At 44.2% G+C, this 53,168-nt stretch carries 40 protein-coding genes and 1 tRNA gene; 20 read left to right on the top strand and 21 right to left on the bottom strand.

The annotated features are described in order from the left end of the window. Positions 1-307: 307 nt before the first annotated feature. The 4 genes from trpS to gltX are packed head-to-tail and all read right to left on the bottom strand — an operon-like array spanning position 308 to position 4,794. A complete protein-coding gene (trpS, locus tag ETF27_RS02690) occupies positions 308-1,393 on the bottom strand; it encodes a tryptophan--tRNA ligase (RefSeq protein WP_130828525.1) in 1,086 nt (361 codons plus the stop codon). 12 nt (positions 1,394-1,405) lie between these two features. Further along, positions 1,406-1,981 (bottom strand): zinc ribbon domain-containing protein, encoded by a 576-nt coding sequence (locus ETF27_RS02685; RefSeq protein ID WP_130828524.1) that lies wholly within the window; start codon positions 1,979-1,981, stop codon positions 1,406-1,408. Beyond that, positions 1,978-3,234: a 3-deoxy-D-manno-octulosonic acid transferase gene (locus ETF27_RS02680; RefSeq protein WP_130828523.1), complete on the bottom strand. Its 1,257-nt coding sequence runs from the start codon at positions 3,232-3,234 to the stop codon at positions 1,978-1,980. Before ETF27_RS02680 ends, ETF27_RS02685 begins: the two co-directional genes overlap by 4 nt. A 42-nt stretch (positions 3,235-3,276) precedes the next feature. Beyond that, entirely contained in the window at positions 3,277-4,794 is a 1,518-nt protein-coding gene (gene gltX / locus ETF27_RS02675; RefSeq protein ID WP_147785460.1) for a glutamate--tRNA ligase, read from the bottom strand. 105 nt (positions 4,795-4,899) lie between these two features. On the opposite strand from gltX, the gene ETF27_RS02670 reads away from it, so the two are divergent. Both ETF27_RS02670 and ETF27_RS02665 read left to right on the top strand, forming a co-directional pair. Continuing rightward, positions 4,900-6,948, top strand: a complete 2,049-nt coding sequence (locus ETF27_RS02670) for an HD family phosphohydrolase (RefSeq protein ID WP_130828521.1) — start codon at positions 4,900-4,902, stop codon at positions 6,946-6,948. A gap of 667 nt (positions 6,949-7,615) precedes the next feature. Then, positions 7,616-9,685, top strand: coding sequence for a protein-disulfide reductase DsbD family protein (locus tag ETF27_RS02665; protein WP_147785459.1), 2,070 nt, complete (start codon positions 7,616-7,618; stop codon positions 9,683-9,685). Positions 9,686-9,822: 137 nt separating this feature from the next. On the opposite strand, the gene ETF27_RS02660 is transcribed toward ETF27_RS02665, so the two are convergent. Then, positions 9,823-9,897, bottom strand: a tRNA-Pro gene (locus tag ETF27_RS02660). A 160-nt stretch (positions 9,898-10,057) separates the two neighbouring features. Here ETF27_RS02660 and ETF27_RS02655 point away from each other — a divergent pair. The 5 genes from ETF27_RS02655 to tsaE all read left to right on the top strand — a co-directional run bounded on the left by ETF27_RS02655 (position 10,058) and on the right by tsaE (position 17,258). After that, positions 10,058-11,305, top strand: coding sequence for a 3-phosphoshikimate 1-carboxyvinyltransferase (locus ETF27_RS02655; protein ID WP_147785458.1), 1,248 nt, complete (start codon positions 10,058-10,060; stop codon positions 11,303-11,305). A gap of 22 nt (positions 11,306-11,327) precedes the next feature. After that, positions 11,328-11,726 (top strand): hypothetical protein, encoded by a 399-nt coding sequence (locus tag ETF27_RS02650; protein ID WP_130828518.1) that lies wholly within the window; start codon positions 11,328-11,330, stop codon positions 11,724-11,726. Positions 11,727-11,789: 63 nt separating this feature from the next. Beyond that, a complete protein-coding gene (porW, locus tag ETF27_RS02645; RefSeq protein WP_147785457.1) occupies positions 11,790-15,167 on the top strand; it encodes a type IX secretion system periplasmic lipoprotein PorW/SprE in 3,378 nt (1,125 codons plus the stop codon). Between the two features lie 44 nt (positions 15,168-15,211). After that, on the top strand, positions 15,212-16,816 hold the full coding sequence (porX, locus tag ETF27_RS02640) for a T9SS response regulator signal transducer PorX (RefSeq protein ID WP_147785456.1): 1,605 nt from the start codon (positions 15,212-15,214) through the stop codon (positions 16,814-16,816). A gap of 31 nt (positions 16,817-16,847) precedes the next feature. Then, positions 16,848-17,258, top strand: a complete 411-nt coding sequence (gene tsaE, locus ETF27_RS02635) for a tRNA (adenosine(37)-N6)-threonylcarbamoyltransferase complex ATPase subunit type 1 TsaE (protein ID WP_147785455.1) — start codon at positions 16,848-16,850, stop codon at positions 17,256-17,258. A gap of 461 nt (positions 17,259-17,719) precedes the next feature. On the opposite strand, the gene trxA is transcribed toward tsaE, so the two are convergent. Further along, positions 17,720-18,034 carry a thioredoxin gene (gene trxA / locus ETF27_RS02630; RefSeq protein WP_130828514.1) on the bottom strand — a complete coding sequence of 105 codons (315 nt, stop codon included), beginning with the start codon at positions 18,032-18,034 and terminating at the stop codon, positions 17,720-17,722. A 75-nt stretch (positions 18,035-18,109) separates the two neighbouring features. Further along, positions 18,110-21,826 carry a DNA polymerase III subunit alpha gene (dnaE, locus tag ETF27_RS02625; protein ID WP_147785454.1) on the bottom strand — a complete coding sequence of 1,239 codons (3,717 nt, stop codon included), beginning with the start codon at positions 21,824-21,826 and terminating at the stop codon, positions 18,110-18,112. Between the two features lie 133 nt (positions 21,827-21,959). Here dnaE and ETF27_RS02620 point away from each other — a divergent pair, with 133 nt between their 5' ends. Genes ETF27_RS02620 through ETF27_RS02610 form a run of 3 tightly spaced genes read left to right on the top strand, consistent with a single transcriptional unit; the run spans position 21,960 to position 23,672 of the window. Beyond that, entirely contained in the window at positions 21,960-22,652 is a 693-nt protein-coding gene (locus ETF27_RS02620; protein WP_147785453.1) for a phosphatidylserine decarboxylase family protein, read from the top strand. A gap of 15 nt (positions 22,653-22,667) precedes the next feature. Continuing rightward, a complete protein-coding gene (gene pssA / locus ETF27_RS02615; protein WP_165444183.1) occupies positions 22,668-23,363 on the top strand; it encodes a CDP-diacylglycerol--serine O-phosphatidyltransferase in 696 nt (231 codons plus the stop codon). Positions 23,364-23,402: 39 nt separating this feature from the next. After that, positions 23,403-23,672 (top strand): DUF4834 domain-containing protein, encoded by a 270-nt coding sequence (locus tag ETF27_RS02610; protein ID WP_130828511.1) that lies wholly within the window; start codon positions 23,403-23,405, stop codon positions 23,670-23,672. 887 nt (positions 23,673-24,559) lie between these two features. Here ETF27_RS02610 and pyrH read toward each other — a convergent pair. The 3 genes from pyrH to ETF27_RS02595 are packed head-to-tail and all read right to left on the bottom strand — an operon-like array spanning position 24,560 to position 26,471. After that, complete coding sequence (gene pyrH / locus ETF27_RS02605; RefSeq protein WP_147785452.1) at positions 24,560-25,270, bottom strand: UMP kinase; 711 nt, start codon at positions 25,268-25,270, stop codon at positions 24,560-24,562. After that, entirely contained in the window at positions 25,257-26,048 is a 792-nt protein-coding gene (locus ETF27_RS02600) for a biotin--[acetyl-CoA-carboxylase] ligase (RefSeq protein WP_147785451.1), read from the bottom strand. The genes pyrH and ETF27_RS02600 overlap by 14 nt, the downstream gene beginning before the upstream one ends. A gap of 57 nt (positions 26,049-26,105) precedes the next feature. Further along, complete coding sequence (locus ETF27_RS02595; RefSeq protein ID WP_130828508.1) at positions 26,106-26,471, bottom strand: YraN family protein; 366 nt, start codon at positions 26,469-26,471, stop codon at positions 26,106-26,108. A 118-nt stretch (positions 26,472-26,589) separates the two neighbouring features. On the opposite strand from ETF27_RS02595, the gene ETF27_RS02590 reads away from it, so the two are divergent. From ETF27_RS02590 to ETF27_RS02570, 5 genes are all read left to right on the top strand, one after another. Then, a complete protein-coding gene (locus tag ETF27_RS02590; protein ID WP_147785450.1) occupies positions 26,590-27,042 on the top strand; it encodes a nucleoside deaminase in 453 nt (150 codons plus the stop codon). Positions 27,043-27,198: 156 nt separating this feature from the next. Continuing rightward, positions 27,199-27,585, top strand: a complete 387-nt coding sequence (locus ETF27_RS02585; protein ID WP_147785449.1) for a hypothetical protein — start codon at positions 27,199-27,201, stop codon at positions 27,583-27,585. An 81-nt stretch (positions 27,586-27,666) separates the two neighbouring features. Beyond that, positions 27,667-28,056 (top strand): hypothetical protein, encoded by a 390-nt coding sequence (locus ETF27_RS02580; RefSeq protein WP_147785448.1) that lies wholly within the window; start codon positions 27,667-27,669, stop codon positions 28,054-28,056. A gap of 807 nt (positions 28,057-28,863) precedes the next feature. Continuing rightward, a complete protein-coding gene (locus ETF27_RS02575) occupies positions 28,864-29,712 on the top strand; it encodes a DUF3737 family protein (protein ID WP_147785447.1) in 849 nt (282 codons plus the stop codon). Between the two features lie 17 nt (positions 29,713-29,729). Then, positions 29,730-30,893 carry a MalY/PatB family protein gene (locus ETF27_RS02570; RefSeq protein WP_147785446.1) on the top strand — a complete coding sequence of 388 codons (1,164 nt, stop codon included), beginning with the start codon at positions 29,730-29,732 and terminating at the stop codon, positions 30,891-30,893. A gap of 307 nt (positions 30,894-31,200) precedes the next feature. Here ETF27_RS02570 and ETF27_RS02565 read toward each other — a convergent pair whose 3' ends face one another. The 4 genes from ETF27_RS02565 to ETF27_RS02550 form a co-directional block, all read right to left on the bottom strand. After that, positions 31,201-32,181 (bottom strand): MlaD family protein, encoded by a 981-nt coding sequence (locus ETF27_RS02565; RefSeq protein ID WP_147785445.1) that lies wholly within the window; start codon positions 32,179-32,181, stop codon positions 31,201-31,203. Positions 32,182-32,187: 6 nt separating this feature from the next. After that, positions 32,188-33,429 carry an N-acetylmuramoyl-L-alanine amidase family protein gene (locus ETF27_RS02560; protein WP_130828500.1) on the bottom strand — a complete coding sequence of 414 codons (1,242 nt, stop codon included), beginning with the start codon at positions 33,427-33,429 and terminating at the stop codon, positions 32,188-32,190. A 43-nt stretch (positions 33,430-33,472) separates the two neighbouring features. After that, positions 33,473-33,865 carry a dihydroneopterin aldolase gene (gene folB / locus ETF27_RS02555; RefSeq protein WP_130829699.1) on the bottom strand — a complete coding sequence of 131 codons (393 nt, stop codon included), beginning with the start codon at positions 33,863-33,865 and terminating at the stop codon, positions 33,473-33,475. 103 nt (positions 33,866-33,968) lie between these two features. Further along, complete coding sequence (locus tag ETF27_RS02550; RefSeq protein ID WP_130828499.1) at positions 33,969-36,563, bottom strand: adenosylcobalamin-dependent ribonucleoside-diphosphate reductase; 2,595 nt, start codon at positions 36,561-36,563, stop codon at positions 33,969-33,971. A 93-nt stretch (positions 36,564-36,656) separates the two neighbouring features. Here ETF27_RS02550 and ETF27_RS02545 point away from each other — a divergent pair, with 93 nt between their 5' ends. Next, a complete protein-coding gene (locus ETF27_RS02545; RefSeq protein WP_130828498.1) occupies positions 36,657-37,394 on the top strand; it encodes a nitroreductase family protein in 738 nt (245 codons plus the stop codon). A 108-nt stretch (positions 37,395-37,502) separates the two neighbouring features. Here the strand turns inward: ETF27_RS02545 and ETF27_RS02540 are convergent, their stop codons facing one another. After that, positions 37,503-38,804, bottom strand: coding sequence for a DNA recombination protein RmuC (locus tag ETF27_RS02540; protein ID WP_130829698.1), 1,302 nt, complete (start codon positions 38,802-38,804; stop codon positions 37,503-37,505). 360 nt (positions 38,805-39,164) lie between these two features. Between ETF27_RS02540 and ETF27_RS02535 the strand changes: the two genes are divergently transcribed. Next, the gene (locus tag ETF27_RS02535) at positions 39,165-40,763 is read left to right on the top strand and encodes an Ig-like domain-containing protein (protein ID WP_158635972.1); all 1,599 of its coding nucleotides are present in this window, start codon (positions 39,165-39,167) and stop codon (positions 40,761-40,763) included. Between the two features lie 68 nt (positions 40,764-40,831). Next, complete coding sequence (locus ETF27_RS02530) at positions 40,832-41,047, top strand: hypothetical protein (RefSeq protein ID WP_147785443.1); 216 nt, start codon at positions 40,832-40,834, stop codon at positions 41,045-41,047. A 384-nt stretch (positions 41,048-41,431) separates the two neighbouring features. Here ETF27_RS02530 and ETF27_RS02525 read toward each other — a convergent pair whose 3' ends face one another. Both ETF27_RS02525 and ETF27_RS02520 read right to left on the bottom strand, forming a co-directional pair. Continuing rightward, the gene (locus ETF27_RS02525; RefSeq protein WP_147785442.1) at positions 41,432-41,797 is read right to left on the bottom strand and encodes a hypothetical protein; all 366 of its coding nucleotides are present in this window, start codon (positions 41,795-41,797) and stop codon (positions 41,432-41,434) included. Positions 41,798-41,849: 52 nt separating this feature from the next. After that, positions 41,850-44,378 carry a YfhO family protein gene (locus tag ETF27_RS02520; protein ID WP_147785441.1) on the bottom strand — a complete coding sequence of 843 codons (2,529 nt, stop codon included), beginning with the start codon at positions 44,376-44,378 and terminating at the stop codon, positions 41,850-41,852. A 137-nt stretch (positions 44,379-44,515) separates the two neighbouring features. Between ETF27_RS02520 and ETF27_RS02515 the strand changes: the two genes are divergently transcribed. Then, the gene (locus tag ETF27_RS02515) at positions 44,516-45,214 is read left to right on the top strand and encodes a 5'-methylthioadenosine/adenosylhomocysteine nucleosidase (protein ID WP_130828493.1); all 699 of its coding nucleotides are present in this window, start codon (positions 44,516-44,518) and stop codon (positions 45,212-45,214) included. Between the two features lie 11 nt (positions 45,215-45,225). Then, positions 45,226-45,711 carry an S-ribosylhomocysteine lyase gene (locus ETF27_RS02510; protein WP_130828492.1) on the top strand — a complete coding sequence of 162 codons (486 nt, stop codon included), beginning with the start codon at positions 45,226-45,228 and terminating at the stop codon, positions 45,709-45,711. 72 nt (positions 45,712-45,783) lie between these two features. Here ETF27_RS02510 and lpxA read toward each other — a convergent pair whose 3' ends face one another. From lpxA to ETF27_RS02490, 4 genes are all read right to left on the bottom strand, one after another. Then, the gene (gene lpxA / locus ETF27_RS02505) at positions 45,784-46,566 is read right to left on the bottom strand and encodes an acyl-ACP--UDP-N-acetylglucosamine O-acyltransferase (protein WP_147785440.1); all 783 of its coding nucleotides are present in this window, start codon (positions 46,564-46,566) and stop codon (positions 45,784-45,786) included. A gap of 89 nt (positions 46,567-46,655) precedes the next feature. Beyond that, on the bottom strand, positions 46,656-48,035 hold the full coding sequence (locus ETF27_RS02500) for a TolC family protein (RefSeq protein ID WP_130828490.1): 1,380 nt from the start codon (positions 48,033-48,035) through the stop codon (positions 46,656-46,658). Positions 48,036-48,059: 24 nt separating this feature from the next. Then, entirely contained in the window at positions 48,060-51,326 is a 3,267-nt protein-coding gene (locus ETF27_RS02495) for an efflux RND transporter permease subunit (RefSeq protein WP_147785439.1), read from the bottom strand. Positions 51,327-51,347: 21 nt separating this feature from the next. Continuing rightward, a complete protein-coding gene (locus ETF27_RS02490) occupies positions 51,348-52,688 on the bottom strand; it encodes an efflux RND transporter periplasmic adaptor subunit (protein WP_130828488.1) in 1,341 nt (446 codons plus the stop codon). Positions 52,689-53,168: the final 480 nt, after the last annotated feature.

Genomic DNA, 53,168 nt, shown 5'->3' with positions numbered 1-53,168 from the left:
GTGAATTCAGGAAAAGACAAAGCTAAGCTTTTGGAATTTAAAAGCTAAGCTTTTGGAGTGTAAAAGCTAAGCTTTTAGGCTGCAAAAGCTAAGCTTTTGAAAAGCAATTTGTAAGACGCTGATTATCAATAGACTACAGGAGGTGGGTTTTTGCATAATCAGAAGGTTGTTTTCGGTAATAAAAAAAACGTCTTATACGAATTTGGTTAAGGGTGGGAATTATGCCAAATTGGTATAAGACGATGGCAAACTTATCAAGTTCTGCCTAAAAGACAATCATGAAATGAAACGAAGTTGCAAACAGAACTTATTTCTTATATCTCTGTGCCTGACTCTGTATCAGTTCTTCATCATCAAAATAATTTATCTGCATGGCAGCTCGCACCTCCTCCATGGTTCGGGTAGCCGTTTCGCGGGCAGCCAAAGACCCCTTTTTCAGCAGATTATAGATTTCGGGGATATCCTGTTCAAACTCCTTGCGTCGCAAGCGAATGGGTTCCAACATTTTGTTTAGAACATTGTTGAGCAACTTCTTGCACTTCATGTCTCCGATACCACCTGCCGTGTAGGCTGCTTTCAACTCATCCAAAGTTTGAAACTCAGGCCAAAAATCTGCAAAATCGGCATCCGTGGCAAAGGCATCGAGATAAGTGAAGACGGCATTTCCCTCAACATGTCCCGGATCGGAAACGTTTAGATGAGTAGGGTCTGTGTACATTCCTTTCACTTTCGTCCATACTGTATCAGCGTCATCTGATAAATAGATGCAGTTACCGAGACTCTTACTCATCTTTTCTTTCCCATCGGTTCCGGGAAGTCGACGGCATACTGCATTTTCAGGCAACAATATATTTGGTTCCACCAACACCGGAGCATAAATCTGATTGAAACGTCGCACAATCTCGCGCGTCAGCTCAATCATTGGTTCTTGATCTTCGCCTGCCGGCACGGTTGTAGCCTTGAAAGCTGCAATATCTGCAGCCTGCGAAACAGGATAACTGAAGAAGCCCATAGGGATATTGGCCTCAAAGTTGCGCATTTTTATCTCTGTCTTTACGGTTGGGTTGCGCTGAACGCGGCTCACTGAAACAAGGTTCATCATATAGGTTGTCAATTCTGCCAACTCCGGAATTTGACTTTGTATGTAAAGTGTACATTTCTGTGGGTCTAATCCTGCCGAGAGATAGTCTAAAGCCACCTCAATGATATTTTGACGTATCTTCTCAGGATTGTCTGCGTTGTCTGTAAGTGCTTGTACATCTGCCATAAAAACAAACATTTTTTCATAGTCGCCGGCATCTTGCAACTCTACACGACGATGGAGTGAACCAATGTAATGTCCCAAATGCAGCTTTCCGGTAGGGCGATCGCCTGTCAATATCACTTTTCCCATATATCCTTTTTTCTAATTTTGCGGTTTTATATCATTTTGTTTTGTTTCATCCTGCTTTTTCTCTTTCGGAGTTTCTTCATTTACAGGTGCAATTTCTTCTGTTGGTTGGTTTGCAACTACCGTATCAGCTTTATGTTTTTCCTCCTTCACATCGACAGCTGCGTCCGGAATTTCCGGCACCACAGTTGTGTCTATCTGTGGAACGTAGGGAGTTTCCTCCTCTGTTTGGTATGGGATGGTATCTACGACAGTTGCAGGCTCAGGTTCTTCTGCCGTTTTGCTTCTGCCAAACATAAAATAAGCCCCCAATCCAAGACCTGCCACAAGCAATCCGGCAACAATCCCAATCAGCACGGTGCGATCTATTCCACCAGAATTTGCCTCATTGGAAAGAGTGGGTTTATAAGGGCTTCCTGAAGCTATATTCTCTGCGCCTTGTTCTCCATCTCGCGCGTTAGCGGATGCGATAGGAAGCGTTAGTTCCATCAGGCCATGACAATGTGGACATTTACATTCTACTGTCTGACCCGGCTTTGCCTCAATGACAAATTGAGTACCGCAGTTATCACAAGTTATCTGATATCTCATAATTTTATGTTTGCTATTACTCTTTCGGTGGCACCGGACTTGTCGCGAACAAAAGCAGAAGCCTTGTCGCCACATTCTTTCAAATAGTCGGAATCGGCGGATAATCTGTTCATAATCGCACAAAACGAATCGTAACCGGTGATTTCAAATCCTCCACCCGATTTCATCAATCCTTGCGCTTCCGCGAAATGCTTGTTGTTCGGACCGAAAATAACGGGGCGTTGCCATACCGCAGCTTCGAGCACGTTATGGATTCCAACACCAAATCCTCCACCAACATAAGCCACGTCGCAATAAAAATAAATAGAGGAAAGCAAACCAAAACAATCGATAATCAGCACATCGGCATCCTTAGCCTCCTCTTCGTTCGTCGTTGTGTATCGCACCACTCGCTTGTTAGTTATCAACTTTCTTATTTCTGCGAGATGTCCTTCATCAATGACGTGGGGTGCGATTATCAATTTCCAATCATCGTGTTCACCAAAGTATTTCAGAAATATTTGTTCGTCCGGCAACCATGAAGAACCTGCCACGAAAACTCTGCGACGCGACTGTTTGGAATTTATACTCTTGAAATCAAAACCTGTAAAACTCTCTACAATAGGAAGGTGTTTTCCGGCTTCCTTTATTTGCAGAACACGATCGAAACGAGTATCACCAACCACTAACACATCCTTTATTCCTATACTTGCAAGCAAGGTCTTACTTTCCTCGTTCTGAACGAAAAAACGACTAAAGCATTTCAGTACGTGCCCATACTCCCGACCATACCATTTAAAGAATACCTGATCGGGACGAAAAATACTTGACACACTGTACACGGGAACACCTCGATGTCGCAAGATGTGAAGGTAGTTGTACCAAAATTCATACTTTATGAAGAAAGCCATCACCGGTCGCACTGCACGCAGAAACTTTTGAGCATTCGTCACGGTATCTATGGGGAGATAAGTTATGATATCCGCGCCTTTGTAATCCTTTCGCACTTCGTAACCGGAAGGAGAAAAGAACGTTAGCAATATCTTATACTCCGGATATCGCTTTCTTATCATCTCTATCAGCGGACGTCCTTGTTCAAATTCTCCAAGCGAAGCCGCGTGAAACCAAATATACTGTCCGTCGGGGTCAACATTCTTACGAAGTACATCAATGGCAATTCTTTCTCCCTGCCACATCTTCCTCACTTTTTCATTAAAGTTACTGTAGATGGCGACTCCCAATTGGATGGCATACATGATTATGTTGTAAATCATCGCGACTCTGTTAAAAAATGATATATTGGCATTATAACGATTTTATCCCAACGCTTCAATTGCGGCATGGAGTCGTTTTAGCGTTTCTTCCTTTCCGAGAAAGGATGAAATATCAAACATTCCCGGGCCTTTACCTATTCCGACAAGAGCGAGGCGAAAAGCATTCATCACATCACCGAGCTTATAATCGTTCGCTTCCACCCATTTCATAACAACCGATTCCTGTCCCTCAATGGAAAAGTCGTCAATATCTCTCAACACCTTAGATAACTCCGCCATTTGCCGAGCTGAATAGTCTTTCCATCGTTTCTTCACGGTTTTCTGATCATACTCCGTCGGAGCTATAAAGAAGAAAGAGCAGAGCGACCATAACTCGTGAACAAAATTCACTCGATCTTTCATCATGTGAACGACTTGCGTAACTCGTTCCATGCTTGTGTCAACTCCATTGTTGGCAACGATTGGCGCAAAGAGTTTGGCTATTTCCGTATCGCTTTTCTTCAAGATATATTCGTGATTGAACCAAATGCCCTTTTGATAATCAAACTTGGCACCACTCTTGGAACATTTCGTAATATCAAAAGCCTTTACCAATTCGTCAAGGGTGAAGATTTCTTGTTCTGTGCCCGGATTCCATCCCAACAATGCCAAAAAGTTCAACACTGCTTCCGGGAAATATCCGGTTTCTCGATAGCCTGCGCTTACTTCCCCGGTCTTAGCATCGTGCCATTCCAAAGGAAAGACCGGAAATCCAAGACGGTCGCCGTCCCGTTTGCTCAATTTTCCCTTTCCTTCCGGCTTCAGCAACAAAGGAAGATGCGCGAAGCGAGGCATCGTTTCCTCCCATCCGAAAGCCCGATAAAGCAGAACATGTAAGGGAGCACTGGGCAACCACTCCTCACCTCGAATTACATGGCTAATTTCCATGAGATGATCGTCCACGATATTTGCCAAGTGGTAAGTCGGCAACTCGTCGGCACTCTTGTAAAGCACCTTATCATCTATAATGTCGCTCTTAACGCAAACATCACCCCGAATCATATCATCCACATGTATCTCTTCTCCCGGCTCCACTTTGAAGCGAACCACATATTGCTGTCCCTCCTCTATCAGTCGGGTTGTGGTTTCTTTGGAGAGTGTTAGCGAATTGCGCATCTGCATTCGCGTATGTGCATCGTACTGGAAGTTTGCAATTTCCTTACGCTTTTCGTCCAGTTCTTCCGGCGTATCAAACGCAATGTAAGCCTTTCCGCCATTTAAGAGAACATCAACATACTTTTTATAAATATCGCGTCGCTCACTTTGGCGATAGAGTCCGTGCTCGCCACCATAGCTTACTCCTTCATCAAACTTAATGCCGAGCCACTTGAAAGATTCTATTATATACTCCTCCGCTCCCGGAACGAAACGACGAGAATCCGTATCCTCAATCCTAAAAACCATCTTGCCTCCATTTCGGCGCGCAAAGAGGTAATTATAGAGTGCCGTACGCACTCCACCAATATGCAAAGGTCCTGTCGGACTCGGTGCAAAACGCACCCTGACTTGTCTTTCTGTCATGGCTATAATACAATTTTTTTGCAAAATTACTCTTTTTTTTCGATTATACGCCATTTTTTTTGTATTTTCGCATACTGAAGAACGTACACATAAGATATTTCAAACATGATAAAATTTAATAATGTAGGCGGTTATTGGCGTAATTTCACAACCAGACTCTTGTTAATGCTGGTAACAATCATCCTGATAGTTTTATTTTTGCCTCGCGCAAAAGGGAAGATGTTTCATTATGACGAAGGCAAACCTTGGATGTATGGGCAACTCATCGCCAAATTTGATTTTCCAATATTTAAGACAGAGGAAGCGTTGCAGAGTGAGCGCGATTCCATAATGAAAAATTTTGTTCCCTACTTCAATGTAAGCACGAATGTGGAGACGAAGAATATCAATCGTTTCAAAACCGCTTACAAAGGAGGAATACCCAATTTGCCACCCCAGTATGTAGAGGCTGTGGCGAATAGGCTTCACGAGCTATACGAAATGGGTATCATAAATGCCAATCAGTTCGGTTCTTTGTTCAAGGATACAACCAGCATGATTCATGTGGTATCAGGCAAACAGGCAACGAGTGTTCCTATTAATAAGGTATATACAACGCTGGGGGCTTATGAAAACCTTTTCTCAGACCCGGTATTGAGCGCAAAACGCAACGAACTACAACGTTGCAACCTAAACGAATACATCGAAGCCAACCTTGTTTATGACAAAGATCGTAGCGAGACGGAAATGAATGATATGCTTAGTCTTATTCCACAAGCCTCGGGAATGGTGCTTGAGGGACAACGCATCATCGACAGAGGCGATATTGTTGATAGCAAAACTTATCGGGTGCTCAACTCTTTTGAACAAGCGATGGAAAAGCGCAATGAGACAAAAGACGAGGCAAAGTCCACCATTCTCGGTCAAAGCATTTACGTGCTGATGCTCATTGTGCTCTTCACACTCTATTTGGTGGTGTTCCGCAGAGAATATTTCGAGAAGCCAAGATCAGTTTCTCTCCTTTATGCCATGATGACAATCTTCCCGATACTCACCTCTGTGATGATTGAACACAACATACTAAGTGTTTACATCATTCCCTACGCTATGGCACCCATCTTCGTCCATGTATTCATGGACTCTCGCACGTCATTCATTTTTCACGTTACGATGATTCTCATTTGCTCGGTGGCAGTGAAATACCAATACGAATTCATCATCGTGCAGCTTGTGGCAGGCTTGATTGCTATTTTTTCTCTCAGCGAACTCTCAAAGCGCAGTCAGATTTTCCTAACGGCTCTATTGGTAACAGCAGGCACGGCAGTCATTTACTTGGCAATTCAGCTCATACAGTCGGATGATTTTTCAAAACTCGACCACACCATGTACTACCACTTCCTCATCAACGGTTTCTTCCTGCTCTTCACCTATCCACTGATGTTGGTGATCGAGAAGACATTTGGATTTGTTTCGGCGGTAACACTCTTTGAATTATCCAACACGAACAATCCGCTGCTGCTCAGACTCAGCGAAGTGGCACCCGGAACATTCCAACACTCCATCACCGTGGGCAACCTTGCCACGGAAATCGCCCGGAAGATACACGCCAAAAGTCAATTGGTGAGAACCGGAGCACTCTATCATGACATCGGGAAAATGGAAAATCCGGCTTTCTTCACAGAGAACCAAGCAGGTGTAAATCCACATGACAAGATTTCGGATTTGGAGAGTGCCAAGATAATCATCGGACATGTTACGGCAGGATTGCGACTGGCGGAAAAATATGGTTTGCCCAATGTCATCAAGGGATTTATTGCCACGCATCACGGTAGTGGATTGGTGAAATACTTCTACATCAATTACAAGAACGAGCATCCTGAAGAGGAGGTGGATGAGGCAGCATTCAGATACCCCGGACCCAACCCCACAACTCGCGAACAGGCAATCTTAATGATGAGCGATATGACGGAAGCTGCATCGCGTTCACTGACGGAATATACCGAGGAGAGCATCAGCAGCCTTGTAAACAAGCTGATTGATGGCAGGGTTGCGGAAGGAGCATTCACCGATTGCCCCATCACGTTCCACGATATCAACACGGCAAAAATGGTGATAATCGATAGATTGAAATCAATGTATCATACTCGCATTCAATATCCGGAACTGAAGGTTTGAGAACAACGCTTCGGTAAAAACAAGCGTGGCAAAGCCGACCTTTCAGCAAAACCCTCAACAGGAGAGAGGAAAAGCTATGGAAAGAATCTGCCCGGAGCATACTCGCGGGGGACGACTTGTCGCTCTCTTTTCAGCCTATGTTTGCGAGCTGCCGATACAAAAACAGCACGCCAATTCATTGCGTGAAAATAAGAGTTTGCAACTAATTGTATTTCAGCATATTATATACCCCATTTTAAAAGCTTAGCTTTTGGGTGGTAAAAGCTTAGCCTTTGCATTCCAAAAGCTTAGCTTTTAAAATCTCAAAGCTAAGCTTTTGGAAAGAAACATCTGACGGAAGCTTATTTCATGGCTTCAAAATTACCACAGAAATCATATCTGCATGGTTTCGCGGCGTGCATTTTTTTATTGTTCAACCATAGGGAAAATTCCACTGCATCACTCGAAACTCGAAAGAAGCATCTTTCCTAAACCGACCAAATAGTTTTCCGGAGATAAAAGAACAAAAGAATAAAATCGCACAAAGATTTTCCGATAAACGAAAAGTTAATTTAGTCTTAGGAGACTTTTTTTAAAAAAATTGCTATCTTTGCACTATCAATTTGCGATTTCACCTATAACTACAGACCTATCCTATTTGGCAAAGAGAAATAAAATTATAAAACTGATGAAAAATAAAATCCTATTTGTGCTTGCATTACTGATTAACTTAGCGGTATCGGCACAAAACCCCGCACACTTTAGTGTCATGCAAAAAAAGGTTTCACCAACGGAAGTTGATGTAATCTTTACCGGCAAAATCAACGCAGGATGGCACGTCTATTCAACCGGACTGCCCGCCGATGGTCCCATCTCGGCCACGCTGACTACCGAGAAAGCCGAAGGAGCACAGCCTCTTGGAAAACTTACCGCTCACGGCAAGGAACTCAATGTCTATGATAAGGTGTTTGGCATGAAGCTACGCTACTTTGAAAATAGTGTAACATTCATACAAAAATATAAAATAACCGGTAAGACTTATAAGATTAAAGGATATTTGGAATATGGCTCATGCAATGATGAAATGTGTATGCCTCCAACGGATGTCGATTTCAACTTCTCTGGAAAAGGACCGGCTGACGCACCAAATCCGACAAAACAACCGGAAGGAAAGGAAGCCGAAACTACCGATATATCTTCCATGGCCACTCTTTCAGCCTCAACTACCGACACAGCGACCACTCAATCAACAGATTCGGTAACGCTGAATGACAGCGCGACAACGGCATCTGCCGGTGAAGCTTCACCATCCACCGGCGAATTGTGGCAGCCGGTCATCAAAGAATTGCAAACCTTCAACGCAGAAGAAAACACAACCAACAACTCACTATGGTACATCTTCTTAATGGGAATCGTGGGAGGACTTGTCGCTCTCGTTACTCCTTGCGTCTGGCCAATCATTCCCATGACCGTGAGCTTCTTCCTGAAACGGGCAAAGGACGATAAGAAAAAAGGAATCCGCGACGCTATCACTTACGGCATCTCCATCATCGTAATCTATATGGGGTTGGCTGCCATCATTACAGCCGCGTTCGGTCCCCAAAAACTCAACGAGCTTGCCACCAATGCACCATTCAACATATTCTTCTTCCTCTTGTTGCTCGTCTTCGCGCTGAGTTTTTTCGGATGGTTCGAATTAACCTTACCCTCATCTTGGGGAAACGCCGTCGATAACAAAGCCGCATCTACCACCGGACTTCTATCCATCTTCCTGATGGCATTCACTCTTTCGTTGGTAAGTTTTTCATGCACAGCCCCCGTTGTGGGTCTTTTGCTTGTACAGGCAGCCACCAGTGGAGATTGGGTGGCGCCTACAGTCGGAATGTTTGGCTTTGCCTTGGCTTTAGCATTGCCGTTCACCCTCTTCGCACTCTTCCCCACATGGCTCAAGCAAGCCCCGAAATCCGGTTCTTGGATGAATATGGTGAAAGTGGTACTGGGTTTCATTGAATTGGCATTCGCGCTGAAGTTCTTCTCCGTAGCTGACCTCGCCTACGGATGGAGACTGCTCGATAGGGAAACATTCTTGGCATTATGGATCGTAATCTTCGGACTTTTGGGACTCTATCTCATTGGAAAACTTAAATTCCCACACGACGACCCGGAACAAAAGGCCATGCCGGTACCGGCAATCATGCTGGGTATGATTTCGTTGGCATTCACCGTATATATGATACCCGGACTATGGGGCGCGCCATTGAAGGCAATCAGTGCTTTCGCGCCACCGATGAACACCCAAGACTTTAACCTGCAACCACAGAAAGTACACGCTAAATACACGGATTACGAAGAAGGGATGCGAGCTGCGGCACAAACAGGCAAACCGGTTCTTATCGACTTCACCGGATTTGGCTGCGTGAACTGCCGAAAGATGGAAGGTTCTGTTTGGACAGACCCGGAAGTTGCCAAGAAGTTGAATGAAGACTATGTATTAATCTCTCTCTACGTAGATGACAAAACCCCTTTGAAAGAATCGATGGAAGTGAAAAGGGCAGACGGAACAACACGCACATTGCGCACCATCGGCGACAAATGGAGCTATTTGCAGGAAACAAAATTCGGCTATCTCGCCCAACCGTTCTATGTAACGATCGACAATCAGGGCAAGCCACTTAGCGGAAGTTTCGTCTTCAAGGAGGATGTTCCTGCCTACCTTGATTTCCTGAACAAAGGTTTGGAGAATTACAGAAACAGATAATCGGGAACAAACAATTGAACCATATACGGCAAACTTTTTCCCACGCATAGGAAAAAGTTTGCTTTTTAAAAATGGCTTCGTGCGGAATAAACAACAAAAAAAAGACGATAAGTAAGAACTATTACCTATCGCCTATGTCGGGATGACTGGACTCGAACCAGCGACCACCGGTCCCCCAGACCGGCATTCTAAACCTACTGAACTACATCCCGTAAAATTTATCGTGGTGCAAAATTAAGTACTTTTTGAGAGATTAGCAAACTTTTTGAGTTCTTTTTCACATTTCACGAGTTAATTTCGTATTTTTGTATGTGAATAAGCCGAAATAATGCGGACAAATGGTCATTCACACACATAAAAGTTTATAAGAACATGCAATATACCATCAAGCCACCCCAACATATCTCTTCCACCATTCTATTACCACCCTCCAAAAGCATCAGCAACCGGGCTCTGATTATTCATGCATTGGCGGGAGGAAACATTCTTCCACAAAATCTATCGCGCTGCGATGATACCGAAGTAATTGTCAGAGCACTGAAAAACAACCCCGAAACCATAGATATCATGGCAGCCGGAACAGCCATGCGCTTTATGACGGCTTACTTGAGCGTAAAAGAGGGTGAGCACATACTAACGGGCACAGACCGAATGAAACAACGTCCAATAGGTGTTTTAGTCGATGCACTCCGGTTTCTTGGTGCCGACATTGAATACATGGAACAAGAGGGCTACCCCCCTCTGCGCATCCGCGGAAGAAATTTGAAAGGCGGACAATTGGAAGTAGCGGGCAATGTCAGTTCCCAATATATCTCGGCTTTACTGATGATTGGTCCGATATTAAAGAATGGTCTTGAACTCAAACTCATGGGAAACATCGTCTCGCGTCCTTACATCGACCTCACCATTCATCTGATGCATGAATACGGAGCAGAAGCAGAATGGACCGATGTCGATACCATTACAATCGGTGCCAAACCCTATACAGAACATGAATACGTAATAGAAAACGATTGGACGGCAGCGAGCTATTGGTACGAAGTACTCACGTTGATGGGGAACAAATCATCCCAAATCACTTTCCCCGGTCTGAAAAACAGCTCAAGACAAGGAGATGCCGCAGTAAAATATATCTTTTCACTCTTTGGCACCAAGACAACATTTGCCGATAAATATCAAGACGTCTTGACCGACGTGAACATCAAGCCCCAACCACATTCACTACCAAGAATAGAATATAATCTCACCAACCAACCCGATCTTGCGCAGACACTAATAGCCCTCTGCCCAATTATGAACATACCGTTTCGCTTTACGGGCTTGCACAATTTGAAATTCAAAGAGACAGATCGTATGGAAGCAATGAGAGAAGAAATGGCAAAGCTGGGCTATGTCATCCATACCATCAACGATGAAGAGATGATTTGGGACGGAGAACGATGCGAAAGAGCAGACTCAATAGTAATTGATACGCATAAAGACCACCGCATGGCTATGGCTTTCGCGCCATTATGCATTCGTTTGGGAGAAATAAAAATCGACAATCCCGGAGTCGTGTCTAAGTCCTATCCGAATTATTGGGAAGAAATGGAAAAGGCAGGATTCAAAATTGAGAGGTAAAAAAATCTATCATCAAAACGCAATGGATTTTATACTAATAGGAATTTCAGCTGTTATCCTACTTACGCTACTTGTGGGATTGATGGCATTATTCTCCAAAAGAGGTGGCAAAGAAGAAGATGTGGTACTTCCGACATCCGGAGATTGCACCACTTGTAGCGGCTTTGACGAAGCCTGCGAACAGACATGTATGATGGAAGCAGCCACAAAAGAAATAGAATATTATGATGATGAAGAGCTCGACCGTTACAAAGGCAGGGATTCCGATAATTATACGGATGAGGAGGCGGACGAATTTGCGGAAATTCTCTATACCATGCAGTCCAAAGAAGCTAAAGGATGGAATCGTAGCTTGATATTGCGAGGAATAAACGTACCCAATCAGGTGAAAGATGAATTAATCGCGATGATTGAAGGGTAAGACAATAAAAAGTTCTTTTTACAAATGAGACAATAAAAGCAAAGAAATTTGAGTTAAATAAAAGTGAAGTCATCCTCAAAGAAATATTTACCACTGCTATGTTTGTCGGCATTAACAATCATCATTGTGGCGTGTTCCACAAAAAAGAACACGGCACAAACACGTTGGTGGCATTCTTTTAACGCCAAATATAACACGTATTTCAATGGCGCACAAGCATATATTGATGGTTCATTGGAAAAAGAAAACACCAACAAGGATAATTTCACGGAGTTCATTCCTCTTTACACAGTTGGGAATAAAAATAGTCGGGAGATAGGAAAAGCTAATTTCGATAGAGCGGTGGAAAAAGCACAGAAAGCCATCGCTCAACACAGCATTAAACATCGTCCGGAATGGAACAAGAACAGGAGAAAGACAGAGAAAGATATAGAATGGCTTTCTCGTAAAGAATACAATCCTTTCCTTTGGAAAGCATGGATGCTCATGGGACGATCGCAGTTTCATAAGGGGGCATTTGAAGAGGCGGCAACCACTTTTTCCTACATGAGCAGACTATACAAGGGGCAACCCGCAATTTACGGAAAGGCGCGAGCATGGCTTGCCAAGTCATATATTGAAGCGGGATGGCTCTATGATGCCGATGATGTCATTCGAAACATGAAACGCGACTCATTGGATTGGAGAGCCGTTAAAGAGTGGGATTATACCTACGCCGACTACTACATCCATACGGGGGAACTGGAAAAAGCCCTACCCTACTTACGAAAAGTCATAAAACATGAGATGCGCAGAAAACAAAAAGCGCGCGAATGGTATCTCATGGGACAGCTACAAGCTGCATTGGGAAACAGAGAGGAAGCCTACAAGGCTTTTAAGCGCGTCATTCGCTCCAACCCACCATACGAATTAGAATTTAACGCACGCATTGCAGCCTCAGAAGTGATGGCAAAAGGTCAGGCAAAACAAACAATAGCACGGCTGAAGCGTATGGCAGCTTCGGATAACAACAAGGAATACCTTGACCAAGTGTATTATGCCATTGGCAATATCTATCTTTCCGAAAAGGATACAATGAACGCCATCTATGCTTACGAAAACGGAAACAAAAAAGCGACACGCAACGGTGTGGAGAAAGGAGTATTGCTGCTGCACCTCGGCGACTTGTATTGGCAGAAAGAGCGATTTGGAGACGCACATCGGTGCTACAATGAGGCATTGGGGCTGCTTGATAAAGACCGCAAAGACTATGAGCAATTGTCCGACCGTTCAAAGATTCTCGATGAATTGGTACTTTACACGGATGCCGTTCAACTGCAGGACTCTCTTCAATATCTGGCAAAATGTCCCGAAGAAGAACGATTGGCTGCTATTGACAGAGTTATTGATGCGCTGAAAAAGAGGGAGAAGGAGGAGCGCGACAAGCAAGCAGAACAACAATCCAGAAACCTACAGGCTGAGAACAGTGGTATTGGAGCCAACAACATAGGAGACAGAAGGTTGGAGCCGAAAAGCAATCAGAAACAAAATAGCACTTGGTATTTCTATAACCCAATGGCAATACAACAGGGGAAAGCCACTTTCCGACAACTTTGGGGAAAGCGCGAGAATGTGGACGATTGGCAACGTATAAATAAAACGGTGGTGGGAGGACAAGTCGGAACATCTGACTTGGAGAACTTAACCGATGCCCAGCGAGATTCCATAGAACAAGAAATGGCAAAATCAGATTCCAGTGCCAACACTACCGACTCCGTTAAAAACGATCCCCACAAGCGAGAGTACTATTTGGCGCAAATTCCTTTCACAGAGGAACAACTTCAGAACAGCAACAAGATATTATCTGATGGGCTACACCATTCCGGAGTCATATTCAAAGACAGGCTTGATAACCTGATACTTGCGGAAAAAACTTTGCGAAGAGTCAGCGATCATTTTCCGAATTACGAGCAAATGGACGATGTTTATTACCATTTGTATCTCTTATACATGCGAAAAAACCAGCCACAAACAGCCAATGGATTTATAGCAAGGCTTCAACGTCAATATCCCAAGAGCGAGTGGACAGCAATTCTCACCGACCCCTACTTCAAACAGAACGCGTTATTTGGTGAGCAGATAGAAGATTCGCTATATGCCGCAACTTACGAGGCTTTCAAAAACAATCGATTCAGTGAGGTGGAAGGAAACAGAAAGGTATCCGACTCACGTTTCCCGAAAGGAGCCAACCGAGATAAATTCCTGTTTATCGGAGGATTGAGCAAACTGAATAGTGGCAATGTGGAAGGTTGTATCAACGATATGCAAACCGTTGTGGAGAAATATCCTCAGAGCAGACTTAGCGAAATGGCAGGCATGATGATCAATGGAGTGAAAGCCGGAAAGAGAATACGGAGCGAAAAATTCAACTTGGATGATGTATGGAACTCCAGAACCAACATATTAAACGACAGCGACAGCATCAAACAAGTGAAATTTACTGCCGATCGTGACATTGACTTCAAGTTCTTGCTTGTGTATAATCCGGATTCGCTGAATGAGAACAAACTGTTGTTCGAAATGGCACGATTTAATTTCACCAATTTCCTTGTCCGCAATTTTGAAATTGAGATTGAAGACATGGATGGACTGCACAGAATGCAACTATCCGGCTTCAGAAACTTTGATGAAGCCTACTTATATGCCCGACAACTTTTTAATTCTAAAAATGTCGTTTCCCAAATCAATAAAGACACTCGGGGAATTATCATCAGCGAAAAGAATCTACAACTGATTGGAACGGCGTTGAGTTTCAAGGATTACGATGAGTTCTACGAACAGAACTTCGCACCATTGAAAATAACAAAACGCTATCTGCTATCCGAACCGGCCGAGCTTGCGACTCCAAAGGCTAAAGAAAACAATGTTCAAAAACAAGCCGAACTTGACACGAACACTGAACAGGATTTCTACGAGAATGAGCCTAATGAAGAGAAGACAGAGAACGGCTTGATAATTCCGATTGAGATTGAGCAAGAGAAGAAAGATACTACGCAACAAAAGGGCTTTATAATTCCATTGGAAAAATCCGTCACAGCCAACGATTCTTCGAGCGTATCATCCGAGAACAATTTTCCAATAGAGGAGGGCGAGAAAGCTCCGGACTCCACAAAGACAATCATACCAACAAACGAGGGAAAGAAACCAGCAGAGAAAGCCGACAAAGCAAAACTCTACATCGACCCCAAACGGAATAATCCACCAAACAGTCCCTCCCCTTCCAACGACAAAAAGAACGTTACCCCACAAAACAAACCGAAGAAGCAACCCGATGACGCACCACTCATTTACTTTAACGATGACACGGAGTCAAAGACCGAGAAAAAGAAAACCGACGACAAAGCTCAACCGGTGCTCGACTTTGACGTTGAAGATGAATATTACGATTTGGATGGCTTCTAAAACGAACCATCAATATTTACGCAAAACGATACAACACAGACCATATGAACGGATTATTACTTTGGATTGACGACGAAATAGAACTCCTCAAGGCTCATATTATCTTTCTGAAGAACAAAGGTTACGAAGTGATCACGGTAAGCAACGGTACTGACGCCATAGAATATTGCAAAACCCAGACTTTCGACCTTGTTCTCCTCGATGAACAAATGCCCGGACTTTCCGGATTGGAGACCTTGCAACAAATCAAAGAAACACAACCAGCCACGCCCGTAGTCATGGTAACCAAGAGCGAGGAGGAAAATATCATGGAGCAGGCCATAGGCTCAAAGATTGCAGATTATCTGATAAAGCCTGTCAATCCCATGCAGATACTTCTTACTCTTAAAAAGAATATTCACCGAAAAGAAATCGTTACGGAGGTAACGCAAAGCAGTTATCAACAGGAATACAGGCAAATCGCAATGCAAATCAGCGATTGCAAAAATTTCAACGATTGGAAAAGTGTATATAAAAAGTTGGTGAAATGGGAATTGGAACTCAGCAGCACAGGCAGCGATATGTCTGAAATGCTAAAAATGCAAAAAGAGGACGCCAACAATGGTTTTGCCAAATTCGTAGCAAAGCATTATCATGATTGGGTAGAACAGAGAGGGATGACTTCAAACGGCAAGTTTCAAAAGATTAGCAGAGCAAGCAATGAAGGAGAGGACATACGTCCCCTGATGAGTCCGGAGATATTCAAGTCGAGAGTGTTCCCCATGATAGATGCCGGAAATAAAGTTTTCTTAATCGTAATGGATAACTTCAGGTTCGATCAGTGGAGAGTCCTTTCTGAAGAAATAGGTGATAGATTCGACATTGATGAAGATTTGTACATGTCCATCCTGCCCACTGCAACACAATACGCCCGCAATGCCATCTTCAGTGGTCTGATGCCGTTGCAAATTGCCCGAATGTTCCCCGACCTATGGGTGGATGAAGACGAGGAAGAGGGAAAAAATCTCAATGAAGGTCCGCTCATTCAGACACAGATTGATCGTTACCGCCGACACGACAAATTCTCCTACAACAAGATAAACGACTCGAATGGGGCGGAGAAATTCATGCAACAGTTCAACAACCTCAAGCACAACGACCTTAACGTACTTGTGGTTAATTTCATAGACATGCTTTCTCATGCTCGGACGGAGATGAAAATGATTCGCGAGTTGGCAAGTAACGAAAGTGCTTACCGCTCCATCACGCTGAGTTGGTTTCGACATAGCATCCTGTCGGACATCTTCAAGGAGTTGGCAAACTCTGATTATAAAATCATTCTAACCACTGACCACGGTTCAATCCGTACAACCAAACCGGTGAAAATCATAGGCGACAGGAACACGAACACCAACTTGCGCTACAAACTCGGCAAGAACCTCAGTTATGATGCCAAAGAGGTGCTCACCATCAAAGACCCGGAAAAGGTGCAATTGCCTTCGCCCAACATCAGCACAAGCTATGTATTCGCCACCGGAGATGACTTTTTCGCTTATCCGAACAATTACAACTACTACGTATCTTATTACAAAGATACTTTCCAACACGGAGGCATATCCATGGAGGAAATGATGATTCCACTCATCACACTCACGCCGAGAAAAAGATAAAACAACAGAAAAGAACATAAAAACAAACAAAATGGAAATTCAAATAAAAAGCCTCGATACCATCCAAGAGGCAGCAAAGACATTTATCGAAAATATTGGCAAAAACAAGGTGTTCGCTTTCTATGGAAAGATGGGTGCGGGAAAGACCACTTTCATCAAAGCCGTATGCGAGACATTGGGCGTAACCGATGTAATCACGTCGCCCACATTTGCCATTGTAAATGAATACACCGATGGAGAAGACAACCCCATCTATCACTTCGATTTCTATCGCATAAAAAAACTTGAGGAGGTTTATGACATGGGCTATGAAGACTATTTCTATAGCGGAAACTTATGTTTGTTGGAATGGCCCGAACTCATAGAAGAACTCTTGCCGGAAAATGCCGTCAAGGTAAGAATCGAGGAACAAAAAGGGGGCAGCCGCGTAGTAAGTTTTTAGCAAAAAGCAACCGCAACCGAAAATAGGAATTCATGAATGCTGCCCGGTCCTCGCAATTTCTTCGCCCCATTATGGTCAATTTCCAAAGAAACGTAAAACTCGCCAAACCCCTTTTCTTCGCTTGAGAAAATAAGAGGAAAGAAATGAAATCAGCCTCCGATTTGCAATAGCTTAGGTTTCACCTTTTAAAAGCTAAGCTTTTACAACACAAAAGCTAAGCTTTTGCAGTGCAAAACCTTAGCTTTTAAAAAGCAAGTCATAAACAACTAAATATCAGCGGATTATAGACACTCTAAAATCATCCTGCTTTTCGCATGAAAAAAAAGAAGAATTGCCGTATTCTGCCATAAAAACAACGAGTAAGAAGAGTGGTGGATTTATGGCGAATTTAAAATGATTACAAAAAAATGGCATAGCTGAGAATGAGGCTACGCCATTTTTTTATATCTCTTTATTGTCAATCAGAGAAGAGCTTTGAACTTCTCATCAAGCACAGCCTTAGAAGCCGCTCCCACGAACTTATCTACCAACTTTCCGCCTTTGAAGAAAAGAATGGTAGGAATGTTGCGTACACCGAAATCTATGGCAAGATCATCGTTCTCTTCCACATCACATTTCCCCACAACTATCTTTCCATCATAATCGTTTGCCAACTCTGAAATGATGGGACCCACCATTTTGCAAGGTCCACACCAAGTTGCCCACAAATCAACCACCAAGGGTAGTTCACCATTCTTGTAACTCTCAAAATTTTGACTTGTAATTTCTACTTCCATTTTGTTTCTATGTTTTATTGGATAATGTATTTATTGTTTAGATTATCTTTCAAATAGTATGCCAAAAGTTCACTTTTAATTAATAAAATACTCCATATTTTCAGCGACATCCAAGAAATCCAAGAGTCTCTTATCCACGTTTATGCCTCTGTTTTTGCTGTGAAGCATCACGGTGGTTTGCTGTGGAGTGCGCAAGGTGATGTAAAGTTGCGTGCTTCCCGGATTATTTTCAACCAAAGATGACAGCTCTGACACCGTGGACTCGTTTACTGACAATGCGTCCATGGCAATGGTAATACGTTGCAGACGATGTTCCTTCACATCATATAATTGCTCTACATTTTGAACTTTAAGCTCAAACAGATTGCTGTTGCGATAACGGGGCTGACATTTTGCAGTAACAAAAATGGTGTAGTTCTCCTTCATCAATCCGTTCCACCGTGCCCAGTCATCGCCAAAGAGTGCCAATTCTCCGGAACCTTCAAAATCTTCTATTGTAACAAACCCAAAGGGTTTCCCGGTTTTTTGAGAAAAGCGCTCATTAACAGCAGTGATAATACCACCAAACGTAATTTCATCGCGTTTTGAAAGCTCCTCGAAATCTGCGTTGCGAGATATTTCCACCGCATGAGTGTTGCACAAATGATTTAAAATTACGCTGTATTCATCCAAGGGATGAGCCGAAAGATAGATACCCACCAAATCTCTCTCTCGATTGAGTTTCTCTATCGTTGGCCATTTCTCACCTTTGGGAATTTGAGGATGAGTTACTGCCACGGCATTCAACCCTCCAAAGAGCGAATTTTGTTGTTGCGATTTCTCTTGCTGGTAAAGTTGCGCGTATCTGACAAGTGTATCAAGGAACAGCACGCCTTTGGCATTCACGCCGAAAAACTGCTCACGCTGCAATCCAAAACTATCGAAGGCACCACTATAGGCCAAACTTTCATAAGCCTTTCTATTGACATTGCACAAATCCACACGTTCCGCGAAATCGAAAATGTCTTTGTAGGGACCGTTTGCCTCACGCTCTCTTACGATGGCTTGTGCCGCACCGGTTCCCATCCCCTTAATTGCGGAAAGTCCGAAACGTATCTCCCCTTTCCCATTCACGCCAAATTCCATCCTACTCTCGTTCACATCGGGTCCGAGTGTCGCTATTTTCAAAGCCTTACACTCCTCCATGAGCTTCGTTATTTCCGTAATCTGACTAAAACGGCGCGTCATCAGAGCCGCCATAAATTCAGCGGGATAATGCGCCTTCAGGTAGGCTGTTTGATAAGCCACCCATGAATAACAAGTGGCGTGCGACTTATTAAAAGCATAACTGGCAAATTTTTCCCAGTCGGTCCATATTTTCTCAAGTATTTGAGGGTCGTGTCCGTTCTTGGTACCTTGCTCGATGAACTTCGGTTTCATGGCATCAACAATGGCTTTTTTCTTCTTTCCCATTGCTTTACGCAAGGCATCGCTTTCTCCACGCGTAAAATTTGCCAACTGTCGGCTGAGGAGCATCACCTGTTCCTGATAGACCGTGATTCCGTAAGTATCCTTGAGATATTTCTCCATGCAGGGAATATCATATTTCACCAAAGAAGGATCATTTTTTCGCTTGATGAAATCGGGTATGTAATCCATCGGTCCGGGGCGATAAAGTGCGTTCATGGCAATTAAATCCTCGAAAACGGTGGGATGTAACTCGCGCAAATATTTCTGCATACCTGCCGATTCAAACTGAAAAGTGCCGATAGTTTGCCCCCGTTGATAGAGCTGATAGGTAAGATCATCATCAATGGGAATATTGTCAATATCAACAACATCTCCCGTTGTCTGCTTAATAACCTTGCAGGCTTCCTTGATTTCCGATAGTGTTTTTAAGCCCAAAAAGTCCATTTTGATAAGTCCGGTACTTTCAATAACGTGCCCATCGTATTGGGTTACAGGCACTTTCTGGTCAGGAAAGTCAGGATCGGTAGCTGTGGACACAGGCACCCAGTCGCTGATAGGATTGCGACAGATAATAAATCCGCAGGCATGAATTCCCGTTCCGCGAATGGTTCCCTCCAGCATCTTGGCATATTTTATGGTGTTACGTTCCCGCACATCCTCGCTTATCTCGGCTTCTTGCAACCGTGGCGTACACTTGATAGAATTTTTCAGGTTCATTTTCAAGTTATCCGGCAAACGGTCGGGAATAGCCTTGCAGAGATTGTTCGACACTTCCAAAGGTAAGCCTTCCACACGCGCCACATCCTTGATGGAATTCTTCGTCGCCATGGTGGAGTAAGTAATGATGTGCGCACAGTTTTCCGCGCCATACTTATCCATTACCCATTGCAACACCTTGCCACGTCCGTCATCATCGAAGTCAGTATCTATATCAGGAAGGTTCACACGGTCGGGATTAAGGAAGCGTTCGAACAGCAAGTCGTATTTTAAAGGGTCTATCTTAGTGATACCCAAACAATAAGCGACTACCGATCCTGCAGCCGAGCCACGTCCCGGACCCACCATTACGCCGAGTTTGGTTCGAGCAGCGTTGATAAAGTCCTGAACGATGAGAAAATAACCGGGAAAGCCCATAGTCTTCATGACGTGCAATTCAAAACGGATATGCGTCTGCACATCTTCGGGTATGGGGTCTCCATAAACTCGTTTCGCGCCATCGTAAGCAAGTTTTGCCAGATAATCCGCCTCAAACTTTATACGGTAAATCTTCTCGTAGCCTCCCAACCGCTCGATAACGGCTTTCCCTTGCTCGGCGGAGAGAGGGTTTTCGCCATTTTCATCTGTGGTAAACTCGCGATAGAGGTCTGCTTTGGAAAATTTCTTCTCCCATTCCGCTTCCGTTCCGAAATCTTCGGGAATGGGAAAGAAAGGCATGATAGGTCCACTATCAATATTATAAATCTCTACCTTATTCAGAATTTCCATGGTATTTGCCAATGCCTGCGGAAGGTCGTCAAACACTTCATTCATTTCCGCTTGAGTCTTGAACCATTCCTGTTTGGAATAACGCATACGTTTGGGGTCGTTCAAGTCTTCCTGCGTTGACAAACAAAGCAAATGATCGTGAGCCTCTGCGGTTTCCTTATCCTCAAAATGGCAATCGTTGGTGCAAACATACTTTATACCATATTCCTCGGCAAACTGCAAAAGCACGCGATTTGCTTTTTGCTGAAGCGGGAATGCCTCACGATTGGCAATTAAATTCGGGTCTTTCACCTCGTGTCGCTGTAATTCGAGATAGAAATCATCCCCAAAAACTCGGTGATACCACTCACATGCCTCGCGAGCTCCCGCCATATCATCATGGATTATTTTGTTAGGCACTTCTCCCGCAATGCAAGCGGTACAGACAATCAGCCCCTCATGATATTTCTCAAGGTCGGAACGATCGGTTCTCGGTCGGTAATAATATCCGTCCACCCACGAGCGCGACACCAACTTGATAAGGTTTTTGTAGCCGGTGTAATTTTTTGCCAAAACAACGAGATGATAACCGGAGTTGTCGTGCATCTCCTTTACTTTATCCTCTTTCCGCCTTCTTGCGACATACATCTCGCAACCGAAAATGGGTTTGAAAGGCTCTTCTCCCTTTTTCTTTCGTTCCTTGTTAATCTGAATGCAATAATCGGAAAACTCCTTGATACCGAACATGGCACCATGATCGGTGATCGCCATTCCTTTCATCCCGTCTTTTACTGCTTTATCAACCAAATAGGGAACTTTCGACTGTCCATCAAGTATTGAATAGTGGGTATGAACGTGTAAGTGTATGTAATTTTCCATTTTTACGCATTGCGGATTTTGAGTTTCAAAGTTACGATGAAAAGCTGACATAACCAAAAGAATGAAGCTAAAAATTTGTAGGAGCAACAAAAAAGAATTAACTTTGCAAGCAGAAAAAATACGAATCTCAACCATGGGAAAAATAAAGAGGAAACTCAAAAAAGTAAGAATACACCACGAGGGAACAGATCAAATTTTATACGGAGGAATAGGTGTAGTGCTTGTTGCTCTACTTTTGTGGTTTGGTGTTGATTCGAAAATCCCATTTTGGATATTCAGCGTCGTATTTGTTACCATATATTGCGTTGTCTTAAATTTCTATCGATGCCCCATCAGGTATTTTCCAAATGAGGACACCGACAAAGTTGTCGTCGCGCCTGCAGACGGTCATATCGTGGTAATAGAAGAGGTGGAAGAAAACAAATACTTTCACGAGAAAAGATTGATGATTTCTATTTTTATGAGTCTATGGAATGTACATGCCAATTGGTTTCCCGTAGATGGAGTAGTAAAATTCGTCAAGCATTTCAATGGAAACTTTCACAAAGCATGGCTTCCGAAAGCAAGTGAGGAAAACGAACACGCTGACATTATGCTGAAAACTCCCGATGGACACGAAGTGCTTTGCCGGCAAATAGCCGGTGCCGTTGCACGCAGAATTGTTACTTACGCAAAAGAAGGAGAAGATTGCTACATTGACGAGCATCTTGGTTTTATCAAATTGGGAAGTCGCGTTGATGTTTTTCTTCCCATTGGCTCAGAGGTTTGCGTAAAGATGGGGCAATCCATAACCGGCAACCTGACAGTTCTGGCAAAGCTACCATAGAAAAGACAAAACAAAATGGCATTGAAGAAACATATTCCAAATAGTATCACTTGTTGCAATCTCATCTCCGGATGTATTGCCACCGCTTTCGCATTCGGCGGAAACATACGGATGGCATTCGTATGGATAATCATGGGAGCTGTATTTGACTTCTTCGATGGCATGAGCGCACGATTATTGCACGTGAGTTCACCCATTGGAAAGGAGCTGGATTCATTGGCAGACATCGTTACGTTCGGAGTAGCACCTGCCACCATGGTTTTCTATGAACTCCAAATCATGGAGTATCCCGACATTTTGGAACGCTTTCGCTTTGTATTGCCTTTCGTGGCGTATATCATGACAGCATTTTCCGCCCTTCGACTTGCCAAATTCAATCTTGACGAACGCCAGGCCTTAGGCTTCATAGGTTTACCCACACCTGCCAACGCCTTATTTTGGGGTTCTCTGATTGTAGGCGTTGGAGAATGGATGGAAAGCTATTCATGGATGCCTTTCTTGGTGCTTATGGGAATAGCAATCTGTTCTCGGTTGATGACATGCGAAATTCCCATGTTCGCCTTGAAGTTTAAGCAATGGAACTGGAAAGGAAATGAAGTGAAATACATCTTCCTGCTCACCTGCATCCCGTTGATTTTAATCTTTGGAATAGTATCGTTTGCCATTATCATCGCATGGTACGTGGCTCTTTCCATATTCATTCAGAAGTAGCGGAAACAAAATTTTGAGCCTATTGGTATTTTCTTGACTATGATAGCACTTTTCAAATTCATATTATTCATATTCGGTGTATTTTTTATAGCCATCGTATGGATAGCCTATGCCTTTTACAAGCAAATTCGAAGAAAGGTGCAAAGATTCAAACCGGAAGATTGGACAGATAACCATCACACGACAAAAAACACGATTATAGACAGACGTTCGAGCGAACAGCGAAAGAAACAGGTTATTGGGGATGATGAAGGCGAATACGTTGATTTCACCATTTCGGACAAAAAAGGAACAGAAAAAGACAATTAGAATATTAATAAAACAAGAAAAGGTCGGTCATTGACTTTCAAGACATTGGTTTTTGAAATCAGCGACCGACTTTTTTCATTTCCCCCTATGCATTATTGCATTGTGTATTGCCATAAGTCCAAATCGGTCATTAGGATTTCTCGGTGTTGTATGGCAGTGAGCAATTCTTTATCGTTTTCCAGTGGTGCGCTGAATGACTTTTTGAGTCTCTGCGCAAGGTTACATCAAATCATACAACTTGACGTGTTTTGCTCCAATGTTGAATAACACATATCCGCTTATGCCTTCAATCCGTATTCAGGTGATGGCAGGCAGACGGCTTGATAGCGCACATTCGACCCGACCATCAACATGAAATTATATTACAAAAACAGCACCCGAGACGCACTTCGTAATCCATTGATAATCAGAATGATATTAATTGTGATTTAAAAGCTTAGCTTTTGCACTCCAATCCATGACCTTTTGCAGTGCAAAAGCTTATCTTTTGAAAAGCAAAAGATAAGCTTTCGATAGATGAATGAAGAAAATTTAGGACACTGTCGAACTTTTCTCGTATAGCCGGAAAGGATTTTCGCGTTTTCAATGACTTGACAAAATAAAGAATATGCTTGCCTTTTGCCTTTCCCGAACAGGCAGGTATTGACATGAATTCACGGCGTATGGCTTTTAGTTGGTAAGTTACTGAATGACAAACATCTACAATTGAATGTTTCCAATGACGGTCATTAGAAACAAGAACTAAAATAGTTTCTAATGACCGGTTTGGGATAAAGCAATTACCATGTTAGTTTCTGAACGTTTCTTCCTGCTATTAATTGCATTGAATATCACCATCGCAGCAATTAGTATAAAAAGAAAGAAAACAATTGATAAGGGCAATGGAATTAATTATGCACCAATGTCCCTATTTCAACGCCCTCTATCACTTTCTTCAGATTACCCAATACATCCATGTTAAAAACATAGATGGGCAAATGGTTCTCCTTACACATTGTGGTAGCAGTGAGATCCATCACTTTCAAGCCTTTATTGTAGATTTCATCATAGGTTATCTCCGTAAACTTTTTTGCCGTAGAGTCTTTCTCCGGGTCAGCCGTATAAATGCCATCCACGCGCGTTCCCTTCAGCATCACATCCGCTTCAATTTCTATTCCGCGAAGACTGGAGCCGGTATCGGTAGTAAAATATGGATTTCCGGTTCCCCCCGAAAAGATACAAATGTAACCGGCTTCCATGGCTTCGATGGCTTTCCACTTATTATAAAATTCCCCGATGGGTTCCATTCGGATGGCTGTCATCACCTTAGACTTCACTCCTATGGCTCCCAAAGCCGAACTTAATGCCAACGAGTTGATAACCGTTGCGCACATACCCATTTGGTCTCCTTTTACTCTATCAAAGCCTTTTTGACTACCGCTTAAACCTCTAAAAATATTACCGCCGCCGATAACAATGCCAATCTGTACACCCATCTCGTGCACTTCCTTAATTTGTTCGGCATATTCTGCCAAACGGTTGGCATCAATGCCATATCCTTGTTTTCCCATCAGGCTCTCACCTGAAAGCTTTAGAAGGATTCTCTTAAATCTTGCCATACTTTATCTCTTTAAATTCATAACTTCTTATTCTCCCGGAAGAATCTCTTAAAATCAAATGACCATCATCCTCCACCTCGACTATGCTACCTTCGAATTCTCCCTCAGAGTCGATGTAAGGGAAAAAGCCTTTCGAACGGTAGAGTGATTCATGATATTGGGCTGTTAAACCGATGTAATTTCCACTGCGAATCAGCTCGTAATTACGTTCAAAAGCCCTGACTATTTTATCCAAAAGCGCATCCCGGTCTATCTCCCGACCCACAATCTGCGCCATTGATACCGGATTGGGGGCGTCGCTCCTGAACTCCGTTTGGTTCACATTCAAGCCAATGCCAAAGATACAATCCTTGATTCTTCCCCCTCCTATCTTCGTTTCAATGAGCGTGCCACTTAGCTTCTTGTCATTCCAATAGATGTCGTTAGGCCATTTCAGAGAGATGCCTTCATCAATATAGCCGGATAATGCCTCTTTCAATGACAGTGCTCCATATTCCGACAAGAGAAATTGTTTTGCTACCGGCACTTCCTTGGGATGAAGCAAGATGGAAAAGAGAAGGTTCTTTCCTTTCTCGCTTTCCCACGAATTACGTCCTTGTCCTTTTCCGTTGGTTTGATAATCGGCCACCACTACCGTAATCTCCTCCCCCATTTCCGGAACATAATCACGAAGATAACGATTGGTGCTCTCCGTAGTGTCCAAACGGATAATTTTGGCAGAAGAACGTTCCGGCTTTGGTTTCTTAAACAAATCGAGCAACTTTTTGTATAAAGTCATTTTCTTTATTTCCTTACTTTATGTCGAAAGCCTTTGAATGTTATTGGTCTGAGTCAATCAGATAAAAGGCAGAAAAGCATCTCGCACATGCCGCAGCGTGTGCCGCGTATCGGGAGTTCCCACAATGGTGATAATATCAAATCGCACTTCATTATCCATGCAATGGTTCTTGATATAAGCATTGGCAGCAATCGACAACGATCTGATTTTCGTGGCGTTCACAGCCTCATCCGCGTCAGCGTATCGTTCATTTCTGCGAGTTTTCACCTCAATGATTACCAACACGTCGTTCTCAATTGCCACAATATCCAAATCACGATGACCATATTTCCAATCGCGATCAAGTATTCTAAATCCACCGTGGCGGAGATATTCACAGGCTATTTCCTCACCCCATGTCCCCAAATCGTTATGTAGTGCCATTTTGTCTTATCGTATCGGATTTCTCAAGGCTTTTTTATTTGCCATCCGGCATTTAATTGCACATACAAAGTTAGGATTTTCTTTCTGAAATACAAAATAAATTACGTAATTTTGCAATATGAGCATAGAGGAGCAATTAAAGAAAGATGAGTTTTTCATGAGGTTGGCTTTAGCCGAAGCTCAGAAAGCTTATAGAGAAGGAGAGATTCCCGTAGGCGCGATTATCGTTTGCCGAGAACGCATTATAGCACGTGCACACAATCTTACGGAAACGTTGAACGACGTAACGGCACATGCGGAGATGCAAGCCATCACCATTGCCGCCAACGAATTGGGCGGAAAGTACCTTCAGGACTGCACGCTCTATGTAACATTGGAACCCTGTGTCATGTGTGCGGGTGCTCTTGGGTGGGCACAAGTGAAGCGAATCGTCTATGGTTGCAAAGATGAGAAGAGGGGATACCTCGACTATGCTCCTCATGCACTTCATCCGAAGGCAACCGTTACGTCAGGTGTCTTAGCCGAAGAGTGCAGGAATCTTTTACAGCAGTTCTTCAAAAGCAAACGATAAGTTCCGGTAACACGATGCGGTCAGTTGTCTGAATAAATAGTGATTTTTAATTTGCTTAACAAAAGTACAAAGTTTTCAACCAACAGCAGTAAAATAAGTCTGTTTTTTCTTGTCTGTCAATAATTTAATTTATCTTTGCAGCATTAAAAATGAAAGATGAAGCATCGTTGGGCATATATAGTTCTCTTCTTTTTGCTGATGGCATTTACTGCCATTCAGCAGGCGGATGCCTCGACAGCCAACGGTGAGGATCGTGATTTGACAGCCCGTTGGCTTTCGTTCAGTCAGAGCCACGACACACATCAAGCCACATTCACAGACTCTTCGCAGCTTCTCCGCATTTGTAATTCACGCCCGGAGCGGATCGTTTCCATCCACCCGTTGGCATCTGGCGAACAGACAAGTCGCCATTTTCAGTCATTCACCTTTAAAAATGCGTTCCATAATCATTATCCCGGATTGCAGTCAACTCCTACAAGTGCGATAATGTTGATGCCTTCGGCGGAATATTTTGTTTTCCGTTTAAGGCGTTTGCTTTGTTGAATTGTTGGTTTTTGTCACACTTTTGTCGTGACATAAAGTACAATTTATCAATATTTTATTCAACAGACACATTTTTATATTATGGCAAATATCAATAGTTTGCAGATGCGCGGTGCACTCTCAAGTGACCCACGTATATCAATTAAGAAATCATTCTTCAGCAAGAAGGCAGTCTATAACAACACACAGAGCATCATCGAGTTTCTCAAGAAAGAGTACACTGCCGAGGTCGGCATGCGGATAGAGAAGGTTTTGGCTATCGCCGCCGATCGGTTGGAAAGCGATTTGAAAGAGTCAGAGCAATTTCAGGAGACGGGCCTTGGCAATTATCTGCTCGAAGGCGGAGTGTCCGACGACAAGCAGTTTGCAGTGTTCCGGCTATATCGCTACGATCGTCTGCGGTATGAGCCCGTTACCAAAATAAATTTCTACGAAGGCAGCTGTGCGGAAAAGATAGCGCAACTCTTCTAACCATCAGTCATTTTCACCCCAACAGCCATTCATTCCTGTTGAATGGCTGTTTTGGTATCAATGGGGTATGTCTGCAATTTTAAAAACCAACGAAAAGAAACTTGAGAAATACAGGCATTGTTAATAGATTTTCAAATGATTGATAATCAAATAGATAACTTTCATGTTGCGAAAGTTCATCTATCGTTAAATGATGGTTGGCACTCGGTGAAACGGTACTTGTTCCAATGCTTTGAAAACGTCATCATGGCCAATAGTGTCCTAAATATTTTTTCGAAAACTCACGAAACATCGCATAAATCATAAGACTTGGCGTGCTTTCTCTCTAATCATATATGGCGTATATTTCCAATCGCATTCAGGTGGTGTATGGCAGACGCTTGATAGCGAACATTCGACCTGCCCGACATCACGAAATTATATTACAAAAACCATATTGGAGGAACGCTTTGTAATCTGTTGATAATCAGAATGATATTAATTGAGATTTAAAAGCTTAGCTTTTGCATTCCAATTCATGACCTTTTGCAGTTCAAAAGGTAAGCTTTTGGAAAGTGAAAGCTTAGCTTTCGACAGACGGATGAAGAAAATTTAGGACATTATTGCATCATGATGGGTCGCCAAACACAACAAATTCGCAATGAAGTTGAAGCAATTGGCGTTTTGGCACTATCTTTGTTACTTTCAAGTGTATGGGTATGGCAAATTGAAAGCAGAAAAAATAAGAATTCATCTTGTTTATTTTAGGTATCTGTTCATTTTCAAACTGCCGGAATAAGAACATTAATATAATAAGAAACCTACTATATGGAAATCATAAAAGACAAGAAATTCGGAGGCGAGCGACCTCTGTTCGGAATAAAGAACGTGCGTTTGGAAAACATTGAAATCACCGACGGAGAATCAGGTATAAAGTGCTGCGAGAACATAGAATGCGACAACTCAAGATTTTATGGCAAATATCCTTGGTGGCACGTGGATAAAAGCGTCATCACCAATTGCTATTTCGCGCCCGGTTCGCGGTCGGCAATTTGGTATGCCACAGACATGATCATGAAAAACTGTGTGATTGACGGACCGAAATTCTTCCGAGAAATGAAGAATTTGGAACTTGAAGACGTTAAAATAACCGATGCGGATGAGACTTTTTGGAAAGTTGACGGATTAAAAATAAAGAATGTAGAGTTGCATGAGGGAACTTATCCTTTCATGTTCTCGAAAAACATTTATGTAGATGGACTGGTTTCAGACGCAAAGTACGTTTTTCAATATTGCAAGAACGTAGAAGTGCATAACGCCAAAATCAACACAAAAGATTCGTTTTGGGAGTGTGAGAACGTAACGGTTTATGACTCAGAACTTAACGGAGAATATTTAGCATGGCATAGTAAGAACATAAAACTTGTGCGTTGCCACATCAGCGGGGAGCAGCCGTTGTGCTATCTTGATGGAATTACGCTTGAGGACTGCACTTTCGATGCGGAATGTGATCGTGCGTTCGAGGATTCTCGCAAGATAAAAGCGAAGATAAAAGGTAATATCACTGAAATCAAAAATCCGGTGTCAGGTAAGATTGTCGCCGACAAGATAGGTAAGATTACATACGACGAATTTGCAAAAGCAAAAGATTGCGTGATCAGCGATTTGTCGAGATAAAACACAACCTCTGAAATATGGGAAGATATAACTTTGACATCATTATCAACCGCCGGGGTACCAACTCCGTAAAATGGGATTTCGAGAAAGAAGACGGTGTTATTCCAATGTGGGTGGCAGACATGGATTTCCAAGCTGCCCCTGCCATAAGGAAAGCGGTGGAAGACAGGGCAAAACATGGAATTTTTGGCTATGCAAAGGTGCCCGATAGTTATTATAATGCCATTACAAGCTGGTTTAAACGTCGCCACAATTGGGCAATAGAAAAGGAATGGATTGTTTACACCACCGGAGTAATTCCGGCAATAAGCGCGGCTATCAAAGCCTTGGCAATGCCGGGAGAGAAAGTGTTGATACAAACACCGGTTTACAACTGCTTCTTCTCGAGCATAAGAAACCAAGGTTGCGAGGTGCAAGAAAGTCCATTGAAGCGCAAGGGTGACACTTACGTCGCGGATTGGGACGATTTCGAGCGGAAATGTGCTGATGAGAAGACAACGGTTTTTCTACTTTGCAATCCTCATAATCCCGCGGGACGTGTATGGACGAAAGAAGAATTGACACGGATGTGGGAGATTTGCAAACAACACAATGTGGCAGTGATAAGCGATGAAATTCATTGTGAGTTGGTCATGCCGGGAAATGAATTCACACCTTTTGCCACAGTGAGCGAAGATTGTCGCGACAATTGTATTGTGCTCAACTCGCCGACCAAGAATTTCAACATTGCCGGATTGCAAATTGCCAATATTGTCTGTGCCAACCGCCAATGGCGCAGGCGTGTGGAGCGCGTTATCAACATTTTTGAAGTGTGCGACGTCAATCCTTTCGGGATCGATGCCTTAGAAGCTGCCTATAATGAGAGTGAGGACTGGATGGACGAACTGAATCGGTATTTGTTTGACAATTATCAATTCCTCAAATCCACCATTGAGAAAGAACTTCCCGGATACGAGGTTTTGAAATTGGAAGGCACTTATCTCGTTTGGATGAGTATCAAACCGTCTGGACTTACCTCAGAACAGTTCACTGAAAAATTAGTAAAAGAAGGAAAAGTGCTGATAAACAGTGGTACGATGTATGGCGAAAAGACAGGCGAAGGCTATGTAAGAATAAACATTGCCTGCCCGCGCAAAACATTGGAAGAGGGTTTGAAGAGAATAATTCGCGTTTTGAAATGACCGATTCATCGGGTTATATTCTCAAAAAAAAGCAACGATTCGCCACGAAGAACAGAGACGTTTCAGCCTAATTCGTAAAATATTGATTATCAGCTACTCGCAAAGTGATTTTTAAAAGCTAAGCTTTTTGGAATATAAAAGCTAAACTTTTAAAAACCAAAAGCTCATAAATGGATAAAAGGATTGCGGTTTAGGAGAAAAAGGAACTTGCGTAAAAGAAACAGGAACATCGGTGAGTGGGTTAAGAGAAATGCCAACTTTCGCTCAACTCATAACCAACTTGTGGTATGGGAATATACCTATTTCTTTACTTATCCTTCCGTCCGAAGATGGAGAAATGAACATATCGCTTGGGATGTGCCTTGAGATTTACGACAAGACTATCCACGTTGCGCAAAGTATTGTTAAGGTTATTATATAGTGTCGGGTCGTTGACAAGCATTCCCAACGAACCTTGATTGTTGTTTAGTTTTGCCGTTAGCTCGTTCACGTTATTCAAGGCTGTATTGAGACGGTTCACGGTGGTAGCCACGTCTAAGGCATTCACTTTGTCGTTAATATTTGACACCAATAGGTTCGCGTTTCTAATTGCCGTACGTGCCTCGCTAACTCCTCCATTGGCATTCACCATCATTTGGTTTGAGTTGTCGAGCAGTTTGTTCGTTTTCCCCGTTAGTGGGGGCAACGAACCATTCAGTTGCGCCAACAATCCATTGATTTGCTTTGTTGTGGTAGTTAAGTCTGCTGTAATTGTATTCACGTTGCGCATCGAACCTTTGATTGCCGGGTCGGAAACGATGTTGTTCACGTTCGCCAGTATGCTGTCAATCTTAGGCAACATTCGCTGAATGGTCGGCATCAGCTTTTGCACATCTCCCAAAGCTCCCTCGTTGATGCTGCCGCCTATCAATCCATTCTTCTCAATGTAATTCGTGCCTTTTCCAAGGATAAGGTTTACTTGTATGTTTCCCATCAGGTCGCCAACAATTTCCGCTCTTGAGCCTTCCGGAATTTTCAATTCCTTGTCAATATCCACACTGACTTTAATTGCCTCCTCCGGGTTTTCATAGTCGTACTCTATGTCTTTCACTATCCCCACTTTATAACCATTTGCATAGATGGGTGTGGTTAGCGTAAGTCCATTGATATCATGGAAAACCATTTGATAGCGAACGTCGGAAGAAAAGAGATTGAGCCCTTTCAAGAACTGCATTCCAAAAAACAGCACCACAATTCCTACGACTGCCACAAGAGCTATCTTTATCTCAGAGGTGAGAAACTTTTTCATATCTTCTTATTTTTTATTCTTGTTCTTAGTAAATTCTGCGATGGCTGTATTCGTATCTATGCGCTTACCATTCTTGAAAGCAATGACAAAAGCCTGTGGAAAGTCGCTTCTCACTTGGTTACGCAAGCGAAAGATCTCGTTATAGTCGTTGCTTGAACCAATGGTATATTTGAATAAGCCTCCTTCTTCGAAGCAAGTGATGTCATCATGTCCTTTGAAATGTCCGCTGCCAGCTTGCAGCTTTTTATTAACCGCGAATATTTGAACCTTGAAAACCGGATGAATCGAGTCCGACACATCAATAGGAGCTTTGTTCACGATAGGCTTTGCGGATGTAACCGGTTTGGGCTTTTGAGAAGTCCTGTTTTGTTTGATTAGTTTTGGCTTTACGGAAGCCTTTGTAATCTGTTTCGGAATGGAAGGAACGACCCTATCAACGGCAATTGTTTTGTTATTGGCAGGACGGTAGGGTACTACGAGCTTATCGTTGTACATGTTCTTATATTCCACGAAAGCCTCATAAATGCCTCGTGCCATTAAATCAATACCGTCAGCCGAATTGAGAAATTTCTCTTCTTCCGCCGATGTGATAAATCCTAATTCTATAAGGCAACTGGGCATGGATGTCTCTCTCAAAACCAAAAATCCGGCCTGATGCACTCCCTTATCTACACGATTGGCAGTGGAACAGACCGAACGCTGAATAAGACTTGCCAACTTTACGCTCTTTTCCATGTTCGCGGTTTGCAAGAATTCGAACATGATATAGCTTTCCGATGAGCGTGGATCAAAACCCTGATAGGTTTGTTGATAGTTTTTCTCCATGGAGATAACTCCGTTCTCACGCATAGCCACATCCAGATTGTCTTTCGCTCGGTGCATACCTAACGTATAAACCTGTAAACCTGAGATAGACTGATTTGAGGGGATGGAGTTCGTGTGAACGGAGATGAACAAATCGGCTTTGGCTCTGTTGGCGATGTCGGCACGTCCTTTTAATGGCACGAAAACATCATTTTTGCGCGTATAGACAACTTTCACGTCGGGAAGATTTCTCTCAACGTATTTTCCAAAAGCCAATGCAACGTTCAAGTTGATATTCTTCTCTTGGGAGATTGCGCCGATGGCTCCGGAGTCATGTCCTCCGTGTCCGGCATCAATCACCAAAGTAAATATTCCTTTTGCCCCGACTTTGGTCAGCACGCAAAAGAAACTCAGCACCAAAAGAAACGATATTTTCTTATTCATACTGTCTTAATATCGGCAAAGGTAAGCATTTTCAGATTAAAACCTAAGGTCTATCCTCGGTTTTATCATTTATTAAATGTAATTCCACACCCGCTCCCTCGCAATCTGCTCCCATGGGAGGGTTAAGCTTGGTTAATTTCAAGTCTATGCTTTCTATTTTCGGAAAGGCTCTTCCCAGCTCTTGAACTATCATCCCTGCAGTATGTTCAAGCAGTTTTGCTTTCCTTGAAATTACTTTCCGAATCAAATCATACACCTCAGCGTAGTTAATCGTGTGGGAAACATCATCTGTCAGGATGGCATTGGATATGGGATAACGCAGCCGAAGGTCAGCCACGTATTCGTTCCCCACCACCTGCTCTTGCTCATCCACTCCGATATAGGCATGAAAGCGCGCACCTTTAATATATATATAACTTGAATTTAACTTTAGCATCATCAATTCTTTTTTAGATAGATGTCCTCGTAAAACAAGGAGAGACTGCTCACATGGCATACGAGGACATATTGTTTATTCATGGTTGCTTCTTGGTAGCGGTTCATCCGCATCGGGACGCGCCACAATTCGTACAAATCAGGCAACCCTCCTGATAAATCAACGTTTCATGACCACATACCGGGCATTTCTGTCCGGAAGCCTGTGTTCCATCCGTAACGTACTTCTTCAGTGCGCGTTCCACACCGTTTTTCCATGTGTTGATGCTCTCGTCTTTCAATTGTAAAGAGCTGACAAGGTTGATGACATGATCGATAGGCATTCGATACCGCAGCACTCCCGATATTAACTTTGCGTAGTTCCAATACTCCGGATTAAATTTCTCTGACAGTCCCTCCACCGTCGTTTTGTATCCGCGTTTGTTCTTGAACTGGAAATCATACCGATGCGAGCCATCCGGATTCGTCTGTTTGATGATTTTTCCTTTTGTTACACTCTTGGGCAACACGATTCCCTCGTCATCATCTTGCAGACCCGTGAAGATTTCATAGGGATAGCCATCGAGCAGTCCGACAAAAGCCACCCATTTCTCTTTATTGTTTTGGAAACGAACCACATCGCAGTCCAAAACCTCCGGTCGCACCTCCACCACGTGAGGCGGTTGGCAGATTTGTTCATGACGTTCTTCTGCAGAGCTCAGGTCTTTCACCTTTTCTCCATCAGTCCCTTTCTCTTTCTTATCCTTCTTTGAAACGGAAATCATTACCCCCGAACGCGACCCATCGCGATAGATGGTGCATCCCTTACATCCGCTTTTCCAAGCCTCCACGTACAATTTGTTCACCAACGACTCATCAACGTTGCTCGGCAGGTTCACCGTTACCGAGATGGAGTGGTCCACCCATTTCTGAATAGCACCTTGCATGCGTACTTTCATCAGCCAATCCACATCGTTGGCAGTGGCTTTATAGTAAGGAGAACGCTTCACCAAGTCATCTATTTCCTCTTGTGTGTATTTCTTTTCGCTATCGATTCCGTTCACCTTCATCCATATCAGGAACTTCTTATGGTAAACGATGTATTCCTCAAACGAATCCCCCACTTCATCAACATAGTCCACATGCACATCCGTATCATTGGGATTTACCTTTCTTCTGCGCATATAAACCGGCATGAAGACGGGTTCTATCCCCGAGGTGGTCTGCGTCATCAGTGAGGTTGTTCCCGTTGGCGCAATGGTTAAGCAGGCAATGTTTCGGCGTCCGTATTTTTGTATATCCGCATAGAGCTGCGCATCCTCATCTTTCATGCGCAGGAGGAAGGGGTTGTTGGCCTCCCTTTCGGCATTGAATATCTCGAAAGCTCCCCTTTCCTTCGCCATCGTTACGGAAGAGCGGTAGGCATTCAGTGCCAAAGTTTTATGTACCTCCACCGAGAACTCAGTCGCCTCTTTCGTTCCATAGGTTAATCCCATGGCGGCAATCATGTCTCCCTCCGCGGTTATTCCCACTCCCGTGCGTCGTCCGGCACCACTCTTGGCTTTTATCTTTTCCCAGAGATGGAGTTCTGCGTTCTTCACTTCATCGTTTTGTGGGTCGTTCTCTATCTTTGTCATTATCATGTCGATCTTCTCCATCTCCAAGTCAACGATATCGTCCATGATTCGTTGTGCTAACCGCACGTGTTTCTTGAACTTTTCGAAGTCGAATCGAGCTTTTTCCGTAAACGGATCGATCACATAGGAATAGAGGTTGATGGACAGCAGCCTGCAACTGTCGTATGGGCACAAAGGAATCTCTCCACACGGATTGGTGGAAATGGTTTTGAACCCCAAGTCGGCATAACAGTCGGGCAGACTTTCGCGAATGATGGTATCCCAAAACAACACGCCCGGTTCTGCACTTTTCCATGCGTTGTGCACAATCTTTTCCCACAGTTTCTTGGCTGATATTTCTTTGCCGAACAACGGTTTCTCGCTGTCGATTGGAAACTGCTGCACGAAAGGTTTGTCATTGATGGCAGCATCCATGAACTCATCCGTAATCCTTACCGAGACGTTCGCACCCGTTACCTTCCCCTCTTCCATCTTGGCATCGATGAATGCCTCCGAGTCGGGATGTTTTATGCTGACGGAGAGCATCAACGCGCCACGTCGTCCGTCCTGTGCCACTTCGCGCGTGCTGTTGGAGTAGCGTTCCATGAATGGTACCAACCCCGTGGACGTAAGTGCAGAATTGTTCACGGGCGAACCTTTCGGGCGAACATGACTCAAATCGTGCCCCACGCCTCCGCGACGCTTCATGAGTTGCACCTGTTCCTCGTCTATTCTGAGGATGGCACCATAGGAATCGGCATCCCCATCCAGCCCAATGACGAAGCAATTTGAGAGCGATGCCACCTGATGGTTGTTGCCTATGCCTGTCATGGGGCTACCGGCAGGAATGATATAACGGAAATGGTCGAGCAAATCGAATATCTCCCGAGCACTTATTGGGTTGGCATATTTTTTCTCAATGCGGGCTATCTCGTTGGCAATGCGCCAATGCATGTCTTCCGGAGACTTCTCAAAGATATTGCCGAAGCTGTCCTTCATTGCATACTTGTTTACCCAAACTCTCGCGGCGAGTTCATCGCCTTCAAAATACTCCAACGAAGCCTTAAAGGCTTCTTCATACGAATAATTATTGTTTGATTTCATGCGGTGTTTCTGTAATAAATCGATTGCGAAGTTACGAATTGTTTTCCGAAATAGAAAACTTTTCAATAACTTTGTGGCATAAAATTATCAAAGATGAAAACTATTCAAGAAAGAAGAACCATTAGAAAGTACTCTGACAGAGAACTTTCCGAAACGTTTTTAAAAGATTTATTAAGTAAAGCCGAAAGAGCTCCCACCATGGGTAATCTCCAACTCTACTCGGTAGTGATGACAACAGATTCGGAAAACAAACGCAGATTGGCACCGGCGCATTTCCATCAGCCGATGGTGGAGAACGCACCTTGCTTACTTACTTTTTGTGCTGATTTCAGACGTACATCCCTATGGGCTGAAGAGCGAAACGCCACACCGGGATATGATAATTTCCTGTCGTTTATGAATGCTGCCACCGATGCCCTACTCTATTGTCAAACTTTCACTTATCTTGCTGAAAGTGAGGGATTGGGAACTTGTTTCTTAGGGACGACGATTTATAATTCAGAATCCATTGTCAATGCGCTTCATCTGCCTCGATTGGTAATGCCGGTAGCCACTCTGACAGTGGGATGGCCGGCAGAAGAGGGCGTACCTACCGACCGATTGCCCATCGAGGGCATTCTGCACGCAGAGAAGTATGAGGATTATACGTCGGAGCGCATCGACCGATTCTATTTTGAAAAGGAGAATCGGGAGGAGAACAAGCATTTTGTGGAGATTAACAACAAGGAGACTTTGGCACAAGTATTCACCGACCTCCGCTACAAAAAGGAAGACAACGAGTCAATGTCGGTGAGTTTTCTCGCCACATTGAAGCGACAAGGTTTCCTCTGATGTTTTCTGTTTTATCAACCGTGAGGCTAAGTCTCGTTGCTCATATTCATAAAGTCAGAAGCCACTCCCATTTGTCGAATTAACGAAAGACCTATTACCGGGCACAGCTCATCCCAGCTTGTCCGGTAATTGTTTTTTGGGAGTTATTCCCAATTGTTTCATTCCCTCCAACCGGCGAACGATATTGCCTTTTCCCTCGCTGAGTTGCGCGTGAGCTTTGTCATAATCGGTTTGAAGTCGTTGGATGGAGGTTCCCAATTTCACGAAAGTCTCGCCAAAGGTAACAAACTTGTCATAAAGATCGTTCGATTGTCGCAGTATCTCTTCCACATTCTTGTTCAAGCGGTAGTTTTGCCATAGCGTGTGGGTGAGTTGTAATGCCATCAGCAGATTGCTCGGACTTAATATAATAATGTGTTTGCGATAAGCATATTGCAAAATGCCCACATCGGTTTTCACTGCCGCTGAGAATCCGCTTTCGTAGGGAACGAACATCAGCACATAGCCGATGCAACCCGGGACCAATTTCTCATAATTCTTCGCCGACAGCTCATCAACATGCTTTTTCATGGAAGCGACATGCGCTCGTAAAAGTTTTTCTCTTTCGGTTTTCTCCTCTGTTCTCAACGCTTCCTGATAGGCAGTCAGCGACACTTTTGCGTCAATCACGACCTTTTCCTCATTCGGAAATTTGATGACGGCATCCGGGCGCAGGTTGTTTCCCTCCTCGTCTTTATAGTTCTCTTGCAAAAAGTATTGCTCGTCCTTCACCAATCCACAGTCCTCCAGCGTCTTTTCCAAAATAAGCTCACCCCAATCGCCTTGCGTCTTCGTATTGCCTTTCAAGGCATTGGTCAGCGAAGCGGCATCCCTGCCAATCTTTTCCGTTTGCTCTTTCAAGTCTTTCACTGCTCGTTCATGATCATCTCGCATGAGTTTCACGGTGTTTTCCTGTTCCATGCGCATTCGTTTCAGTGTTTCTTCAAAAACGGTTCTCATCTCTCGCTTGTTGCCCGCGTTTTCCTTGCTGTTGTCTTCCACCGCCTTGCTGAACGTTTCCAGTCGTTCTTTCAATGGGTTGAGCAAGCTGTTCAGCCGTTCCTTATCCGATGTGGTAAGTTTTTCCCTGCTTTCCTCAAGCATTCTCGAAGCCATGTTTTGCATTTCCTCCTGCATGAGTTTGTTTCTCGCCTCCATTTGTTTCTGAAGTTCCTCGCGCAAGGTCTTGTTGTATTCGCGTTCCGTGGCAATTTTCTCCTCCGCGGCTTTTTCCCGTGTGTCCAGTTGGTTTTTCAACATTGCCAATCGTTGGTTCATCTCGCCCAATCGCCTCTCGTACAGAACTCGCGACAGACAGTAAGCGATGGTCAATCCTATTGCCAAGCCCACCATAAGACTCATCATATCCATCATTTCTTTGTATTTTTTATTGTTATGTGCTACAAAGATAGCCATTATTATCCGAAACATCTCGTCATGCTTTCTTGTTTTTATATTCCCTGCCACAATTAATTTTGAACCCCTATTCGGAATTTGCCACCGAACGGTCTTAACCGGTCATGAATGCCTCGCTTGCCATCCGCAAACAACCACAACTCTGATTTTACGAATATTTATAATGGAAACAGAGAAATCCCTTAGCATTTTGGTATTAAATCCCACTTTTCTGTTAATGTTTTATAAAAAAGGTAATGAGTGTTTTCCTTTATGCAAGAATAGACCTACCTTTGAAACGAGGAAATGAATATTTTAACTTTAACACATATTATCATGAATAAGTTATTACGTTTTTTATCAATCTTTCTGCTAAGTGCAGTTTTTAGTTCGGTTTCAGCTGAAACCTATGAATTTCAATTTAATGCGCAGATGTTCACCGGGACCGGAGAGACCAAAGATCTCAAAGGGAAGAATTGGACATTGACCACCAATGCTACTTCCATGCGCTATTCTACCTATTCAGGTTTAAACCTAAGCTTTTATGGGCAAGGAGGGCTTAATGTTAAACTAAGCACATCAGATTTTGCAGGTACCATCACTAAAGTCAAAGTGAATGTCGGGGGTAGTTCTTCAGCAAAAGCGTCTGTCAAAGTGGGTGGTTCTGCGCTCGGAACGGAACAAACCCTGAGCTACAGTTCAGCGGACTACACCTTTGAAGGAAGCGCGAGCGGTGAATTAGAGCTTAATTTTACGAATACCTATGGCTCGGTATTTATAAAAAGCATCACAGTAGAGTATGATGCTTCCGGCAAGAAACCTGCCGGCTTGAAGTTTGAATCTTCCGAAATAAAAGCCATCCTGAAGCAACCTTTTACGGAACCCAAACTCACCAACCCCAACAATTTGACGGTTACGTATAGCAGTACGAATCCCGCTGTCGCCGAAGTGGATGCCAATACGGGCAAGGTAACACTAAAGGCAGTGGGAACCACCATGATTCAAGCAAGCTCGGAGGAAACGGAAACTTTCGGACCGGGAAGTGCAAGTTATACACTCAACGTCCAAGATGGAAAAGAGAAAACGTCAATTTGGACAAGACCTTATACCAGTTACTCCAAACCCTTGGAGATGACAGTGGGAGAAAAGAAAACGGTTATAGGCATAGTGAATAATAGCAGTTACAAAGAAGTGCCGGGTCTTGAAGAATTTATCACCTACAGCTCTTCCAAACCGGAAGTAGCCAGCGTAGATGAGCATACCGGTAAGGTAACAGCCCTTCAAGAAGGTGAAGCCACGATTACCATCAACTTTGCAGGCAACGACTTCTATCAACCATCTTCACGCACTTATAATGTAGTGGTACATCCTTTGGAAACTCTTGAACTGACCGTTACCGAAGCGGGCTATGCCACCATATCTTCCGAGAAAGTATTAGACTTCACTTCTTTACCTGAATTGAAGCTCTACACCATCACCGAAACCAAGGACAACAAGGCAACCACAAGGGAATTCCGTTATACGACTCTTAAAGCCAATAACGGTTTGTTGGTTCAGGCAGCTCCCGGCACATATCAAATTCCTATTTCAATATCAGAAGTGGGCTATGAACCGGTGGGCAATTTATTAAAAGCCGTGGCAAACACCGATGTTACCGCCGATGGAACTCAATACGTATTGAGCAACGTGGACGGAGTGGTTGGCTTCCGTCAGGTTGTTACAGGCGACAAAATCAAGAAGAACACAGCCTATCTCGATGTTGCCGGTGGAGCGGCAAAGACTTTCGTGCTTGATGGTGAAGCTACGGGCATCAACCTGCCGAATGTTGAAACTCCGAGTGCCGACGGCATCATGTACAACCTGTCCGGTCAGCGAGTAAGCAAGAACTACAAAGGCATTGTTATCATCAACGGAAAGAAAGTTATCAGAAAATAAATCATCATGCGTTGCTTCGGGAGAAAGTCATACCTTCCGAAGCAAGGCTCAAAAAAAGCACAACAGTCATGAATAAGAAACAATATATCAATCCGCAAACAACCATTCTCAATGTGGCAACAGAACAACATCTTGCTGCCGGAAGTCTGCCCGTCATTCCCGGTGGAAGTCCGGTACCCGGTGGAAGTGCCTTATCGAAAGAGGACGGTTATTTAGACCATTACGATTGGGCAGAAGAAGACGAGAATGACGGAACCGATATGAAAGACGACTACCTTTGGTAAACAACAAAGGAAGACAATAACAATACCGAAAGGAGGCAGACACCCGTAACGAGCGTTTGCCTCCTTTCGGTATTCTTGTTTTTATTCAAAACAACTTACTAAACTAAAAGCCCTAAGCCATGAACTCACGCCGGCACCTGCCTGCCCGGATAAGGACAAATGGCAAGCATATTCTTTTTGTTTGGGTGGGTCGCCGAAAACGCAAAAATCCTTTCCGGCGATATGAGAAGAGTTCAATAATGTCCTGATTTTTCTTCATCCGTCCATCGAAAGCTTATCTTTTGCTTTTCAAAAGCTAAGCTTTTGCACTGCAAAAGGTCATGAATCGCCGGGCAAAAGCTTAGCTTTTAAATCGCAATTAATATCGGCTTGGTTATCAACAGATTACGAAGCATGTCCCGAACGTGGTTTTTGTAATGTAATTTCGTGTTGCCGGTCGGGGCGAATGTTCGCCATCAAGCGTCTGTTTATCATCGGCTGAATACGAATTGGAGACATGAGGAGATTGGGGTTGATGATATTTTGCTGCCATCGCGCCGGGTTTTCAAATATGTAATTTCCAATCATGTCGAACTGATGACCATCCCCAATGACAGGTTCATCATCCATTCCGTCGTAGAGACAAGCACAGGGGGTTGTTCCCATGGCGGGAAAGAATTGTTCCAACCGTGGGAAGAGTTTGTTCCAACCATGGGAAGAGTTTGTTCCCACCGTGGGAACAATTGTTCCCACGGTGGGAAAGGTTTGCATATCGGAGCAACAACTTTGGGTAAAGTCCGACGACGGATTCGGGCTGATTGTCCTATTCCTTGCCGGGGATCGGAGAAGCCTTCCCACGTTTCTTCCATTCGGTGATTCCGACGGCGAAGATGGTAAGAAGAAGGATGGCGATGGCGATGTATGCAATGGTTTCCGTTGCCGTGATACTTGCAGGATGGAAATCGAACACCACCGTGTGTTGTCCCGGTTTCACGTTCAACGCCCGGAGGATGTAATTGACACGTCCCGGCTCAACGGGCTGTCCGTCGATGGTGGCAGTCCATCCGGGATAATAAATCTCCGAGAAGACCACGATGCCTCCATTGGTTGAGTTCACCGTATATCGCAAGTTGTCAGGCTCATACTTCGTCAGTGTTACGCTTGCTGTGGAATCGTTTGTGCGCGCCTGTCCGAGAATATCCTCAAACCGTTTGTCTGCCACCGCTTCCTTGCGCACATCCACGCGTCCCACTTGGTCGTATTCCGCGTTGGCATTCTCCACGTAAGTAATCTTATCGACAAACCATCCGTTGCCCAGTGCGTAGGGATTGGTCACGGGTGTGGTGCTGCCTTCTCGCAATGGCAGTATGAAGTATTTGGCGTTCAGCATGTTCAGTGTGGGAAAAAGCTTGCCGCCATCAACCTTTTTCATGTCGCCTCCCTTCGATGCCATTTCCTTCATGGCAGATTGCATTTCCGGTGCGATGTATCTGTTTATCATTTCCTGATAGCGACGCAGTTTTGCGGGATGATAACCACCAATGCTCTTATGGAAGTACGACGTGTTGTTCTCGTTGAAGGCATCGGAAGCAAAGTTCAGCACACGATAGGATGACGATTTGTCCTGCAAAATCTGTCTGTCCGTCATGGAGGGAGTGAGCGGCGTGTCGCGTTGGCTCTTTGGAACAAACATTTCATCGTTCAAATAGCGTTTGTCAATCTGCCATAAATCCACGAGACAGAGCACTGTCAAGCCTGCTACGAGATATGCCGGCTTCAGTTTCCTTGTCTTGAAAAGCAGCAACATTGCCACACCGATGAGAATGATGACGACCGAGCGCCAGGCATCCGCGCTGACCATGGCGGCACGCATATCGGCGAGGTTGGCAAGCATCATGTTCAACACGTCGGGCGACATGCCCTGAATTCCACCGAGCATTTGCCGTTCCTCATCGCTGACAAAGGGAGCCATGATGCCGGGCATCAGTGCCATAAGGAGTGCCACACCTGCTGTCAGGGCAAGACTGACGTAAACAAAGGTGCTCTTCCCGGATAGCACTTCCGGTTGTTCGACAATGCGCTTCAAGGTGAGAGCTGCCAAGAGAGGAATGGTGAACTCGGCAATCACCAAGATGCTTGCCACGGTGCGGAACTTGGAATACATCGGTATGTAATCAAGGAAGAAATTGGTGAAGCCCATGAAATTATGTCCCCATGACAAGAGCACGGAGAGAATGGTGGCGCAGAGCAAAGCCCACTTCATTGGTCCTTTCACCACGAACAAACCGAGGATGAAGAGGAAGAGCACAAAGGCACCTACATATACCGGTCCACTTGTTCCGGGCTGCGTTCCGAAGTATTGCGGCATGCCGTCATAAAGCTGTGGTATCATGGATTGCACTTCAGGGTTGGCTTTCTTCATGGCACTCTCGCTTTGGCTTAGCGGTATGCTGGCACCTCCTTTGGCGTTGGGAACAAGAAGAGTGAGGGTTTCGTCAATTCCATAGCTCCACTGTGTGATGTAGTCGCGCTCCAGTCCGGAATTGGTCTGATTGGCTTGGTTGGTCTTCACCAGTTCAGTCTTTCCGCGCATACTTTCTTTTTGATACTGCCATGTATGGTAGAGATTCGTGATGTTGATGGCAATGCCGATGCAAGCGGCTGCCGCCAATACACCCGAGGCTTTCAGGAAATGTGCCAATCGCTTCTCGCGGATGGCTTGCACAAGGTAAGCCCCCACCATGCAGAGAATGATGAAAAGGTAATAATAGGTCATCTGAACATGATTGGCTTTCACCTCGAAAGCTGTAAAGACGGCGGTTACGATGAACCCCGGAAGATATTTTCCCCGATAAGCCAACACCGGTCCGGCAATCATGGGAGGAAGATATGCCAACGCCATGACTTTCCAAAAGTGTCCGGCGGCGATGATAATGAGGAAATAAGAAGAGAAAGCCCAAATGATGCTGCCCAAAGCTGCCAGAGACTGCCTGAAGTCGAACGCTCTCAGCAGGATATAGAAGCCAAGCAGATAAGCAAAGAGAAACCAAACGTAGTCGGGAAGCCACAGATGGTAGGCGTTCATCACCTGAGCCAGACCGTTGGTGGAATTGTAAGAGGGAGAAATCTGATAGGTGGGCATGCCGCTAAACACGGCATTCGTCCAACGAGTGGTTTTTCCGGTTCGTTCGTTAAACTCCTTTTGTTCTTGCCCCAATCCCACGGCTGCTTCCGAGTCGTGCCGAAACAGTATCTTCCCCTGAGAAACGGGTACAAAAAAATAAGCAAACGAGATGGCGACGAAAAGCAAAACGACGATTGCGTCGGGCAGGCATTTCTTCAAAATGTTCATTGTTGGTTTTCTTTTATCTTGATTTGAATTTGGACGGATGGGATATTGAAAACCATCCCTTTCCGGTTAGTTGTTGCAAAGTTACAAAAAACTCCCAACTATACAACTTACTACCAAGTTTTTCGTACCTTTGCATCATGAAAATAGGAATAATAGTGGCAATGGACAAGGAGTTTGAACAGCTCAAGTCTATTCTCGACCATCCGAAAACGGAACGCCATCACTTCAAAGACTTCGTAACGGGAGAGGTGGGCGATAAGGAAATAATATTGCAAAAGTGCGGCATCGGCAAGGTAAACTCTGCCATCGGTGCCGTGGAGATGATAAATCGCTATCAGCCCAATCTCATTATATCCAGCGGTTGCGCAGGCGGTGCCGACACTTCGCTCAAGATGATGGACGTGGTGGTCGCCCGGGAATGCGTCTATCATGACGTGCACTGCGGAAGCAATGCAGAAAAAGGACAAATTATCGGTATGCCCACACGCTATAAAGCTCCGGATGAGCTTTTGGAGAAGGCTCTCTCGCTCAACAACGGCGATTCGGGCGAGATGCCGAAGGTAAGGGCGGGACTCACCGTAAGCGGTGATTACTTCGTGGACAACAAGGAGAAGATGCGCAGCATCTTAACAGATTTTCCCGAAGCACTGGCGGTGGACATGGAAAGCTGCTCCATCGCTCAAGTCTGCCATGTCTATCATACACCTTTCATCTCCTTCCGCGTTATCAGCGATGTGCCGTTGAACGACACCGATGCCAATATGTACTTCGACTTTTGGGCTCGCGTGGCAGAAGGCAGCTTCGAGGTAACAAAACATTTTCTGAATACTTTATAAAGATAAAAAACATGGATAAAATACCTTCGTTCACCATCGATCACACACGATTGCTTCGCGGTATATATGTCAGCCGTCAGGACAAAGTGGGTAATGAAACTCTTACAACGTTTGACATTCGAATGAAAGAACCCAACCGAGAACCAACCTTGCACATCGGCGCTTTGCATACCATAGAGCATCTGGCAGCCACCTATTTGCGAAACAATGAGGAATGGAAGAACAGGGTCGTGTATTGGGGACCCATGGGATGCCTTACGGGTAATTATCTAATTTTGCGAGGGGATTTGACTTCAGCCGACATTGTGGACTTGATGCGCAAGACTTTCCGCTTCGTTGCTGATTTCAAAGGAGAGATACCGGGTGCCGCTCCCAAGGATTGTGGAAACCATTTGTTGCACGACCTGCCCATGGCAAGGTGGGAAGCAAGCAAGTTTCTTTCGGAAATATTGGAGCACATCACAGATGCCAATCTCCATTACCCAAGCAACGAATGACAGAATATCTGCAACCACAGATAATATTTCAAAAAGGTGTGTCTGATTTATTATAATCAATCCTCACACACATTATAATTTGGAAATAATCCCTTTCTGCGTGTTGCGGATAAACTCCACAATGTTTTGCTTTTCGGGTGAGTCGGGTACTTGTTCTTCAACTTGGATGCAAGCATCGAACGTGGACGTTCTGCCATGGAATATCAGTCGGTAGGCATTCGCTATGTGCTTCTTGACTTTATCATCTATTCCCAGCACATCACAAACAACTGAATTTACTCCACCATAAGCAATGGGTGTTCCTCCCGCTATGATATAAGGCGGAATGTCGCGATTGAATGTTGTGCCGGCTTGTATCGTTGCTGCCACACCTACTCTGGTTTTTGACTTTTGAATCACACCGGAGGAAAAGATGACACGATCGGCAATCTCGCAATCGCCTGAGATTTTAGTTCCATAGCCAAGTATGCAGTTATCGCCAACCTTGGTATCATGACTGATGTGCGCCCCTTCCATGAGGAAGTTGTTCGACCCGATAATTGTTTTTCCTCCGACATGAGTAGCTCGATTGATGACCACATTTTCGCGAATGATGTTATTGTCGCCCATGATAAGTTCACTCCTCTCGCCCACGAAACTGAAATCCTGTGGTATCGCTCCTATTACCGAACATTGATGTATCTTGTTACCATTTCCCATTCGCGTTCCTTGCAAAATGCTGACGAATGGAAAGATAATACAGTTGTCGCCTATGACGACGTCATCCTCGATATAGGAAAACGGATATATCTTACAGCCCTCTCCAATCTTTGCCGATGCAGAAACTTCGGCTCTCGGACTTATTTCACTGCCCATAATTAATGTGCCCCGACCTCTGATAAAAGAGATGCCCAACTTGCCGAACGGAGCTTTACGTTGGTAGTTCTTGAATGTTATTTCCCGTCTTACTTGCTCCCGCCTCCCAATGCATAATAAAGATTTACGATTGCCTGAAGTTTGGCAAACTGATCTTGCACTTGAGATATTTCGGCATTGAGCAATCCTTGTTGTGCCGTAATTACTTCAAGGTAACTGCTGGAACTTTGTTTGTAGAGCATTTGTGTCTGCTCGACATTTTTCTTTAAGACTTCGACTTGCCGGGTGTGCATTTTGTTCTTCTCTTCCGAAGAATTATAGGCTACAAGTGCATTACTTACCTCTGCTCCTGCCTTCAGAATGCTGTTCTGCCAAATGTTGTAAGCGCGTTTGTATTGATCCTCCGCTACTCGCAGTCCGGCTTTTAGTTTGCCTTGCATAAAGATGGGCTGCGTCAATCCTGCCACAGCGTTCCATAAAAGTTTAGCCGGATTAACCAATCCGTTACCGTTGCTCCATCCACCTGTTCCGGTAATATTCAGCGAAGGATAAAACTTTCCACGTACAATTTGAATGTCATAGAAGCACTGTGCCAATGCCATTTCGTTCGCATGTACATCCGCACGATTGCTTAACATTTCCACTCCGACTCCACCTGAGAAGTTTAAGGGAAGACTTTGGTTCTCCAAAGTTCCGCGAGCGATGCCGTGAACAGGCTCACCCATAAGCAAACTCAGTGAGTTTTCCACCTCACGAACTTGTCGTTTAATGTCAGCGGCTTGCGCTTGAACACTATAATAAGCCGCCTCAGCACTTTGCACACTGGTGGATCGAGCCCGACCAAAGTTCATCTGCAGCTGCATCATGTCCCATGTGCTCTTAGTAAGTTCTGTCATATCATTCACGATTTCACCTTGTCTGTCAAGCATCAGCAATGTATAGTACAAGTTGGCGATGTTGCAGATTAGCCCGGTTTGAACAGCCACTTTATAGTCTTGCATCTGTATCATACGCATCTGCGTGGCTTTCTTTTCGTTTCGCAACTTCCCGAACAGATCCACATCCCAACTTGCTGCGATGGGCAAAACATATGCTTTGGTTGCTTCCGTGTGTGTCCCGAAATGCGTTATCGTTCCCTGAGGCGCAAACATCACAGAGGGCAAGAAAGCAAGTTTTGCCGCTTTCAACTGTTGCTCTGCAATATCGATGTTAAGCGCGGCATTCAGGAGATCCGGGTTGTTATTGAGTGCTTTTTCTATAATGTTTTGCAGATAAGAATCGGTAAACACGCTGCGCCACGGCAAGTTGCCAAAGTCGTTTGCGCCTTCAAGCACGGCATTGTCATTCACCGGATCGCGCACAATGCCATTGGTTTTCACCTCCGGTCGCTCGTAAGTACCGTACAGACTCTTACAGCCTGTCATGAACAGGACTGCAAGAGTGGCAATGATTATATTTATCTTTCTCATTTTCAATTATCTTTTGTTCACTAATCAGGATTGTTCCTGAGTGTATTTTCCTGAAGGTCCTTTAACATATTGCTGGAGTTCCCTCGCAACTTCGGGGTTTTCATCATCTTCAAATACCATCGGGCGTGCTTTCTCCTGAATGTATTGGAACATGGTGAAGAGAGCGGGCACAACAAATATTTGGCAAAGTGTACCAATAAGCATACCTCCCACAGCGGCAGCACCTAATGTTTGATTACCATTTTTACCCACTCCGCCGGCAAACATTAATGGAAGCAATCCGATTACCATGGCAAGCGAAGTCATCAGAATAGGACGAAGACGAGCTCCCGCGCCTAAAATGGCTGCATACTTTATCGCCATACCCGTACGACGACGCTCCAAAGCAAATTCCACAATCAGAATCGCGTTCTTGGCAAGTAAGCCTATCAACATGATAAGCGAAATTTGCATATAGATATCGTTGTTATGTCCGAATAATTGCGTAAAGATAAATGCTCCGGCCAAACCAAATGGTATTGAGAGAATTACCGCCAGTGGCAATATGTAGCTCTCGTATTGAGCACTAAGGATCAAATAAACAAAGACCAAACACAATGAGAAGATGATTGCGGTGGAATTTGACGATTCTTGTTCAGAACGAGTCAGACCGGAGAATTCGTACCCATATCCCGATGGCAGTTTTTCAGCGGCAACCTCTTCCACAGCCTTAATAGCATCACCAGACGAATAGCCATCGGCTGTCATTGCATTCACGGTAATAGACGTAAAGAGGTTGAAGCGTGCGATGTTAGAAGGTCCGTAAACGCGACGAAGTGAGCAGAACTCACTTACCGGAGCCATACCACCCGGTGTGCGAACATATATGCTTTTCAGTCCGTTCTCATTGATACGGCTATCAACCGTTCCTTGAATCATTACCCGGAAGAGTTTTCCGTAGGCATTGAAGTTCGACGCATACATCCCCCCATAATAGCCTTGAAGCACTGAAAGGATGGCTGCGGGAGATGTTCCTGCCTGCTTTGCCTTGGCTACATCCACATCCACCATGTATTGTGGGTAATTTGGATTGTAAGAAGTCATTGCTGTGCTGATTTCAGGACGAGCATTTAATGCCTTCAAATAATCCTGTGTAATCTGGAAGAACTTGTTTAAGTCTCCACCTGTCTTATCCTGCATGGAGAATGTTACACCATTTGACACGGAGAAGCCCGGTACCATGGGTGGCGCAAAAGCAAGGATTTGCGAACCTTTGATACTTGCAGTCTGCTTATAAATCATCCCTAAAACCATCCTTGATGAAGTAGGATCGATGAAAAGTCCGGCAATTCCTGCACCATTGAATACTGATGAAATCCTGTCGAAGATTCCGTATTTTCTTTCCTCAAAAGGTTTTAGCTTGATGATGAATGTGGCTTGATTGGAGCCTTGACCGGCTATGAAGTTATAGCCCACCAGTTGCACTCGGGTTTCCACATAGGGGTTGCTGGCAAGCATTTTATCGATGCGGTCGGTTACTTCTTGTGTTTCACGTTGCGACAAGCCCGGATCCAATGAAACCGTAGCAAACAGTACGCCCACGTCTTCATCCGGCACCAGACCGGTTTTCGTACTACTCATCATCACCACAAGGATAACAGCACCCACGACAACGGATATTCCCGTGATGGCTCTGTGCCCGATTAGCCTTTCTACTCCTTTTTTATATTTGTTGTTTATCCTTTCAAACTGTGTGTTGAACGCTATGTGGAACTTATCAACCGTTGATAATTTCTTGTTCTTTTGAGTTTCTTCGTGGGGCTTCAAGAAGATGGCGCATAGCGCGGGCGACAGCGTTAATGCATTTATGGCGGAAATAATGATAGACACTGCCATGGTTACGCCAAACTCGCGATAAAAAGTACCGGAAGTTCCACTCATGAATGACACGGGAACGAACACCGCAGCCATTACCAACGTAATTGAAATAATGGCACCGGAAATCTCGTTCATCGCATCAATGGCGGCAGACACAGCATTCTTGTACCCTAAATCCAATTTTGCATGCACAGCTTCCACAACCACGATAGCATCATCGACCACTATGGCGATGGCCAGCAATAGTGCAGAAAGCGTTAAGAGGTTGATGGAGAAGCCGAACATCCAAAGGAAGAAGAACGAACCAATCAATGCCACCGGCACGGCTATCATTGGGATTAACGTGGAACGAAAATCCTGCAAGAACACATACACAACGAGGAACACCAATATGAAAGTGATTATCAGTGTAAAGATAACCTCTTCGATGGAAGCGAATAAGAATTCGGTTACATCTTGTTGAATAGTTATTTTCATTCCCGGTGGCATGCTTTTCTGCGTTTCAGCCAAAGCTGCCTTAACATCTTGCGCAATCTGGGTTGCATTTGAGCCTGCTGTCTGCTGAACCATACCCACGACACCCGGTTGGTTGTTGTTCTTCATCGCCACGGAATACTGCAATCCGCCCAATTCGATATCGGCAACATCTTTCAGGCAAAGCGTTTGTCCGTTTTGATTGCTGGATATGATGATATTCTCATATTCTTTTTCGGTTTTCAAGCGACCCTTATAGCGCATGATATATTCGTACTTCATGTCGCTCTGCTCACCAAACGCACCCGGAGCTGCCTCAATGTTCTGTTCTGCCAATGCGCCGGAGATATCGCTTGGTACCAATCCGTACTGTTTCATTTTATCTGGTTTCAGCCAGATGCGCATGGAATATTTTTTCATACCCGGTGTCTGAACATCGCCTACACCATTTATACGTTTCAAAAGCGGTACGATGTTGATGTCGTTATAGTTCGTTAGGAACTCGTCATCGTATCTTTCGTCGTCAGTGGTAACTGAATAGAGAATGACGTTTGAGGTCTGGCGCTTTGAAACCGTTACACCCACGCGCGTTACTTCCGCCGGCAGCAATGCCTGTGCTTGTGCCACGCGGTTTTGCACGTTCACCGATGCCATGTCCGGGTTGGAACCTTGTTTGAAATATACGGTGATTTGCGCCATACCGTTATTGGAAGCGGTAGATTGCATATAGGTCATGTTCTCCACACCATTGATGCTTTCTTCCAAAGGCGTGATGACCGAGTTCAATACCGTCTGCGCGTCCGCTCCCTGATAGGTGGTCCATACAGAGATGGTAGGTGGCGCAATGTCCGGATACTGCTCAATGGGAAGCGATATCAAGCCTATCAGTCCGAGAAGGACGAAAAAGGTAGATATCACGGTAGATAGAACCGGACGTTTTATAAACTTGGTAAATGTCATATTCTTTCCGTTTTTCTACTATTATTTATCATTATCTCCTTTCATGGCTTTCAGAAATCCACCGGCGGAACTTTGATTTTCACCGAGTTTCTCAGCTTTTTTCAACGCAGCCTCATACTGTGTGGGCGTAAGCGCTTTTATTTCAGCACCATCTTGCAATTTTGCCAATCCCTTCGATACGATTCTGTCGCCAATGCTTAATCCACTCGTTACGATGTAGGTCTTACCATCGTTTTGTGGATTAATTTTTATCTCAGAGTAATGAACCTTGTTGTTCTTGTCCACTTTATAAACGAATATCTTGTCTTGCACTTGCAGGGTGGCGTCCTGAGGAATGATAAGTGCCTTATTGTTATTCTTCGCGATAACTATCTGTCCACTGCCGCCACTCTTCAACAAATGTTCCGGATTGGCAAAGCGAGCGATGACGCTGATGGTGCCTGTGGCGGCATCGATTACGCCGCTGGTCTTTACTATTGTGCCCGAATGATTGTACATTGAGCCGTCGATCAGTTGTAAGCTGACGGTTGGGAAAGATTTAACAGCGTTGTTTATACCATTGTTGTTTCTGCTGAGTGCCAATATTTCCGATTCGGTCATTGAAAAGAATACTTCCATGGTGGAAATGTTGCTTACGGTGGTTACCGGCATGGGGGACGATGGGCTCACCAATGATCCCTCCTTATAAGGAAGACTGCCTACCAAACCACTCACCGGACTCTTTACATAACAATAGCTCAGGGTTTCTTTCGCGGTGGCAAGACCGGCCTCGGCTTGCTTCACACCGGCAACAGCCTGATTCACGGCGGCTTTGGCGGCGGCTACACCGCTACGTGCCTGATTTACTGCTGCTTGTGATGTAGCGTAAGTATTCTTCACGGTCTGAAGCTCATAATCGCCAATCACCTTGTTCTCATACAAGTTCTTGCTATTCATGTAGGTTAATTGAGCCGTAGCTGCCTGAGCAATAGCGGAATTAAGTGTTGCGTTCGCTTGCACAACTCTTGCTTTTGCTTGTCCCACACCGCTTTGGGCTGCAACGACCGCTGACTTGGCCTGACGCACCGCTGCCTGATAGTTCGCGTTATCCACAACGAAAAGAACTTGTCCTGCCCGAACAGCTTGTCCCTCATGTACATAAAGTTTGGTAATAAAGCCACTCACCTTCGGTCGTACTTCCACATCCTGAATACCTTTTATCGTTGCCGGATAGGTGGTCTTCATTTGCGCGTTCGAAGCACCTATTGTAATAACGGGGTACTCATTGCTGGTGGGCAGTTCATGCTTGCCACTACCTCCGCCACAACTTGTCAGCAATGCAACTGCAATTGCGGCAATGGGTAAAAACATTTTTCTTTTCATACCTTATATAATTGTTTTATTTTTCTGTTGTTTGAAATCTATTGTTTTTAGCATCACAAAACGATATCCATAGCTCACGCTTAAGGCTCGATTGAAAAACTCGAATACAGCATTAAGTTTTCGATATGCAAATGTACATATAATTTAAAGGAGTACCTTCAAACCTTTAGAATATTTAACAAAAATTACAACCAAATTAATAAAAGGCGGATTCCATAAGCAAGTGCAAAATTACACAATTCTTTGTTTAATCATATCTTTTGGCTTTTGAAATTATTACTGTCCGCTAAACATCCCACATTTTTTATGAATTAGGGCTGACACTTCTCACGAGGTATCAGCCCTTTTTGTTATCTTTGCTTTTGTTTCCAAACTCAGATAACATTGGTAAAAGTACACATTTCTTCGGACAGCCGGTATATGGTCAGCTGATAAAATCACTCGCTCATGATAACATAGTTGAAATAACCAGTCGAAACG

It is taken from the genome of Prevotella brunnea, assembly GCF_008016795.1.
Classification (GTDB): Bacteria; Bacteroidota; Bacteroidia; order Bacteroidales; family Bacteroidaceae; genus Prevotella; species Prevotella brunnea.
The sequence above is the reverse complement of the archived record's forward strand: the minus strand, read 5'-3'. Positions and strand labels throughout refer to the sequence as shown.

Bases quoted from the DNA above. Each gene is read 5' to 3' on its own strand.
- ETF27_RS02510 (WP_130828492.1), top strand. From the start codon at position 45,226: ATGGATAAAATACCTTCGTTCACCATCGATCACACACGATTGCTTCGC.
- porX (WP_147785456.1), top strand. From the start codon at position 15,212: ATGAACGGATTATTACTTTGGATTGACGACGAAATAGAACTCCTCAAG.
- ETF27_RS02530 (WP_147785443.1), top strand. From the start codon at position 40,832: ATGAATAAGAAACAATATATCAATCCGCAAACAACCATTCTCAATGTG.
- ETF27_RS02670 (WP_130828521.1), top strand. From the start codon at position 4,900: ATGATAAAATTTAATAATGTAGGCGGTTATTGGCGTAATTTCACAACC.
- ETF27_RS02590 (WP_147785450.1), top strand. From the start codon at position 26,590: ATGAGCATAGAGGAGCAATTAAAGAAAGATGAGTTTTTCATGAGGTTG.
- ETF27_RS02540 (WP_130829698.1), bottom strand. From the start codon at position 38,804: ATGGATATGATGAGTCTTATGGTGGGCTTGGCAATAGGATTGACCATC.
- ETF27_RS02600 (WP_147785451.1), bottom strand. From the start codon at position 26,048: ATGACTTTATACAAAAAGTTGCTCGATTTGTTTAAGAAACCAAAGCCG.
- folB (WP_130829699.1), bottom strand. From the start codon at position 33,865: ATGCTAAAGTTAAATTCAAGTTATATATATATTAAAGGTGCGCGCTTT.
- ETF27_RS02665 (WP_147785459.1), top strand. From the start codon at position 7,616: ATGAAAAATAAAATCCTATTTGTGCTTGCATTACTGATTAACTTAGCG.
- ETF27_RS02570 (WP_147785446.1), top strand. From the start codon at position 29,730: ATGGGAAGATATAACTTTGACATCATTATCAACCGCCGGGGTACCAAC.
- ETF27_RS02545 (WP_130828498.1), top strand. From the start codon at position 36,657: ATGAAAACTATTCAAGAAAGAAGAACCATTAGAAAGTACTCTGACAGA.
- ETF27_RS02580 (WP_147785448.1), top strand. From the start codon at position 27,667: ATGGCAAATATCAATAGTTTGCAGATGCGCGGTGCACTCTCAAGTGAC.
- ETF27_RS02575 (WP_147785447.1), top strand. From the start codon at position 28,864: ATGGAAATCATAAAAGACAAGAAATTCGGAGGCGAGCGACCTCTGTTC.
- ETF27_RS02610 (WP_130828511.1), top strand. From the start codon at position 23,403: ATGATAGCACTTTTCAAATTCATATTATTCATATTCGGTGTATTTTTT.
- ETF27_RS02655 (WP_147785458.1), top strand. From the start codon at position 10,058: ATGCAATATACCATCAAGCCACCCCAACATATCTCTTCCACCATTCTA.
- ETF27_RS02550 (WP_130828499.1), bottom strand. From the start codon at position 36,563: ATGAAATCAAACAATAATTATTCGTATGAAGAAGCCTTTAAGGCTTCG.
- gltX (WP_147785460.1), bottom strand. From the start codon at position 4,794: ATGACAGAAAGACAAGTCAGGGTGCGTTTTGCACCGAGTCCGACAGGA.
- ETF27_RS02515 (WP_130828493.1), top strand. From the start codon at position 44,516: ATGAAAATAGGAATAATAGTGGCAATGGACAAGGAGTTTGAACAGCTC.
- ETF27_RS02595 (WP_130828508.1), bottom strand. From the start codon at position 26,471: ATGGCACTACATAACGATTTGGGGACATGGGGTGAGGAAATAGCCTGT.
- ETF27_RS02520 (WP_147785441.1), bottom strand. From the start codon at position 44,378: ATGAACATTTTGAAGAAATGCCTGCCCGACGCAATCGTCGTTTTGCTT.
- pyrH (WP_147785452.1), bottom strand. From the start codon at position 25,270: ATGGCAAGATTTAAGAGAATCCTTCTAAAGCTTTCAGGTGAGAGCCTG.
- tsaE (WP_147785455.1), top strand. From the start codon at position 16,848: ATGGAAATTCAAATAAAAAGCCTCGATACCATCCAAGAGGCAGCAAAG.
- ETF27_RS02585 (WP_147785449.1), top strand. From the start codon at position 27,199: ATGAAGCATCGTTGGGCATATATAGTTCTCTTCTTTTTGCTGATGGCA.
- pssA (WP_165444183.1), top strand. From the start codon at position 22,668: ATGGCATTGAAGAAACATATTCCAAATAGTATCACTTGTTGCAATCTC.
- ETF27_RS02500 (WP_130828490.1), bottom strand. From the start codon at position 48,035: ATGAGAAAGATAAATATAATCATTGCCACTCTTGCAGTCCTGTTCATG.
- dnaE (WP_147785454.1), bottom strand. From the start codon at position 21,826: ATGGAAAATTACATACACTTACACGTTCATACCCACTATTCAATACTT.
- ETF27_RS02650 (WP_130828518.1), top strand. From the start codon at position 11,328: ATGGATTTTATACTAATAGGAATTTCAGCTGTTATCCTACTTACGCTA.
- ETF27_RS02490 (WP_130828488.1), bottom strand. From the start codon at position 52,688: ATGAAAAGAAAAATGTTTTTACCCATTGCCGCAATTGCAGTTGCATTG.
- ETF27_RS02620 (WP_147785453.1), top strand. From the start codon at position 21,960: ATGGGAAAAATAAAGAGGAAACTCAAAAAAGTAAGAATACACCACGAG.
- trxA (WP_130828514.1), bottom strand. From the start codon at position 18,034: ATGGAAGTAGAAATTACAAGTCAAAATTTTGAGAGTTACAAGAATGGT.
- ETF27_RS02535 (WP_158635972.1), top strand. From the start codon at position 39,165: ATGAATAAGTTATTACGTTTTTTATCAATCTTTCTGCTAAGTGCAGTT.
- trpS (WP_130828525.1), bottom strand. From the start codon at position 1,393: ATGGGAAAAGTGATATTGACAGGCGATCGCCCTACCGGAAAGCTGCAT.
- ETF27_RS02560 (WP_130828500.1), bottom strand. From the start codon at position 33,429: ATGAATAAGAAAATATCGTTTCTTTTGGTGCTGAGTTTCTTTTGCGTG.
- ETF27_RS02565 (WP_147785445.1), bottom strand. From the start codon at position 32,181: ATGAAAAAGTTTCTCACCTCTGAGATAAAGATAGCTCTTGTGGCAGTC.
- ETF27_RS02495 (WP_147785439.1), bottom strand. From the start codon at position 51,326: ATGACATTTACCAAGTTTATAAAACGTCCGGTTCTATCTACCGTGATA.
- ETF27_RS02680 (WP_130828523.1), bottom strand. From the start codon at position 3,234: ATGATTTACAACATAATCATGTATGCCATCCAATTGGGAGTCGCCATC.
- lpxA (WP_147785440.1), bottom strand. From the start codon at position 46,566: ATGGGCAGTGAAATAAGTCCGAGAGCCGAAGTTTCTGCATCGGCAAAG.
- ETF27_RS02685 (WP_130828524.1), bottom strand. From the start codon at position 1,981: ATGAGATATCAGATAACTTGTGATAACTGCGGTACTCAATTTGTCATT.
- ETF27_RS02525 (WP_147785442.1), bottom strand. From the start codon at position 41,797: ATGCAAACCTTTCCCACCGTGGGAACAATTGTTCCCACGGTGGGAACA.